Genomic DNA, 57,671 nt, shown 5'->3' with positions numbered 1-57,671 from the left:
AGCTCAAGTGAAAACCAAAAAAGGGGTCAATACGAATTTAGAGCTTGTGAAAAAAGGATATGCTCCTACGTATTTCATCTGGCCGGTTGGAGATGAAAAGGACTATCAGACGTTCCAAAAAGCTGTCAAAGAGGCGAAAGAAAAAGGGCTTGGCATTTGGAATGAAGCAGATCCGCTGCTGGAACAGCCGTTTGAATTTAGAGCACGTGAACAGAAAAAAGGACTGACACGCTACGTCGGTGATTCATCAGCGAAAACGTACGTATCGCCTGACAGCTGGAAAGAAATCGCTGTAGATAAACGCATCTTTTTTGCTTCGAAAGAAGAAGCAGAACAGGCTGGCTATCAGCCGGCAGAAGGAACTGGGGAAGTCCCATTAACCATTTTAAGCATGAATGATTTACACGGGAAAATTGATCAACAATACGAACTGGATCTGAAAGGTGATGGCAATAAAGGAACGTACGGACGGATGGATTATGTGGCGGCTTATATGAAACAAAAACAAGCAGCTAACAAAAATACGATCACAGTCCATGCTGGAGATATGATTGGCGGCAGCTCTCCGATATCTTCTCTTCTGCAAGATGAACCAACGGTTGAACTCATGGAGAACATTGGCTTTGATGTTGGCACGGTCGGCAACCATGAATTTGATGAAGGGGTGGACGAGCTATTACGTATCATAAATGGCGGAGATCATCCGAAAGGCACAAAGGGATATGACGGGCAGAATTTTCCGCTCGTTTGTGCAAACTGTGAATACAAGGATACAGGTAAGCCACTTTTACCTGCTTATGAAATCATGGATGTCGAAGGAATCCCTGTAGCATTTATCGGTGTTGTGACAAAGTCAGCCGCAGGAATGGTCATGCCAGAAGGGATTAAAGACATTCAGTTTACAGATGAAGTTAAAGCGGTAAATGAAGCCGCGAAGGAATTAAAACAAAAAGGGATCAAAGCCATTGCGGTTTTAGCTCATATGACAGCCTCGCAAAATGGAGATACCATCACTGGAGAGAGTGCGAAGCTTGCCAAAGAAGGCGATGATGAAATTGATGTCATCTTTGCAGGGCATAATCACGAAGTCGTAAACGGAGAGGTCAATGGGAAATTAATTGTTCAAGCCTTTGAATATGGGAAGGCCATTGGCGAAGTCAATGTAACACTTGACCGCAAAACAAAGAATATTGTCAAAAAGAGTGCAAATATTCAGTATGTAGACCAGTCTGGTATTGAAAAGGACAAGGAAGCAGCCGGCATCTTGGCTCATTACGGGAAAGAAGTAGAGCCAATTATTAGTGAGGTAGTTGGTGAAGCTGGTGTCAAAATGGAAGGCGGCTATTCAAATGATGGAGACACGCCGCTCGGTAATTTGATTGCCGATGGTATGAGATATTCTATGAAAAGTGATTTTGCCATGATGAATGGCGGCGGGATCAGGCAAAACCTTGAAAAAGGGCCGATAACGTGGGGAGATCTGTTTAATATTCAGCCCTTTGGCAACGTTTTAGTTAAACTTGAGATTAAGGGGAAAGACTTGGCTGAGATCATTGAAGCGCAAATTTCTCCTCAATTTGGACCAGATTATAGCATTTCGGGCTTTTCATATTCCTATGATCCGGTAACATATAAAGTAGTCGACTTAAAGCTTCCAGATGGTTCAGCCGTTGAGCTCGATCAAACTTATACACTCACGGTGAATAATTTTATGGCAACTGCAACTGGCAGTAAATATGAACCGATAGGAAGGCTGGGGAAAAATCCTGAAACAGGTCCAGAGGATTTAGAAGCTACTGTCGCTTTTGTGAAGAGCTTTGAAGGAGCTTCCATTGTGTATCAAAAAGAGGGACGCATTCAAAAAGCAAAACAAGAAGAAAAAGCAGCAAGCTAAAGACCGTATCATCTAAGAGAAATGTAACAGGTAAAGGAGTTTAAGCATGAAAAAGTGGCTTGCACTTACTGTGATGACAGCAGGAATTGTCTTGCTCGGCTGGGGAATTTGGCAAATCGCCTCTACGCACCTTCAAACGGCACAATCATTAGAAGATGCAAAGAAAGCGGTAGCGGACGATCAAGGGATGTCAAAGAAGCAGTTTTCTCCTGATGTGGGGAAAGCCTCTGGCATCCTGACGATTCCGAAATTAAAAGCAGACCTACCCATTGTCGAAGGGACAGATGCGGATGATCTTGCCAAAGGAGTCGGGCATTACAAAGGCAGTTATTACCCAGATCAGAAGGGACAAATCGTCCTATCTGGCCATCGTGACACGGTATTTCGCCGAACAGGTGAACTGAATATTGGGGATCAGCTGAAAATCACTGTGCCGTATGGTGAGTTTGTTTATGAAATCACACATACGAAAATCGTGGATCAGCATGATACATCCATTATTACTTTGCAGAATAAAAAGGAAGAGCTGGTGTTAACGACATGCTATCCATTTCATTTCGTTGGCAATGCACCAGAGCGGTACATTATTTATGCAAAAAGAGCATCTGTCTAAAGAAAAAGAGCCTGCTGTTTAAATGCAGGCTCTTTTTTTAATGGATAATTTCGTCCATGAGCTGGGACATATCTAGAGGAAGCGGTGCTTCTATGCTCAGGTGCTCACCTGTAAAAGGATGTGTCATGTCTACTTGTTTGGCGTGGAGAGCGCATCTATTGATATGATGACGAGCTCCGCCATAAAGTGTATCTCCAGCTAAAGGGTGCCCGAGACTGCTAAGATGGACTCGAATTTGATGTGTTCTTCCGGTCTCAAGTTGCAGCTTGACGGCTGTCATTTGCAGACGTTTATTGCTGTCCATGACCTGAAAGTGAGTGACAGCATTTTGACCAGTAGGAGAGATTCTTCGTCTGACGGCATGATGCTTGTCACGGCCAATTGCTGCATCAATAGTGCCTTTCTTTTTCTTGAAAAGACCTTCTGCGATGGCGATGTAGGTTCGGTTGATCGTTTTTTTAGAAAGCATTTGATCAAGCACAGCATGAGCTAACCTGTGTTTAGCAAAAATGACCGTGCCGCTTGTGTCTTGATCGAGTCTGTGAATATGTCTCACTCGCTTTTCCTCGCCATTTGCTTGAAAATGAAAGGCCACAAGGTTAGCCAGTGTGCCCGTTTGTCCCTTTTCATTCGGGTGCGTCGGTCGTCCAGCGGGTTTTTGCACAATCAATAAGTGCTCGTCCTCAAAAAGCACCTCTAATTCACCATATTCTGGTGTCACATCACTTTCTTCCGTTTCAAAAAAATCGATCAGTATGTGATCACCTGTACTGACTTTTGCCGCGTGATGGGCAGGCTTTTGATTTAAACGTACTTTTTGATGCTCCATCCAAAAATGGATAATCGGTTTTGAAGCCGACACGGCTGTTTTTAAAAACTGACTCAGTGAAGTATCTTGATGCTGCTCACCTACTTTTAGCGAGAGCGTGTGTCCTTGAATGTTCATGATATCCGTTCCTCTCTTTGGGTATATATAGGAAACACTTACCTTGGCGAACGCCTTTTTTTCTGTGCTATTCTGAATGGAGAAATAACGACAGAGAGGTAGATGTCACGTGAGAATAATGAAAGCTGCTACAGACCTGCAAGAGCAGGCAATTGAAGAAATATCAAAGGATGTTGAAGATCTTCTATCCCATGCTGTCGGTGAAGACCCAGCTGCGCGCCAAAAAGAACGCCCGCTAACCTTTGTTGAAGGGGTTTATAACGGAACGATGGACGATGCTTTTCGTATTTTATCGGGACTTCAGCTATTACATACCATTATTGTAAAACCTAAACGCCATATTACAAAGTGTGATCGTGAGCTATTCGAGCGAAACCGTGAGCAGGTCAATGCATGCGGCTTTTCTTTCCCGTTTGATTTAGACGATTTTGCCAGCCGCCGCCTTCAAAATGCGTAAAAGTTGGTGTGAACTTCCTTGTTAACTTACAAGGCTGCCGCACATACTATTTTTAAGGGAACGGAGAAACCTTTAGATCTGTAATACCAAACCCGCTCTTTTTCAACATTGCCTATTTCTCCACGAATCGGAGCGCTTGGATCTCTTGCAGAATGAACCGAACACGGGTAGGAGCCTGACAAAATGGTACAGGCTCCTTTTATACATAATTATTTTAGCAGACATTCATCTTTGAAAGTCAATTTTATTCACGATATGATAGCATTGAGTATCATATTAAAGACTTTCGTAAAAAAAAGGAGTGGCCTCGTTGGTAAAGGCGATTATATTTGATTTTGACGGATTAATTTTAGATACAGAAACACATGAATATGAAGTTTTACAAGAAATGTTTGCGGAGCATGAGTCAGAGCTGCCTCTTTCCGTTTGGGGCAACGTCATCGGGACGCAGGCAGGCTTTAAGCCGTTTGAATACTTAGAAAAACAGCTAGGAAAGACGCTCGATCATGAGGCACTCACAGCGGACCGGCGTTCTCGTTTTCAAAAGAGAATGAAGGATGAATCAGCACGACCTGGCGTAGAAGCTTATTTACAGGCAGCGAAGGAGCTAGGGATCAAGATTGGACTTGCTTCCAGCTCAGACTATAAATGGGTGTCTGATCACCTGAAGCAAATTGGTCTTTTTGATTACTTTGAATGTATCCGCACGTCAGATGATGTGGAAGAAGTCAAACCTCATCCAGAGCTTTATTTGCAAACCGCAAGCTGTTTAGGTGTAGAGCCAAAGGATTGTGTGGCTTTTGAGGATTCAGTGAATGGATCAGTGGCTGCTAAACGGGCAGGCATGAAATGCGTCATCGTCCCAAACAAAGTGACGAGCACGCTGCAATTTGAAGAATACGATGTGAGATTAGAATCCATGGCTGAAATCGAATTGCTCCAGCTATTCCATCAGCTTGAAAAAGAGGATCAGTAAGGGGGCAAAAACATCATGGCAGAAAAACTCGATTTAACGCGGTTTGAAAAAAGAATGGTGATCCGTAATATCCGGGAAGAAGATATTGACCGAATCATTGCCTTGCAGGAGGTATGCTTTCCGGGCATGGACCCATGGAAACGAGAGCATCTTGAAAGCCATCTTGAGCATTTCCCAGAAGGTCAGTTTTGTGCTGAATTTGAGGGGGAAATCATTGGCTCTTGTTCAAGTTTATTAATTAACTTTGATGAATACGATGACCGTCATACTTGGCAGGACATCACAGATGATGGGTACATCACAAACCATAATCCAGATGGGATGAATATGTACGGAATTGAGGTTATGGTTAGTCCTGAGTACCGCCGCATGAAAATTGGCCATCGTTTATATGAAGCAAGAAAAGACTTAGCAAGAAGATTAAATTTGAAAAGTATCATTATTGGCGGACGCATCCCGAATTATCATAAATACCAAGAGGAAATGACGCCTCGCCAATATGTGGAGCAGGTCATGCTTCACCAAATTTATGACCCTGTTTTATCTTTTCAGCTGTTAAATGAATTCAGCCTCATGCGGATTAATCCGAATTATTTGCCGGATGATAAGGCATCCAGCACATATGCCACGTTAATGGAATGGAACAATGTCGATTATCGTCCGCAATCGAAAAGATATTATAAATCGGCGTTCCCAGTTCGTATTTGCGTCATTCAATATGCGATGAAACAAATTCATTCCTTTGAGGAATTCATGAATCAGGTGGAGTATTATGTTGATGTCGCATCAGATGCGTCAGCTGACTTTGCCGTATTCCCAGAGATTTTTACAACGCAGCTCATGTCTTATTTAGAGGAGCGCTCCCCAAGTCTTGCAGTGCAGCGTATCACGGAATATACCGAGGACTACATTAATTTGTTCACAGACCTTTCTGTGAAGTACAACATTAATATCATTGGTGGATCCCATTTCGTTGAAGAGGAAGGGAAAATCTACAATATCGCTTATTTATTTAGACGTGATGGAACGATTGAAAAGCAATATAAGCTCCATATCACACCGAATGAAAGAAAATGGTGGGGGATTTCAGCAGGTGATCAGGTTCGGGTATTTGATACGGACTGTGGTAAAATTGCGATCCAAATTTGCTACGATATTGAATTTCCTGAACTGGCTCGGATTGCAGCTGATAAAGGAGCTAAAATTATTTTTACTCCGTTCTGTACAGAAGACCGTCAAGGCTATTTAAGAGTGCGTTATTGTGCACAGGCTAGAGCGGTTGAAAACCAGATTTATACCGTCATCTCTGGAACTGTCGGAAACCTTCCGCAAACCGAAAATATGGATGTCCAATATGCACAATCAGCGATTTTTGCCCCATCTGACTTTGAATTTGCAAGAGATGGGATTGTAGGAGAGTGTAATCCGAATATAGAAATGGTTGTCGTTGGCGATGTCGATTTAGAAATTTTAAGAAGACAGCGGCAAGATGGAACGGTACGTCAGCTCAAAGACCGAAGAAGAGATGTGTACCATATTGAATATAAGAAATAATGAAAGGAAGCGCCTACCACAAGGCGCTTCTTTTTGATGACATTTTTTAAAATGACATAGCAGCTGGACGAGCTAAGGCTTTCGTAGCCACCTGTTCGAGATTCATCATAATATATTGTAAACATAAGCTAAAGAAGGAGGAAAGCTTATTTTTTCATGTGATAAAGGGATGCTCGAGTAAAATCTGAATATACTGAAACGAGATCATGTGTTCAAAAAGGAGAGGAAAATGGGGCGACAAGCTAAACATTTGTATATCAATTTACCGGTAAAGCATGTCAAGGAATCAAAGGCTTTTTTTGAGCAGCTGGGTTTTGATTTTCAAGAGCAGCTGACGAATGATCAGGCAGCTTGTTTGGTCATTGGTGACACCATTACGGTCATGCTGTTAACCCATAAGCACTTTCAAACCATCTCAGAGAAGCAATTGGTGGATGCAAGGCAGGGGTCCGAGGTCATTGTCTCTATGCGGGTTGATTCACGAAAAGAGGTCGATGAGCTGGTGGAGCAGGCGATGGCAGCAGGCGGGTCACCGTTTAAGGAAAAGCAGGATCATGGGTTCATGTACGGTTGGAGCTTTCAGGATCTTGATGGTCATTTGTGGGAAGTGTTCTATTTGGATGAGGTGAGAAGCAGCCTTTCATAAGGGTGCTTCAGCGTGTAGACAAACCCTTGCATTCGGTGTCAGGCCTGCGCTCCGGTGCTCACGAATGTCAAATTCGCTCCGCTCCGGTACTCGTCCTTCCTAGACTGCAAAGGTTTTCAATCACACTGAAAAGAAGACAAAGGGCTAAAATAAAGAACATTTTAGCCCTTTGCCAATAATCAGAAGCGGCCTTTTATAAGGTCGCTTCTTTTTTATTGTTTAACAGTGGTATGATTATGAGGAAACAAAAAATAGGAATTCATCTAGAGAAAAGTAGGTGCAACATGGAGTTTTTACTTGTCTTACTGCCAGTGTTCGGTATTTTCCTTATCGGGTATATTGGGCAGAAGGCCATTGGTTTTGACATACATACGCTCTCATCAATGTCTTTATATTTAATGTCACCATTTCTTGCGTTTGAAACCTTTTATCAAAACAAAGTGTCGATGGACTATGTGTACTTATCTATTTTTGTCGTCGGACTTTGTCTTTCACTTGTTTTATGTGTCTTTATTTTATCTCGTATCTATGGTTATTCGAAGGAAATGTATTGTGCCATGATTCTGTCGTCAGCATTTATGAACAATGGGAATTACGGCACGCCTGTTGTCCTGCTTGTTTTCGGAGCAGCTGGTTTAGATATTGCCATCGTTTTAATGGTGCTGCAGCAGCTTGTCATGAGTACGATCGGTATGTATTATGCAGCAAAGGGCGGAGAGGATGCAGGGGATGGAAAGGTCGTGCTGAAAAAAGTGCTGCGTATGCCGGTTGCATATGGGGCACTCCTCGGTCTATTATTTCAGCTGATGGATCTTTCACTACCTAAAGAGGTGATGACGGGTGTCCAGCTTGTGGGAGATGCCGCCATACCGACGATTATGCTTATTTTAGGCATGCAGCTCGCCGTCATTTCTTTTAAGCAAGTGGATTATCGCAACATTTCTTATGCTGTATTGCTGAAGCTGTTTATCTCACCACTCATCGCATTTGGCTTCACACTTATTTTACCGGTAGATGATCTCGTGAAACAAATTATGATCTTAGTTGCAGCGATGCCGACAGCAGCAAATACTACGCTCATGGCTGTACAATTTCGAACGAAGCCTGAGTTTGTCTCAAGCACGACATTTCTCAGTACCGTTTTAAGCATCGTGACATTACCAGTTTTATTATGGATTTTATCTATGCACCCTCTGGGGTAGGGGATAGGCGGCAAAACAAAGGGGGACATATCAATGAATGTAGATGTTCATTTTCAAGTGAGTGATGTGTTGAAAACAAAGTATTTTGCCCATGCGAAAGTGTTAGCAGGAGAAAAGGGATTGTTTCGGCAGGTCAGATGGGTTCATGTGTTAGAAGTGCCTGCTGTAGAAGATTTGTTAAATGGGGGAGAGCTCATACTAACAACAGCCGCAGGATTCCATGATCAATTGGATGTGTTTCAAGCATTTTTAAAACAGCTGATCGATTCCGGTGCGGCAGGCTTGTGTATTGAATTTGTTCCGCTCAGATTCGATGTGCCGGAAGAACTGATTGTGTATGCAGAAGAAAGAGATTTTCCGCTGATTTTGTTTACAAAAGAAGTGAAATTCGTCAACATCACACAGCATCTCCATACGATGATGATTGAACGCCAGTATCAAATGATGGCTGATCTAGAAGCACTATCATCAAAGCTGAATGAGCTTTTACTGACTCCCCATCCGCAGATGGATATTTTGGATCAAGTGTATCAGCACGTAAGGGGCATTCTTTTACTCATTCCTGTTCAGGGGGAGCCGATTATTGTATGTGATTCCTCCAAACAAACCGAAGAGCTGGTCATGAATTATTTACATTTTGCTTCCTTGCCAAAAGGATACGAAGTGACCAAAAAAGAAGTGCTTGCACTCAAGCAGACATTTGCTGACCTTGTGCTCATTCATCAAACAAACACACTTTCAGAATTTGAACTGCTCGTAATGGATAAAGGAGCAAATGCTCTGGCCCAGCAAACGCTAAGAGAGCTTTATACAGAAGAATTGAAGAAGACCAAAGAGAACGAATGGCTGCAAAAATGGTTCCAAGAAGAGCATACAGAAAGAGATATATTAGAGCATCTTGAAGAAACAGAAGGATTGAAAAAGCCAACCGGCTGTGTCGTGATGCTCTTTCAAAAGCATCATCAAATCGAAGAAATCGCAGGAAATCTATATTTTCTCGTATCGTGCCGCTCCATCTTTCAGCGTGCGGGTTTCCATTTGATTCCGTATGAGCATCAAGGACAAACCTTGTTTATTTTATTGAACACGAGAAAGAAAGAAGACTGGAAAGAGCGTGCAGAGAAGGCTGCAAGCGACATCAAACAATTGTATGATCGGGAGCAGCCACGCGGAACCGTGATCAATTTTGGCATCGGTCCATATTGTGAGCAGTTTCAGCATATGAGAAAAAGCTTTCAAGCAGCCAAAGAAGTGCTGCATTTAAAGAAAGTGATGCCCCAGCGGGTGGAAAGCCCATTTTATCAAGATTTGCATATGCTCCGTCTCATGCCTGTCATGCAGGAAAGCGGACTGCTTGAATGTATGGTGAAAGAGTATTTGGAGCCTGTGCTTTTATATGATAAGCAAAATAGCGGAAGACTCTATCAAACGCTGAATATCTTTTTACAGACAAACGGTTCTAAAAAGGAAACTGCAAGCCAGCTCTTTATTGTCAGGCAGACCCTTTATCATAGACTAGATAAACTGCATTCATTGCTTGGCGAGGATATGATGCAGGCCCCGAAACGACAGGCGCTTGAATTTGCGATTCTTGCATATGAATTCCTGCAAGGAAATCGCCGTTAACGAGGTTTGTTAGATTTGCTAAGGCACCCGAGTAGAATGTCTTATCGTTCTTTTCAATCAGTTGACGATCTGTCTAATGTAATCAGCCCGGCCCCTTTTTTATAATGAAAGTAACGGTTGGTTCTCTCTTACAGGCGGCCTAGTTTCAGTTTCATATGCCTCCCTTTTTATCCATATAATGAATGGAGAGGCAATGTGCTGCTGAACCGGTCTAAGCTTCTTTAGTGATGAAAACGGATACATGGGGGCGGGAAGATGAAAATACATGAGCAGGCTCAAAATCTTCAGGCGAAAGATGATCAGTTGATCTGGCATCATATGAAAGGGACAAACAAGGAAAATGAAAGCATGGTTATTCACGAGGCAGAAGGCGCATGGGTGACAGATATTCATGGGAATCGCTATTTAGACGGGATGTCAGGTCTTTGGTGTGTAAATGCCGGTTATGGCAGAAAAGAGCTTGCAGAAGCGGCATATAAGCAGCTAAATACAATGCCTTATTATCCGCTGACGCAAAGTCATGTGCCAGCGATTCAATTGGCTGAAAAGCTAAATGAATGGCTTGGAGGGGACTATGTCATCTTCTTTTCTAACAGCGGTTCTGAAGCCAATGAAGCCGCATTTAAGATCGCCAAACAATATCATGCGCAAAAAGGAGAGAGCACAAGAACAAAGTTCATCTCCAGGTATCGGTCGTATCATGGCAATACAGCAGCTGCCCTTGCCGCAACGGGGCAGGCGCAGCGTAAATATAAATATGAACCATTAGGTCAAGGCTTTATCCATGTCGCACCGCCTGATATGTATCGTCATCCTGAGGATCAAGAAACTTTGGCAAGTGCAGCGGCAATCGATCAATCCATGACGTGGGAACTAAGTGAGACCATTGCTGGAGTTATTATGGAGCCGATTATTACAGGCGGCGGTATCTTGATGCCGCCAAAAGGGTATTTGAAGAAGGTTAAAGACATCTGTGAGGCTCATGGGGCGCTTCTCATTGTAGATGAAGTCATCTGCGGCTTTGGCCGGACAGGGAAGCGGTTTGGTTTTATGCATGAAGATGTAAAGCCGGACATCATCACAATGGCAAAAGGAATCACAAGCGGCTATTTACCTCTTTCTGCAACGTGCGTGAAACGAGAAATCTATGAAGCCTACGCAGGGGAAGATACGTATGACAGGCTGCGCCATGTGAATACATTTGGCGGTCACCCTGCTTCCTGTGCGGTTGCCCTTGCGAACTTAGAGATCATGGAAAACGAGAAATTAGTAGAACGGTCTGACACGCTTGGGCAAGACATGCTTGAACGTTTGCAAGAGTTAAAAGAGCATCCATTTGTCGGTGATGTCAGAGGAAAAGGCCTGCTGTTTGGAATTGAGCTTGTCCAGGATCAACAGTCCAAAAAACCAGCTGATCCACAGGTTGTCGGTCAATTGATTGCAGAATGTAAAAAACGCGGACTGATCATTGGGAAAAATGGTGATACGGTTGCCGGCTATAATAACGTTGCCCAGCTTGCACCGCCGCTCAATATAACAGACGAAGACGCCTCATTTATTATGAACACGCTTAAAGAAAGCATGGCACAGTTATAGCAGAGAGATTTCTCTGCTTTTTTCTATGGAAAAAGCACATACGCTGCTAAGTAAAAACGGCATTGGATACACTAGGTGTATTGAAAAATAGAAGAGATTCTATTACTGTTAGGAGATGACTGAACCAATACACTTTGAAGGAGACGGCATATGAGTTTTCATGATCAACCCATTCTACCTGCTGTTCGCAATATGAAGCAATTTGAGGAATTTTTAAAAAGTCCATTTACATATGGGGTCTTACTTGATGTCCATTTAGGCCGGCTAAAAGGCATCATGAATGAGGCAAATGCCCATCATAAAAAAATGTTTGTCCATGTCGATCTCATTCACGGGATCAAACATGATGAGTATGGAACCGAATTTATTTGTCAGGAAATGAAGCCGGCAGGAATCATTTCTACTAGGTCTTCTGTCATAGTAAAAGCCAAGCAAAAAAAGGTATATGCCATTCAGCGAATGTTTTTACTTGATACAAGTGCCATGGAAAAAAGCATGGAGTTCGTAGGGAAACATCGCCCAGATTTTATTGAAGTATTGCCAGGGGTGGTGCCGGATCTCATTACAGAAGTGCGCGAGCGAGCTGGGATTCCAATATTTGCAGGCGGGTTTATCCGTACAAAAGAAGATGTAGAAAGAGCGCTTGAAGCAGGTGCTACAGCTGTGACAACATCGAATACAACCCTTTGGAAAGCGTTCCAAAAGTGAAAAAGATAAAATGTGAAAATTGATTGACAACGTTTTCATCCTCTGATACTATAGCACTAAGTTAATATCATGTGATGGAGAAACGGAGATCCACAACAGCGCTTTACTAGGTGACAAATGACCCTGATGTAAAGTATGTTTGTTGTGGATCTTTTTTCTTTATCTTTTTTACACATTCATAGGGGATGGCAACTGAACCAGAGGAGGAATTTTCATGACACCATTTTGGGGTGAAGTCGTAGGTACAATGCTGCTTATTATTTTTGGAGGCGGTGTATGTGCGGCAGTCAATTTAAAGAAATCGCTCGCATATCAGTCCGGCTGGATTGTAATCGCTTTCGGATGGGGATTTGCAGTAGCCATAGCAGCTTATGCAACAGGTGGAATCAGCGGAGCGCATTTGAATCCTGCACTGACAATCGGGCTTGCGTTAGAAGGAAGTTTTCCTTGGGCTGATGTACCAATGTATATTGCCGGTCAAATGCTTGGCGCATTATTAGGAGCTATTATTGTCTTTTTACATTACTTACCGCACTGGAAAGCAACAGACGATCCAGGTGCAAAGCTGGGTGTATTCTCAACTGGTCCTGCGATTCCGCATACTTTTGCAAACGTACTTAGTGAAGTCATCGGTACATTTGTATTGGTTCTAGGAATCTTAGCGATTGGTGCAAATAAATTCGCAGACGGAATCAATCCGCTGATTGTTGGTTTCTTAATTGTCGCAATTGGTCTTTCATTAGGCGGAACAACTGGTTATGCAATCAATCCTGCACGTGATTTAGGTCCGAGAATTGCTCATGCGATTCTACCGATTCCAGGTAAAGGTCCATCGAATTGGAAGTATGCTTGGGTGCCAGTCGTTGGTCCAATTTTAGGCGGCGCATTTGGCGGTGTTTTCTACAATGCAGCCTTTAAAGCGAACATCACTCCAGCCTTTTGGATTGTAAGCGTTATTTTAGTTGTGGTATTGTTAGGACTCTATGTCTCTACGAAAAATCAAACAAATGCTGTAAATGAAAGTATGTAAGGGGAGGAAAACACCATGGCAAAAGAAAAATATATTCTCGCTTTAGATCAAGGGACAACAAGCTCAAGGGCGATCTTATTTGATCAAGAAGGCAAAATTGCACATACAGCTCAGAAGGAATTTAATCAATATTTTCCGAACCCAGGCTGGGTAGAACATAACGCAAATGAAATTTGGAGCTCTGTTCTATCCGTCATTTCAACTGCTTTAATTGAATCAGGCATTGAAGCAGATCAAATCGCCGGTATCGGCATTACGAACCAGCGTGAGACAGCTGTTGTTTGGGATAAACATACAGGCGCACCTGTTTATAATGCAATTGTTTGGCAGTCTAGACAAACGTCAGGCATTTGTGAAGAGCTAAAAGCGCAAGGACACAATGAAACGTTTAGAAATAAAACAGGTCTTCTCATTGATGCTTATTTCTCAGGGACAAAAGTAAAATGGATTTTAGACAATGTAGAAGGTGCTCGTGAGAAAGCAGAAAATGGCGACTTGCTGTTTGGCACAATCGATACATGGCTCATTTGGAAGATGACAGGCGGTCAATCACACGTCACAGATTACTCCAACGCGTCAAGAACGTTAATGTTCAACATTTACGATCTGAAATGGGATGAAGAACTACTTGATATCCTTGGCGTACCTGCTTCTATGCTTCCGGAGGTAAAACCATCTTCACACATCTATGGTGAAACAACAGACTATCACTTCTTCGGCAGAAATATCCCGATTGCAGGAGCGGCGGGAGACCAGCAGTCTGCACTATTCGGTCAGGCTTGCTTTGAAGAAGGAATGGCAAAGAACACGTATGGTACAGGATGTTTCATGTTGATGAATACAGGGGAAAAAGCAATTAAGTCGGATCATGGTTTATTAACGACAATTGCATGGGGCATTGACGGTAAAGTTGAATATGCTTTAGAAGGAAGTATTTTCGTAGCTGGTTCAGCAATTCAGTGGCTGCGCGACGGGCTGAGAATGTTTAAAGACTCAAAAGACAGCGAAGCCTATGCGGAGCGCGTTGAGTCAACAGAGGGCGTATATGTCGTTCCAGCATTCGTTGGTCTAGGCACACCATACTGGGACAGTGATGTCAGAGGCGCTGTATTCGGATTAACACGCGGTACTTCTAAGGAGCACTTTGTCCGTGCAACGTTAGAATCACTTGCTTATCAAACGAAGGATGTTTTAGATGCGATGGAAAAGGATTCAAACATCTCATTAAAAACTTTGCGTGTAGATGGCGGAGCTGTAAAGAATGATTTCTTAATGGGCTTCCAAAGTGATTTGCTGGATGTACCAGTAGAGCGTCCAGAAATTAATGAAACGACGGCACTCGGTGCGGCCTATCTTGCGGGAATAGCAGTTGGCTTCTGGAACGACCGTTCAGACATTGCAAAACAATGGAATCTTGACAAGCGCTTTGACCCTAAAATGGAAGAGGATAGCCGTGACTCGTTATACAGCGGGTGGAAAAAGGCTGTAAAAGCAGCTCAAGCTTTCAAATAAACCAAAAGTATGGTATACTTCAAGTAAGTTAATAGAACGGTTGGAGAACTGGAGAGACCGCAGGCACCGAAGTGTAGAAATACGCTTTGGGTGTTTGCGGTCTCTTTTTCTTTACCGTACAACATGGGAGGAACAAGAGATGACTTTTTCTAGCTTAGAAAGAGAACAAATGCTGCAGGAAATGACAAAAAAACCATATGATGTGTTTATCATTGGTGGGGGTATTACAGGCGCTGGTACAGCACTTGACGCGGCTTCACGCGGAATGCGTGTCGGTCTTGCAGAAATGCAGGATTTCGCAGCAGGTACGTCTAGCCGCTCAACGAAGCTAGTACACGGCGGGCTTCGTTATTTAAAACAATTTGAAGTGAAAATGGTCGCAGAGGTCGGTAAAGAGCGTGCCATCGTATACGAAAATGGTCCTCATGTTACAACGCCAGAATGGATGCTTCTTCCGATGCATAAAGGCGGGACATTTGGGAAGTTTTCAACCTCTATTGGACTGAGAGTGTATGACTTTTTAGCTGGCGTAAAGCATAGCGAACGCAGAAGCATGCTAAGTGCGAAAGAAACACTTGCAAAAGAACCGCTTGTCAAAAAGGACGGCTTAAAAGGCGGAGGCTACTATGTTGAATACCGTACAGATGATGCACGCCTCACAATCGAAGTGATGAAAGAGGCTGTGAAATTCGGAGCAGAAGCGGTCAACTATGCGAAAGTAAAAGAATTTATTTATGATAAAGGCAAAGTGGTTGGTGTTGTCATTGAAGATGTCATGACGAAGAAAACATACGATGTGTATGCGAAGAAGATCGTCAATGCGACAGGTCCATGGGTAGATCAGCTTAGAGACAAGGATCACTCAAAAGAAGGAAAACACTTACAGCATACAAAAGGAATTCACTTAGTATTCGACCAATCGGTCTTCCCATTAAAACAAGCGATCTACTTTGACACACCTGATAAACGTATGGTCTTTGCCATTCCAAGAGAAGGCAAAACGTACGTTGGAACAACAGATACAGTGTACAAAAAACAGCTGGAGCATCCGCGTATGACAAAAGCGGATCGTGACTATGTTATCCAAGCGATTCAGTACATGTTCCCTGATCTCAATATTACAGAAAAAGATGTGGAGTCCAACTGGGCCGGTCTTCGTCCGCTCATTCATGAAGAGGGCAAAGATCCTTCAGAAATTTCTCGTAAGGATGAAGTGTGGACATCATCTTCAGGCTTAATCACCATTGCTGGTGGTAAATTAACAGGCTATCGCAAAATGGCTGAGCATATTGTCGATCTCGTACGTGATGGATTGAAACAAGAGACTGGCAAAGATTACGGTCCATGTAAAACAAAACATATGCCAATCTCAGGCGGTCATGTAGGCGGATCTAAAAACATGGCAGCTTTTGTTCAAGCGAAAACAGCAGAAGGAGCATCTGTTGGTTTAACAGAACCGATTGCACAAAAACTAGCTGAAAAATATGGTTCAAACGTCAGCAGTGTCTACAAACGAGTAGAGCAGCTTCAAGGGGAAGCAGACAAACGAAACATTCCAGCATATGTGCTGGCAGAGCTTGTTTATGCGATCGAAGAAGAACTAGCTGTAACACCTGTCGATTTCTTCTTAAGAAGAACAGGAAGCCTATTATTTAACATCAATTGGGCAAAAAAATACGCACAGCCTGTTGTTGATTACATGGCAGAGCGTTTTGGGTGGGATGAAGCAGCAAAACAGAAACATCAAACAGAATTAGATCAATTATTCCATGAAGCAGTCGTACCGCTTGATGCAGAATAAAAGGAAAAGCCGATCATGTATCGGCTTTTTTTATATATTCAGCATTTTTTCCAACTGCCAATGATATAGCATGACATAAAGGATGATTCCATATAAAATAATAGTAGATGTTATTTTATTGATGATAAGAGCTGGGGAGGACGACCATGAGTTGGAAGACGAGTTATGAGCGATGGATCAATGAGAAGCACCTGGATACTGAACTAAGGGAATGGCTGGAGACGCATCAAGATGATCATCAAGCACTTGAAGACTGTTTCTACAAAAACCTTGAGTTCGGCACTGGAGGAATGCGCGGTGAGATTGGTGCAGGCACGAACCGAATGAATGTGTATACTGTTCGTAAAGCTTCAGCAGGTCTTGCTGCGTATATTGCGAAACATGGAGAGGATGCAAAAAAAAGAGGCGTCGCCATTGCTTATGATTCACGTCATAAATCGCCTGAATTTGCGATGGAAGCAGCCAAAACACTTGCTTCACAAGGCATTCAAACGTACGTATTCGATGAATTGCGTCCGACACCAGAGCTCTCCTTTGCGGTTCGTGAGCTGCATGCATTTGCTGGAATCGTCGTGACAGCAAGTCATAATCCACCAGAATATAATGGCTATAAAGTCTATGGTGAAGATGGCGGGCAGTTGCCTCCATTTGAAGCAGATCAAGTCATTCAAGAAGTAGATGCAATTGAAAATGAACTGTCGATTTCAGTTGATTCTGAAGAAACGTTGAAACAGCAAGGGCTGATCAAAATGATCGGAAAAGAAATCGACCATGCTTATATTGAAAAATTAAAAACCATAAGTGTGCACCCTGAGCTGGCACATGAGGTCGATGTCAAAGTCGTGTTTACTCCGCTTCATGGGACAGCTAATCATCCTGTCAGAAACGGACTTCAGGCTCTAGGTTATCAGCATGTAACGGTTGTGCCAGAACAGGAAAAACCAGATCCACAGTTCTCAACAGTAACCTCGCCGAACCCAGAGGAGCATGCAGCATTTGAGTATGCCATCAAGCTTGGCGAAAAACAAAATGCCGATATCCTCATTGCCACAGACCCAGATGCTGACAGGTTAGGCATTGCAGTCAGAGATCACGAAGGAGAATTTACCGTCTTAACAGGCAACCAAACAGGCGCCCTGCTGCTCCATTATTTATTGTCTGAAAAACAAAAGCTGGGTCAGCTGCCGCCTCGTCCTGTTGTGATGAAAACCATTGTCACAAGTGAGCTTGGGCGTGCTGTAGCATCAGCTTTTGGGGCCGACACGATAGACACACTTACAGGCTTTAAATTTATTGGAGAAAAAATTAAGCAGTTTGAAAAGAGCGGAGAATACACGTTTCAATTCGGTTATGAAGAGAGCTATGGCTATTTGATCGGTGACTTTGCCCGGGATAAAGATGCGGTGCAGGCGGCACTATTAGCCGTTGAAGTCGCTGCCTTCTATAAAAAACAGGGCAAGTCCTTGTACGACGCGCTTGTCGATATTTTCAAGCAGTTCGGATTTTACCGTGAAGGATTAAAGTCATTAACCTTAAAAGGAAAAGAGGGAGCAGAGCAGATTTCAGCGATCCTTCATACCTTTAGAACAAATCCGCCAGCTGCCATCGCAGGGCAGCGCATCACAGTGATCGAGGATTACCAATCAAGTCAAAGACATCTTGTGGCTGAAAAGAAAGAGGAAACCATTCATCTGCCAGCATCAAACGTGCTGAAATATTTCCTTGAGGACGGTTCGTGGTTCTGCTTAAGACCTTCCGGCACTGAGCCTAAAGTGAAATTTTATATTGCAGTCAAATGCACATCTTTAACAGATAGTGAAGAAAAACTAAAGCATCTGTCAGAAGAAGTGATGAAAGTCGTTTATGATATTGTGGAAGAAACAGCGAAATAACGAAAGACAAGGCCATCGTGTATGAATGCATGATGGCTTTTTTCTCAGTCAAAAGGATGAGAAGAAATCATTCTTTTGGAGAAAGAGCCGCGTGGGGACTCATGGTATAATGAGCGTAATGATAAGTGAAGGCTGTAAATGCCGGGGGTAAACAGTATGGGAGAATACCAAGAGAAGGTTGAAACATTAAAAACGTTAAAAGAAATTGCTGAAAAGCTAAATGAAGGCATGGAAATGAAAGAAACGCTCCATGAAGTGCTCCAAATGCTGATGGATGTCACAGGCTTTCATTCAGCATGGATTTATTTTATAGAAAAAGACGGGTCATATGAACTGATGGCAGAGGTTTCTTTACCTGAAGCACTCGCAAAGCATCAAAAACAGCTCATGTGTCAAAATGATTGTTATTGCATCAACCGATACACAAAAGGCTCACTGCAATCAGCCACCAATATTATGAACTGCAAACGGATTGAAACGGCGATTGAACAAAAGCTTGGGGATACAGAAGGGATTACACATCATGCGACGGTGCCTCTACAAGCATGTAAGCGTACGTTTGGCTTATTAAATGTGGCGGCAAAGGGAAAAGTCACATTTACACAAGAAGAGCTGAATTTGCTTGAAAGCATTGCGCTTCAAATTGGTACAGCGATTCAGCGGATGAAGCTTGTGCAAAATGAACAGCAGCACGCCCTTTTACAAGAAAGAAACCGGCTGGCACAGGATTTACATGATTCTGTCAACCAAATGCTATTCTCTGTGAGTCTGACTGCTAAGGCTGCACGGCAAATGACAAGCGATCAGAATCTAGGGGAAATGATTGATTTTATTCAGCATTTGTCACAAGACGCTCTGATTGAAATGCGGTCACTCATTTGGCAGCTGAGACCAAGAGGCCTTGAAAAAGGGTTTACGACAGCAATTGAAGAGTATGCTCAGCTTTTAGGATTACGCTGCAATTTATCTTTATCAGGCTGTATAGAAATGGATCATTCTCACAATGAAACTTTGTTTCGGGTATGTCAAGAAGCGCTGAATAACTGTCAAAAACATGCGGAAGTAGAAGAAGTCGAGGTCAAACTTGAGCAATCAAAAGACACGTTTGAGATGAAAATCATTGACCTCGGAAAAGGTTTTCAATATGACGAGCAGATGAGCCTTCCTTCACTTGGGCTGAAAGGGATGTCCGACCGCATCCGAAGAGCAGGTGGTACATTTTGTATCCATTCAGAGTTAGGGAAAGGAACAACGATTCATGTAAAAGTGCCATTTTCACAAGAAAGGAAGGGATCGTCATGAGAGTTGTCATTGCAGATGATCATCATATTGTGAGAAAAGGCCTGGTGTTTTTCTTACAGACACAGCCTGATGTGGACATCGTTGGTGAGGCGTCCAATGGGCAAGAGGCATTAGAGGTTGTCAGAGATACTCAGCCTGACATTGTCTTAATGGATTTGTCTATGCCTGTCATGAATGGCATTGAGGCAACGAAACAAATGATGCTGGAAATGCCGGACACCCGCATTGTGATCCTGACAAGCTATGCGGATAAAGATTATGTGATTCCCGCTATTCAAGCAGGGGCGAAAGCCTATCAATTAAAGGATGTAGCACCAGAAAAGCTGCTTTCGACCATGATTGAAGTACAAAATGGCACCTATCAGTTAGATGGTCATATCACGACCTTTCTTGTGCAGCATCTGACAGAGCCAAAAGAGCAGAAATGGGCATTGATGAAAGAGCTGACCAATAGAGAGCGAGATGTTTTATTTGAGATTGCAAAGGGCAAAAGCAACAAAGAAATTGCCTCATCTCTGTTTATTTCTGAAAAGACTGTCAAAACGCACGTATCTCATGTATTATCAAAGCTAGAGCTGGCAGATCGAACCCAGGCGGCTCTGTATGCAGTGGATTATCAAAAAAATCAGCCAAAAGAGCTGCTATGACAGAAAGGATCTTAGTCGTTATGCTAAAACTTTTAAGCGCACATTCAATTCAATGAATTGAATAAAAAAGAGCACAGATGTTGGTTATTTGATGTGCGCTTTTGTGTAAAAAGAGAGGCATGTATAGTCTAATTTCTAATAGAAAAACGTAAAAGACTTGACGAGTGGATGCTCATCAAGTCTTTTTTTATTTTATAGGAGGTGATGAACTGGTCAATCACAGGTGAATTTAAAATGGGAGGGAATCAAAGTGGGAAAATATGAATTAGTAAGTGATTATCGCCATGATGTCAAATTAAAAGAGAGCTTTAATAAGCTTGCGATCGATACATTTGATTTGGATTTTAGTGACTGGTACGAAAGAGGCTATTGGGATGAAAAATATATACCTTATTCCTTTGTACATAACGGGAAGGTAATCTCTAACGCTTCTGTCTATCTTATGTCAGTGATCATTGATGGGCAAACGTATCGAGCAGTTCAAATCGGCACTGTTATGACAGATCAAGCCTATCAGCGTAAAGGATTAGCGGCAAAGTTAATGCAGCATATCATGGATGAATACAAAAATGAGTGTGATGTCATCTTTCTTTTTGCTAATGAAACTGTGTTAGATTTTTATCCGAGATTTGGTTTTACCCGTCATCACGAAAGTGAATTTAGCTTAAATATCAATAAAAGCGCTATTCAAATAAAAAAAGGTGTAGATGTTAAAAAGCTGACATTGGAGCAAGACCTCTCATTACTTGAACGTTTCGCAGAAAAGCGGCAAACTCACTCAATGAAGCTGGATGCTCAGCATCACAGCAGCTTATTGATGTTTTATTTTACATTAGTATGGCCGGATGACATTTTTTATATTGAAGCATTAGATACCATTGTGCTGATGAATGAAGAAAATGAAACGATGCATATGTTTGATATCATCTCGCTTCAAACGCCAAATGTACAAGAAGTTGTAGAAAGCATTGTGAAGGAAACAACGGAAAAAGTGATCTTTTATTTCACGCCTGATACGACAATTGAAGGTTTACACGCGGTTACAAAGCCAAATGACGAGGATGCATTGTTTATTTACACAAAGGAACACTGGGCAAAAGGCCACTTTATGTTTCCCATCACAGCGCACTGCTAATTGTATGTAAAAGGGAGGGCTAAAATAAACTTCATTTTAGCCCTTTTTCTTTATGTGTACATCGGTTGTGAATAAACTTCAGAAGCAGCAGCCTCTGAAGCGTGGTCAATGTACTGCAGGAGCCCATATAAACATTTTTCAACATCTGCATCGTTCCGGTTAAATTGATACGCATGTAAGAAATGCTCAATACGTTTCGAGAGCAAATCATCTTGCGTACGTACCATAAGAATAAGTAAATTATCCCATTGCGAGCGATGCGTATAATAAAGTGCTTTATCATAATCCGCCACATTCATTAAACCTTCTCCTTTCCCTTGAGAAGTCCTCATTAGTTTGCTCGGATCATATCGACTTTTTCAGGGGAAAAGTTGGTGTCCGCATGAATTGCGTACCGGGAATTATAGGCTGAATAAATGCTTCATGTATGAAAAAGGACCAGCCTGCTAAACCTAAACAAAACATATATGAAAGTGAGATCAATGATATCATGCAGCCGAAATGGTGGATGCTTATTGCAGCAGGAATCGTTTTGCTTGGCAGTTTGATGATTCATCCTGCATCAAAAGCAGCGGTGCAGCCGTTTGAAAATTGGGAAAGACTCGCGTACACAGCGTTGAAAGATGAATATAAAGGTGCCGCTTTAAACGATTATCATTACATTGGCCGGACAGAAGTAAATGATGAGCAGACAAAAGATGTGTTTCGCGTAACTGTTAAGGAAGGCACAACTCGCTTTGCAGCACATGCAGAAATTTATTTTCATCCGGTGACCGGTCATTTGATTAGTATTAACGTGTTTCGACTATAAAGAAGCACATTTTTTGTAAAAGGTGCTCGAGGCGTTCTGACAAACCCTCAATAACTGCCTTTACTAGCACGCTCAAAAAAAGACAAAGGGCTAAAATAAAGATCATTTTAGCCCTTTGTCCAACAATTTATTTCGAGATGGATTTACTTCATGCTTCCTTGAAGATAAGCGCGAATATCCACACCAAGTGAATCTGCTAATCGCTGGCCGTAATCTTCATCGGCACGATAGAAATTGCAGATTGCAAGTAATTTTGTTTTGTCATTTACATCTTTCAAATCAGCCGTTAGGTTTTTAATCAATGCTTGTTTCTCTTCCTCAGAGTAGCTTCTATATCTTTCCCCAGCTTGTTTGAAATCGTTCGGTTTTTCAATTTTTTGTCTCACCATACGGTCACCGTGAAGAACTGGCTCACTTTCTTTGTAGTGAGGGTTTTCTTTTGGCTGATCGTCATAACGGTTTGGTTCATAGTTAATATGACCGCTTGGACGAGTCGTTGTCATAAAGCCATCCTGCTGGTTATTGTGTACAGGTGCATAAGGGCAGTTAACCGGAATGCGCATGTAGTTCGCACCAAGACGGTGACGCTGCGTATCAGGATATGAGAACAGACGGCCTTGAAGCAGTTTATCTTCAGATGCCTCAATTCCTGGAACAAATGCACTTGGCGTGAAAGCAGACTGTTCTGTTTCAGCAAAGAAGTTTTCAGGATTGCGGTTGAGTGTCATGCGTCCAACTTTTTGAAGTGGGTAATCTTCCTCGCTCCACGTTTTTGTTGGGTCACATGGATCATAATCAAGTTCATCATAATCGCTAAGCGGCATAAGCTGAACATATAAGTCCCATGCTGGGAAGTTGCCTTTTTCAATGCGGTCATATAAATCTCTTGTCGCATGCTGGAAGTCGTTCGCTTGAATTTCTGCTGCTTCTTCCATAGATAAGTTGTGAATACCTTCAGAAGGTCTCCAGTGATATTTCACATATTTTGCTTCACCGTATTTGTTCACCCATCTAAATGTATGCACACCAGAACCGCGCATTTCAGCGTAGCTTGCAGGGATTCCTTCGTCAGAGAAGAGCCATGTGAGCATATGAGTGGATTCAGGTGTTAAGGTCATAAAATCCCAATAACGGTCAGGATCTTGAATATTGGTTACAGGATCTGGCTTGAGAGAGTGAACCATATCAGGGAATTTCAATGCATCACGAATAAAGAAGATCGGCAAGTTGTTACCAACGAGATCATAGTTGCCTTCTTCTGTATAAAATTTGACAGCAAAGCCGCGCGGGTCACGTAAGGTTTCAGGTGAACCTTTTGGATGAATAACGGTAGAGAAGCGAACGAAAACGTCTGTTTGTTTTCCTTCTTCACTTAAGAAGGCTGCTTTTGTATGTTTCTCCATGCTGTTTTCTACTTCAAACACACCGTAAGCGCCGGCGCCTCTAGCATGAACGACACGTTCTGGAATACGTTCACGATCAAAGTGTGCGAGTTTTTCAATCAAATGGTAATCATCAAGAAAGGTAGGTCCGCGGTGACCAGCTGTTCTTGAGTTTTGGTTATCGCCAACAGGAACGCCTTGGTTCGTTGTCAAATTTTTATGATTTGAATTTGTCATTCTTTTCTCCTCCTGTAAACAAAAAAGTGTTTTCTAGCAATCTATATACCCTAATTATATTGAATCAAACATGATAGTCAATATTTATTTATAATAATTTTAAATAAATTATTATTACAAGAAGGTAAAGAAAAAGACGAAAGAATAAAATTCTTTCGTCTTAAAGCAGGAGCTCCCTGAGAGCATCTTTGTTTTGTGTTAAATCTTTTAGTGTGTATCGGTCAAGAACGCTTAAATAAGCAGTGAGTGCTTCATGAAGTACATGCTTTAATGAACAAATCGGGGAGATGATGCAGCCATTTTTCTTTGGATCAAAGCATTCAACCATGACTAAATCATCCTCTGTATAACGGACAACCTCTCCAATGTTAATGCTTTCTGGGCTTTTTCCAAGCCTGATCCCGCCATTTCTTCCGCGAATGGTGTCTACATACCCGCGTTTTCCAAGATGATAAATCACCTTCGTCAGATGATTTTTAGAAATGCCATAAACATCGGCAATCTGCTGAATATTTGACAGTTCATTGTTTTCTCTTGATGCTAAATAAATGAGTACCCTTAATGAGAAATCTGTGTAATTCGTAAGTTTCATTTTGACGACCTCTAAACCTAATAGAGTTTTGTATCATCGTAACACATTTTAGACAAAAACTGTTCGAGAAAGTGTGAAATGTGACAACATTTAAAACATGTATTATAAATATTGCTTTTAGAGACTGTCATCCATTACGATAAAGATGTATTTAAAATACTTCTTTTGAAAGAAGGAATGACGATGTTATCTACAGATCAAATGAATGCAATAAAGCAATCAGCTCCTCTACTAAAAGCCGAGGGAACCAAACTTGTCACTGTTTTTTATCAAAATATGATTCGCCAGCACCCGGAGCTGCTCAATCAATTTAATAAAACAAATCTTATGAACGGAAGTCAGCCAGAGGCACTTGCTGCGACATTATATCAGGCTGCACTGCACATTGATCGATTAGAGGAATTACTTCCTGCGGTCAAACAAATTGCCCATAAGCATGTCAGTGTCATGGTCAAAAAAGAGCAGTACTCAATTGTCGGATATCACCTGATTGAAGCGATGGAAGATGTGTTTGGTTTAAGAGAAGAAGATGACACTTTATTAGCGTGGAAAGCTGCATATGACATCATTGCGAATATTTTCATTACCATTGAAGCAGAAATGATGGATGAAAATGTGAAGCAAACAGGCGGATGGGCAGATGTGAAGCCGTTTGTGATAAAGAAAAAGAAGCAAGAATCTCCGTCGCTTATCTCCTTTTATTTAGTACCAGAAGATGAATCAGAGCTGCCAATGTATAAAACAGGCCAATACATTACGGTTCAGACAGATATGCCAGGAGAAGCCTATATGTGCAGCAGACAATACAGCTTATCAGACGGGCATCATCCATCTTATTACCGTATTACAGTGAAGCGTGATGGTCATGTGTCCACATTTTTGCATGATGAAATGGAAGAAGGGGACGTTCTTCAAGTGAGTATGCCGCAGGGAATGTTCTGCTTGCAAGATGACATAAATGAGCCTGTTTATTTTATCAGTGCTGGATCTGGTGTCACACCAATGATTGGTTTAGTGAAAACTGCAGCACAAAACAGCCAGACATTTACGATGATTCATGCTGATCGATTAGAGGATGTCACCGCTTTTGAAAATGAGTTTGAACGCGTTTTAGCTTCAGTTGCCCATGGGCGCATCATTCTATGTAATGAACAATTTGCGCAGTCTGGAAAGGGTGAGCTTGTTGAGAAAGCAGCTTCCCGCATTGATCGTCCATTTCTTCAATCGGTGATCGGAGAAGGGAAAGGCCAATTTTATCTATGCGGTTCCCCGGTGTTTACACAGGAGATCATTCATATTTTAAAAGAGCTGGGAATTCCAGCAGACCATATTCATTTCGAAGCATTCGGCGGGCAATCCACGAAAGAAATGGAAGTCGTCTAAACGGTTGGCGGAACATCATGTTTTTTTACATACGCTCATATAGTAGGGATAAGTCCGATGAGGAGGGATGGTTTCCTTGAGCGTATCTGAAAAACGTCTTTTACAAAGAGCGATTGATGAAATTACAGAAATTGCAGAAGGATTTGGTCTAGATTTTTATCCGATGAGATATGAAATCTGTCCCGCGGAAATTATTTATACATTCGGTGCATACGGAATGCCAACACGATTCAGCCACTGGAGCTTTGGGAAGCAATTTCATAAAATGAAGCTTCATTATGATTTAGGGTTAAGTAAAATTTATGAGCTGGTGATCAATTCAAATCCTTGCTACGCCTTTCTACTTGATAACAATACGCTTGTTCAAAATAAATTAATTGTGGCTCATGTACTGGCACACTGTGATTTCTTCAAAAATAATTGCCGTTTCCAAAACACAAAACGAGATATGGTCGAAAGCATGTCAGCAGCGGCAGAGCGGATCAAAGAATATGAGCATATTCACGGAACAAAAGAAGTCGAATCCTTTTTAGATGCCGTATTGGCTATTCAAGAGCATATTGATCCGTCTCTTGTTCGATCAAAATTAAGCTGGAGTATGGACGATGAAGAAGAATATGAAGATGATAAACCAAAACGTCAAACGCCTTATGATGATTTGTGGGGAATGGATGAGCCGAAGACGCGTGAGAAAAAGAAAACCGTCAAGCAATTTCCGCCGAAGCCGGAAAAGGATCTTTTACTCTTTATTGAAGCGCATTCCCGGGAGCTGGAGCCATGGCAGCGAGATGTTCTTACTATGCTGAGAGAAGAAATGCTCTATTTTTGGCCGCAGCTGGAAACAAAGATTATGAATGAAGGCTGGGCATCGTATTGGCACCAGCGGATTATGCGGGAGCTTGATTTGGATACAAGTGAATCGATAGAGTTTGCAAAATTAAATGCAGGTGTGGTGCAGCCATCTAAAACAGGCATCAATCCTTACTATTTAGGGCTGAAGATTTTTGAAGATATCGAAGAGCGCTATGACAACCCGTGTGAAGAATTAAAAAAAGCAGGGGTCACAGAAGGATCTGGCCGCAGCAAAATGTTTGAAGTCAGGGAAATTGAATCGGATATTTCCTTTATTCGAAACTACTTAACGAAAGACCTTGTGATGAGAGAAGACTTGTACTTGTTTCAAAAGCAGGGGAGAGATTATAAAGTCATTGATAAAGAATGGAAGGCGGTACGTGATCAGTTAGTCAGCATGAGAGTGAATGGCGGCTTTCCGTATTTGACCGTGATTGATGGCGACTATTTAAAAAATAATGAACTTTACATCAAGCATTGGTATGAAGGCATTGAACTTGATCTGAAATACTTAGAAAAAGTCCTGCCGTATTTATATCAGCTATGGGGAAGAAGTGTGCATATCGAGTCAGTTCTTGAAGGAAAAGAAGTCATGTTTTCTTATGATGGAAAAGGGGTTCATAGGAAATATCTCGCATAAGAAAAGACGAAAAAAGATGTCTCTTAGCAGACATCTTTTTTGCTCGTTTTATTGGTTTTTCAGCAGTTCGAAAATGTGCTTTGCTTGATCGGTGTTTTCCATCAGACCTTTTAGCTGCTGGCTTGTTGGACCATATGCATAGAATGGAACTTCATCACCGGTATGACCTGATGTGGTCCAGCCTGTATGTGATCTCGTGTTGATCACTTCTTCAATCGCATCATCAATCTTAACAGCATCCTTTGTTTCAGCTGCCTTTTGAATGGCGGCTGTTTCCTCTTTTGTGAAATCAAGATTGATATATTGTTTCAGCGCTGACTCAACAGGTATGCCGCTGACAATTTTGTTTGCGATAAAGTCAGGCGTCTTTTTCGCTGCTTTGACCGGCTTGTAATCCCAGCTGCCCGAACCGTCTGCTCCAAAGGAAAGTCCGCCAGTTGAATGATCAGCTGTTGTGATGACTAACGTGTTTTTATCCTTTTTCGCAAAACGAATCGCTTCTTCAAATGCTTTCTCAAAATCCTTCACTTCGCTCATCGCACTGACAATATCATGATCGTGTCCAGCCCAGTCAATTTGACTGCCTTCAACCATAAGGAAAAATCCTTTTTTGTTTTTAGACAGCTGTTTGATGGCTGAGGATGTCATATCTTGCAGGGAAGGAGTCGTTTTATCACGATCGATGGCTTTATCTAGACCTCCATCAGCAAAAATGCCTAACACTTTTTCATTTTTGTTTTTTTGTAAGGCGGCTTTATTGGTGACATAATCATAACCGGCTTGTTTGAATTCTTTCGTCAGATCACGATCCTTCCGGACAAAATCGACAAGTCCACCGCCAAGCATGACGTCGACTGTATGCTGTTTTCCGATTTTCTCATCGAAGAAATCATCAGCGATGGCTGCTGTGTTTTTCCTAGACACATCGTGAGCGGCATACGCAGCAGGCGTGGCATTCGTTAATTCAGATGTCACGACAAGACCCGTTGACTTTCCTTTGCGTTTGGCTTCTTCTAAAACGGTTTTTAATTTTTTGCCGTTTTTATTTACACCAATGGCATTGTTGTATGTCTTTTTACCAGTGGCCATGGCTGTACCAGCCGCTGCTGAATCAGTAATGTTACTTTTAGAGTCGTCAGGGTATGTTTTATGCATGCCAGTGAGGTATGGGTCAAACGCTGTTTGCTTTGAAAGGTCACCGTTGTGTTTAAATGAGCGGTAAGTTGAAAGATAAGGTGTTCCCATGCCATCTCCAATCAGCACGATCACATTTTGCACATCATTTTTCGGCTTCTTTTTAGCCTCAGCTTTGTCAGCTTGTCCAAATTCAATCCCTGAAAAAATGCCAATCGATAGCACAGATGCTGCTGCCACTACAGCGATTTTCGTTTTCGAGTTTTTCAACACACTCATTCATTTTGCCTCCTCATTGTTTATGTATCGCTCTTACGTTTACAATGGTAGAGCAGAAGTGTGGATTCCTTTTTACAGCATCGTAAAGTTCACTTTAAAATTGTAAAGGTCCACTTTACATAGAATGAACCAAAAAGAGAAATGAATGTATCATTTATCCATGACAAGGTGTGATTATTTTGTCATGATTGTGTAATGAAAATGAAATAAAAAGAACCCTAAAAAAAAATAAATTTTGCCGAATTAATAAGCATAATGTCGTAGGAAGTCAAGACTATTTCTTCTGGAATTTGATCCTTATAATAGGGAGTAGATAAAAAATCGGATCAGATAGATACATACAGGAGGAACAAATGAAAAAACAATTGATCACAGCTGCAAGTGCAGTTCTACTTGGGACGACATTATTTGCCGGAGCTGCCTCAGCACAATCAGTAAAAGTTCAAAAAGGTGACTCTCTTTCTGTTCTAGCGAAAAGATACAAAACAAGCGTGAGCAAAATTAAATCAGATAATAAGCTGAAATCTAACGTAATTTATGTTGGACAAACCTTAAAAGTGAATGGCACTTCTTCGAAAAAAGCAGTGAAAACATCAAAAACAACAACAAAAGTAAAAACGGCTTCAGCAACTGCCACTCATAAAGTTGTCAAAGGCGATACATTATCGAAGATTGGCAAAAAATATGGGATGACTGTAAAAGAGCTGAAATCGTTAAATAAACTAAAAACAGACCTCATTAAAATCGGGCAAAAGCTAAAGGTGAAAAAGACGTCTAAAGTAAAGACGAAACCTGTAAAAGAAAAATCAGTCTCTACTTCTTCCTTAAACACGTCTAAGCTCATAGCAGATGCTAAAGCGCAAAACGGTACACCATATAGATGGGGTGGAACGACACCGAAGGGCTTTGATTGCAGCGGATTTATGTGGTATATCATTAACAAACAAAAAAAGATTTCAAGACAAACCACTGAAGGCTTCTGGGGATCGATGAAAAGTGTATCCAAACCAAAAGTTGGAGATTTTGTCTTCTTTACAACGTATAAATCGGGTCCATCTCACATGGGTGTCTACCTTGGGAACAACAAGTTTATCCATGCTGCTTCTGACGGAGTAACGATCAGTGATATGACATCAAGCTATTGGAAGCCCATTTATCTTGGAGCGAAAACATTTGTAAACTAATTCATTTTAAGAGACTGCTATGAAGCAGTCTCTTTTTTCATATATCAATTGTGCCGAGGAACTGGTCTTTTCTCATAGATCACTATCAGTCTAAAGGCTTTAAAATAACATAATTGTGGACCCGCTTTTTAAAAAAGGGTCTAATTTTTGTTGCATAATAAGTATACTAAAAAAATATAATCTGCTATGTTGTATAATAAATAGAGAAAGACAAGCTATCAATTGAATAAGGAATGGAGAAAATCTAACCCACTTATTGACAAACATTTCGTTGATATATAAGAATTTTCACTCTATTTTTAAAAAAAGTGTTTTCATTTTTTAATTTTCATATATAATAATTTTACGCCACCAATTTATTGTGCTAAATTTAATCTAAATATTCAGAAAATATTGTTAATTACATGAATGTGGCGTCTTTAGACTGATACTAAGTTTTGGGAGTGATGGTATGAGCAATTCGTTGTTTAGAAAAAAGAGCATTTCAGAGCTCATTGCGGCAACACAAGGGGAAAAAGCATTAAAAAAGGAATTGGGTTCATTTGATTTAACCATGCTTGGCATTGGAGCCATAATCGGGACAGGGATATTTGTTCTGACAGGTACAGGAGCCGTCACTGCAGGGCCAGGACTTGTTCTATCATTTGTCATCGCAGGTCTTGCTTGTTTGTTTGCAGCACTGTCATATGCGGAATTTGCTTCCACAGTGCCTGTATCAGGGTCTGTGTATACATTTACGTACGCATCAATGGGGGAATTTCTAGCGTTTATCATTGGCTGGGATTTAATATTAGAATATATGCTGGCCGCTAGTGCCGTTTCAGCGGGCTGGTCAGGCTATTTTGTGTCATTTTTAAATGGGATAGGGATTCATATACCAGTTGAATTAACAGCAGCACCAGGTGGTTTAAAGGGGCAAGTGACATATTTTAATCTTCCAGCATTTATTATTTTAATGGTCATCACCTTCCTGCTGTATTTTGGTATTAAAGAATCAAAACGAGTAAATAACATCATGGTTATTATGAAAATTGCTGTGATTCTGCTCTTTATTTTAGTCGCTGTGAAATATGTAAAACCTGAAAACTGGACACCATTCGTTCCATTTGGGACATCAGGGGTCTTAAGTGCAGCAGCCCTAGTATTCTTTGCATTTATCGGGTTTGATGCAGTAGCTTCTGCGGCAGAGGAGACAAAAAATCCATCACGCAACCTGCCTAGAGGGATTATAACTTCCTTATTGATTTGTACGCTGCTTTATGTTGTTGTTAGTGCGATTATGACGGGCATCGTTCCTTTCATGAATTTTGAGGGAGTATCACATCCAGTGTCTCTCGTTTTACAAGTAGCCGGACAAAACTGGGTGGCTGGTATTGTGGATGTCGGTGCGATTCTAGGGATGACAACCGTGATGCTTGTCATGCTGTACGGCCAGACACGCGTGATGTTTGCTATGTCTCGAGATGGCTTGGTGCCGAAGGTTCTATCAAAGGTTCATCCAAAGCATAAAACACCTTACATCAATACACTGTTTTTCGGTACATTGTCAGCATTAATGGGTGGATTTATTCCACTTGATGAGCTGGCAAGCCTAGTGAACATCGGGACACTTTCAGCATTCATTTTGATTTCAGTGGCGGTCATTGTGATGAGAAAAACGCAGCCGGACTTACCGAGAGCATTCAGATGCCCAGCAGTTCCGCTTATTCCGATCTTGGCTATTCTATCTTGCGGATTGCTCATTTATAAGCTTGGTGCAATCACCTTTGTTCGTTTCTTAATCTGGCTTGCCATTGGGCTGGTTGTGTATTTCTTATATTCAAGAAAGCACTCAGAATTGAATAAAAAATAACTTAAAAAAGCCCCTGCTACTTGGTGCAGTCAAGTAACACGGGCTTTTGCTTTTGATTGCTGATTAAAAACCTAACTGAAGATCGACATCGATTGATACGATGGCATAGACACAAACAATGACAAAGATATTCAGTACGACACCGAGGAAACCTGGACCCGTACGGCCTTTTTTAATGAACAGTTCAATAATGCCAAATGGAACTGCGGCCATTGCAAAAGGTAGCATTTGAAAAGAATAAAATGTCACGTTGCTGATAATGGCGAGGTTTAGCATGAGCAGGGATAATATCGCTGTGCCGACAGAAATCCAGCCAAATACATTATGCTCTTTAAAGATTCTTACCAATTCCATAATTCCACCTCGCTCACTTTTGCCGTTTTAATGCGTTTTGTCTTCACAAATTTCTCAATTTCTTTAGAAGGTCCAGTGACCACAGAGCCATAAACCGTGACGCCATTTTGATCGATATAGCGTATACGATTAGACAGATCAAGATCAGGTCTGCCAGAGATCGTTGTTGCCCAGGTCGGGTGCTGATTGACATAAGCAAGGGCATCTTTGAATTGATCTACCTCAGTTTTGGATGTGTGCTGAAGCTCTTTTAAAAATTCAGAGTCTTTCCCAGGAAAGCCGATTGGCCGCTGATTTCCACTTAATGAATCCTCTGTTTTAATCGCATTCCACAGCACTTTCATATCGTATTTTTTAGCAAAGGAATAAACATCCTTTGGTGTGTAAGCTTTGTCATAGGATACATACACTTCACTTACTGTTCCTTCAGGAAGCTTGTCTAACGTAGTGAGTGTTTGTTTTTTTGAGGCATCTGCCTGCGCCGAAGGATGAGTAAAGAAACCTTCTGTTTCGCGTGCACTGTCACCATAATAAGAGATGGTAGGCTGCTTTAATTTATCGAAAAACATCTCGATTTGTTCACTGCCAATGGCTTCTGTTTTATTGCCAATTTGTTTTTGCAGCTTCAATTCGGTGTTCATCCCAAAAAGTTTGACCTGACCTTTTAAATCCTTCATATCTATAGCCACGTTTGGTTTGGTCAAAGCGACGGTGACAGCGGCTGTTTCCATGAAGTGATTGCCTTTGCTCTCGGCTCCGCCAACGCCGTAGTATAGATAACTTCCTAATGTACAAAGCGGTAAAATAATGAGTGTTGATATGACAGCAAGTACGGAAATACGTAAATATGACTTTCTTTTTCCGTATTGTAAAATGGCTTTTTGCTTCTCAGGACTGATGGAAAAATCTGTCCAATCCGAGTCGTTCAGTTCCTGGCTTAAGCGTTTTTCGTTTTCTTCAAGCTCTTCCTCAAACGCTATCATTTCTTCCTCATTCATCTCACCATTATTATATTTTTCCCATCGCTTGTTAAACTCTTCATTCATCATTAACACCTCTGTTGTAAAGTGCTTTTAGGCGCTGCCTTGCACGAAATAAAACACTTTTAAAATTTGCTTCAGTAATATTCATGACCTTGGATGCTTCCTTGTAATTTAGTTCTTTTAAATAATACAATGTCAACGCTTCCTTGTAGTTATCTGGAAGCTGCTCCAAATACATGGTGAGTACTTCCTTTATTTCAACCTGTTCAGCAGGGCTTTGTACAGACGTTTGTAAAAGACCGCCAATAAGGTCATCCGATATGGTCACTTCTTTTTTATGTTTCCTGACATAATCAATAAAAGCATTTCGTGCCACCTGAAATAACCAAGGTTTCACTTTGCTATGGTCGTAGGAATGAATATGTATATAAGCACGCATAAAGGTTTCCTGCAATAAGTCCTCTGCCAAATGTTTGTCTTTTGTCATGGAGAGCAGAAACCTGTAAACATCGTTCATATACATTTGATAAATTTCATCGATCGTCACTGATTTTTCTCCCCTCTATGTTATACACGCATAAGAAAGGCATAAAGTTGCACGAAACTTCTCATTACCGTACATTACTCATTTCTTTCGCCGAATCAAAATCATTTCTCCTTATCATAGCGAAATTTGCTTCATTTATAAAGTATTTTCAATAGAACAAATCAGGAAAAAACATCGAAAAACGACAAAATTGGACACAATTCCTATTCTATTCTCCCCTAAAACCATGTGCTTGAATACAGTCAGAACGTTCATTTTAAACGAAAAAGACAGTGAGGATTGGGCTGCTCATAAATTTTTAGTACCAGGTAATAAAAAATTTGTTATAATAGAGACAAATCCTTCATTTTTCAAACAAAGGAAGTGCACTATGTATAAATTTTCAGGCTATACCGTCAAATTAATATTTGGTCTCCGAGGTGGAATCAAAGTATATCAAAAAGAGAATCTGCCAACTGATCGGGGGTTTGTCATTGCTTGTACACATGAGGGTTTTGTGGATGTTCTTGCATTAGGCGCAGGAATTCTTCCGTTTGAGATCCATTACATGGCGAAAAAAGAATTGTTTGCGAATAAATGGATCGGTGGATTTTTAAAAAAGATTCATGCCTTTCCAGTTGATCGAGAGAACCCTGGGCCAAGCAGTATTAAAACGCCCATTAAATTATTAAAAGAGGGAAAGATCGTTGGGATTTTTCCAAGCGGAACACGTACAACAGAGGATGTTCCTTTAAAAAGAGGGGCAGTGACCATTGCGCAGCTCGGTAAAGCGCCAATTGTTCCAGCTGCATATAAAGGACCTTCAAATGCGAAAAGTCTTTTCAAAAAAGGGAAAATGCGCTTAATCATCGGTGAACCGATTGAGCTGTCTGAATTTGACCATCTGCCGCCAAAAGAAAGACTAGGTGCCATGACGGAAGTATTAAACACGAGAATCAAAGAGCTAGAAGCTCAATTAATTGAAAAGTCATAAGAAAAACGACCGCTTGCTTAGGCAAGGGTCGTTTTTTTATTAAGAAGCGCCTTCTTCAGCTGCTTCTAATAATTGTTCATTTAACTTTTTTACTTCGATGTATGCCACATGGTGTCCATCGACTTCATTAATGATAAATTCATAGCCTTGTTCACGAATGGCGTCATTTTTCTCTACTTCATATTTCTGAGTAAGGAACCAGCCGCCGATTGTGTCGACCTCTTCATTATCAAGCTGTATACCTAATAGCAGGTTGACTTGATCAACAAGAACCTTGCCATCAAAGATGTAATGGTCTTCTCCAAGTTTACGCACTTCGTTGATTTCATCAATGTCGAACTCATCACGAATTTCACCGACGATTTCTTCAAGAATGTCTTCAACAGTGACAAGACCTGCTGTACCGCCATATTCATCAGATAAAATGGCCATGTGTACACGTTCACGCTGCATTTTGAGCAATAAATCATGAACAGGAACCGTTTCAATCACATGAATAATCGGATTCACAAACTTTTCGATCGTATCACTTGTAGAACACTCACCGCTAATGCAGGCAGTGAGAACCTCTTTAATATTTAGAACACCGATAATGTTGTCTTTGTCGCCATCTTCAATTGGATAACGTGTATATTTTTCTACCTTTGTTACCTTCAACATTTCCTCAATGGTAATATCATGAGGGAAGCTGACAACTTCAGTACGAGGAATCATAATTTCTTTCGCCAGACGGTCATCAAATTCGAAAATTTTATTTACATATTTGAATTCAGACTGGTTAATCTCGCCGCTCTTATAGCTCTCTGATAAAATAATCCGCAATTCTTCTTCAGAGTGCGCCATGTCATGCTCAGATACTTGCTGAAGACCAAACGCTTTTGTTAACAAACGAGCAGAACCATTTAATACCCAAATGAACGGGAACATCACTTTGTAAAAGATCATCAGTGGTCTAGCAAATAGAAGGGATACTTGCTCCGCCTTTTGAATGGCAAGCGTTTTTGGTGCAAGCTCTCCAACGACAACGTGTAAAAACGTCATGATACTAAACGCAATAATAAAAGTGACAATAGAACTAGCTGATTGAGGAATGGACAGCTCTACAAATAGTGGAGCAAGCATATGTGCAATTGTTTCTTCCCCTAACCAACCAATACCAAGGGCGGTAATGGTAATACCAAGCTGACAGGCTGATAGGTACTCATCAAGGTGAGTCGTTACATGCTTGACAGCAACTGCTGTTTTATTACCTTCTGCGATTAACTGATCAATTCTTGAGCTTCTTAAGCGAATGATCGCAAACTCTGATGCAACGAAAAACGCGGTTAAAGCTATAAGTAAAGCAACTATGAGTAAATTAACTATGTCCAATTAAGGCCTTCGTTCTGACTTTGAGAACGAAGGTAACACCTCCTGTTTAGTAAAAATTTTAACTTAACAGCAGTAAAAATGATTGGACAGCCGTCATTTTTTCAGGAGTAAGCTGTTCTTTTAGTTTTTCACGTTGTTCTGGCTGAAGCTGCTTACAACGTGCCAAAATGCGGTCCATATGCTCATTCATCCGATCGATATCAGAGGTTAAATGGACAAGTTCATCTTGATCTTCCTTTTGAGAAGGAAATTGTTCATCTAATCTGGATTTGATGTCAGAAAGAGCCAATCTCTGCTGTTTGCAAAGAACGATTAATTGTAATCGTTTTAAAGCATATTCATCGTAATAACGATAATTTGAGCAAGATCTAACAGGCGCAAGCAAACCTAGATTTGTATAATAATCTACAGTTCGTTTCGTTACCTGTGCAATCTGTGCTAGTTCACCAATACGATACTTTTTCTCAGCCCCATCTGAACATCTCCTCCTAACCGTCACGTTATAGTTTATGAAAATAGTTTAATATAATTCTAGTCTGAAACACAAGTTAATTGTTCATATTTCCTGCCAATAAGAAGAAACAGAGGAGGATTTCCCTCAATTTAGTCAGTCATGTCAAAAACAGCATGATGATACAGGAATTTTCAGATTATTTATGGTAAGATAAAATGAATACCGTTTCATATATATGTAGAGAGGCGGAATTTTACGTGAACCGGAGGTGGTTAAGTGGGGCCCTCAAAGTCGTCTTATTTAATCAGTTAACCGTTTTGCAAAACATAACATCATCAATCAGGAGGTGACTCCTTGTTCTTCTAAGAAAGAGCAAGGTTAAATGGACGATATTGTTAATCTGAGTATAGTCGGTGTTTTGATTGCTTTAACAGCTTTCTTTGTTGCATCTGAATTTGCCATAGTAAAGGTGAGAAGTTCAAGAATTAATCAGCTTGTTGCCGAAGGGTCCAAAAAGGCCATCATGGCGAAAAAGGTGACATCAAGGCTAGATGAATATTTGTCAGCCTGTCAGCTCGGTATTACAGTGACATCCCTTGGTTTAGGGTGGATTGGTAAGCCGGCTGTGAAAGAACTTTTGGTTCGAGGTTTTGGTTTGACAAACATTCCTGATTCAGCAATCAGCCTGATCTCAGCAACACTTGCGTTCTCTATTATTACCTTTTTGCATGTAGTTGTAGGTGAGCTTGCACCAAAAACGCTTGCCATTCAAAAGGCGGAAAAAATGACGCTATGGCTGTCAGGCCCGCTGCATGCATTTTATATCCTTATGTTCCCTTTCATTTATGTGTTAAACGGGTCAGCCCGTTTGTTAACTAAAATGATGGGCATCGATATGGGGTCTGAAAAAGAACATTCCCATTCTGAAGAGGAATTGAAGATTTTATTATCTGAGAGCTTAAAAAATGGGGAAATCAACCCATCAGAATATAATTATATGAACAAGATTTTCGATTTCGATAATCGAATTGCCAGAGAGATCATGATACCGCGCAGAGAAATTTGTGCGATTCCAGAAGATATGCCGTTAGATGATATCCTCGCCATCATGACGCAGGAAAAGTATACACGTTTCCCTGTGTTTTCAGGAGATAAAGACCATGTTATCGGCATGCTGAACAAAAAGCAGCTCTTTGCAGATCTTGTGTATCAAGGAGAAAAAGATCAACTGAAAATTCAAGATTATATATATCCAGTGATTGAGGTCATCGACACGATTCCTATTCAAGAGCTTCTCGTCAAGATGCAGCGTGATCGAATGCATATGGCGATCTTAACTGACGAATATGGCGGAACGTCTGGGCTTGTCACAACGGAAGATATTTTAGAAGAGATTGTCGGAGATATTCGAGATGAATTCGATGAAGATGAGCAGCCAGTTATTCAAAAAAGAGCCGATCATCATTATGTTTTAGATGGCAAAGTGAGATTGGATGAAGTTCAAGATTTGATCGAGATTTCATATCATGATGAGGAAATTGATACAATCGGCGGGCTCATCTTAAAAGAGAATATTGATATTAGAGAAGGACAATCCATCTATCTTGATGATATTCGAATGAAAGTGCTGGAAATGGATGGACGTTACGTTAAAAAGATTGATTTAAAAAAAGGTGTCACATCGGCAGAAAAAGGCAGTGCACGCACTGGGCTTGATATAAAGGAGCCGCTGCTAGTAAACGAAATGACCTTGAGCGAAAAATAAGCTCAAGGTTTTTTTAGGTATTTAGTCTCTTTTAAACGAATATATGTTCGGTATATAATAAGAACAAACGTTCGATAAAGGGGGATGGACATGCTTTGGTACGAAACAGCAAGTATCACGGAGAAAAAAACCTCAATGAAACGAATTGAGTTTCATTTAAAGAATTTCAAAAATTATCAAGCAGCGATCTTAAATATCGAAAGGCAGCTTGAAAAAAGAAGCCCGCATCATCTCGATCACATGACACGGAAAAAGTTAGAAGAGCAAAAAAGTCAGTATGAACTCATCGTTGCTTGTATTGAAACGGCATTAAAAGAGTTGGATGAAATAGAGCAGCAGCTCATCGATTATAAATATTTTCGAGATTGGCGGATGGCAAAATGTGCAATGGAAATCGGCTATAGTGAAAAAACACTCTTTTTGATGAAGCGCCAGCTCATGGATCAGTTGCTCATCAGCTTAGCCGCCATCACCAATATTTAAAAAAGATGCTGTCCTATTTGATAAAACGCAGCAAACAGACATAAAGACCCGATGATGGTGACCAATAAGTAGACAGCAAGCTGTCCAATTTGCCGCTCATGCAGCATGGACGCAGCCTCTACACTAAATGTAGAGAATGTTGTAAAACCACCGAAAAAACCAGTCCCAATGATCATAAGCAGCGGATCATTGTTAGTCACTGCACCTGTCAGTAAACCTAAACCGGCTGCGCCGAGTAAGTTGATGAGAATAATACTAAACGGAAAACGAGTATGAAACTTGGTTTTCTGAATCGATTGACTGAGGAAAAAACGAAGGGCACTGCCTATCCCGCCAGCAACAGCTGTATACAATACAATCATTTATCTGCTTCCTTTCGGCTGCTCATTTTGTTGAAAGAGGTGCTGAGCGGTGATCAGTCCACATAAGGCAGCGCCCACTCCAGCAATCACTGAGAGTAGAATGTACATGACACTTGATGTGAACAGTCCATCCTGTAATAAGAGAACTGTTTCTTTAGAAAAAGTGGACATTGTCGTAAAACCACCACAAAATCCTGTTCCGATTAAAGCAGCAAGATATTTTTTTCCCTTCCGAAACATAAAATACCCTGTTGAAAAGCCAAGAAGCAGACTGCCTATAATGTTTTCAATCAGCGTTGCATAGGGGAATGTGTGGCTGACAACGGACTGGCTAAGTTCATATCTACAAAGGGTACCAACCAGTCCACCGATAAATACGGCGAGATATGCTTTCATTTACATCATTTCTCCTTTAGAAAAAATGGCGGGTGATCCGTCACCACTCCATCAATGGGATATGTTTTGATCCTGTCGGCTGTTTTTTGGTCATTCACTGTCCATACAAAGACATCCATTCCAAATGAGTGGATGCGATCAATCCACCATCTGTTGATCAGCGTTTTCTTCATATTAAGGCAATCCGCAAAGGAGCTGTACTCCGCTAATTTCCTTTTCGTCAGTTTGAAGGCAGAGGGTTTTATAATAAAAGCCGTTCGAAGAGAAGGGGCGTAAGCTTTGACTCTTTGAAGGGCATTGGCATCAAAAGATTGAACCATGATGTGACGGGAATAGGCAAACCGGTTGATGATGTCGACAACTGCTTTTTCAATCCCAATCTGCCGTTTTGGATGCTTGATCTCAATCAGTATCCCGACACGCTGACTGTACCTTTGAAGGATTTCCTGTAAGGTGGGAATTCGTTCGTTGGCGTACTGAGAATCAAACCAGCTTCCTGCATCCAGTTTCTTCAGCCGATCAAGTGTATAACTTTTCACTAATCCGCTTCCGTTACTCGTTCGATCAACGGTATCATCATGGATAACGGCTACGTGCTGATCCATTGTCAGCTGGACGTCTAACTCAATATAATCCGCACCCTGCTGAACAGCTAAATCAAATGCGGCGATTGTATTTTCTGGGGCAGCGCTTGATGACCCTCTATGTGCGATAATATACACATGCTCCAGCTCCTGACATAAGTTCTGGTCTTATCATATCAAATTTTTGCTGTTTTTCCTTATTTACTATATGGAACGAGGGAGAGCTGTATGTAATGGAACATGGCTTGTGGTGAGAAAGCATCGTGTATAAAAGGTGAAAAGTTGCAGGAATATCCCAAGCTCTTATTGAGTAAATCTGAACTACATCATTTTTTCTTCGATCAATTTTGTCCAAATCGTCAGCGTTCGTCAAAATATTAGTGCTTTCGTCATGTTGACTGAAAATTCTGATGTTTTATAATGATGAAAAGGAGGCGAGATGATTGGGTAAAGGGAGAATTAGAGTGGAAGAACGTATTAAGGCCGAAACGGATGCTGAAATGTTTAAAGCGACTCTCCTTGATCAGGCTCAGAAGAAAAAGTAGTTTGCTGCCCGTCGATATGTCTCTAGCCAAAATTTCATATTTGAACATCATGCCTCGGGATTATTCCCGAGGCTTTTTATGTAGAGGTCAGACATTTAAGAGAGGACATGAACGAAGGTTATATTATAAACTAGAGAGGATTGTTTTAAAGGAGAGAGACAGACATGTTTACACAAAAATGGATGGATACATATTTTACAGTAGATATTGCGATCCAAATTGGAATCAGCCTTTGTATTTTATTGCTGTTTTTATTGCTTCGGAAAGTATTTACGAAGTATTTATTTCAACTTCTGTTTAGGCTGACAAATCGGTCGAAGACGGAGGTCATTAACCAAATTGTTGTGGCATTTGAAAAACCAGCCAGACTGTTTTTCGTGGCACTTGGTTTATATTTTGCGTTAAGACAGGCGCCATACTTTGAGCATCATATGGATGTCATCATTAAATTGTATAGATCCTCCATTATTTTGATGCTGACGTGGGGACTTTGTAATTTAACCGCAGCATCTTCCTTCTTATTTCAAAAGGTCAATTCGAAATTTGAATTAGAAATGGATGATATTTTAGCACCGTTTTTATCAAAGGTACTTCGTTTCATTATTATCGCACTAAGTATTAGTATCATTGCACAAGAATTTAATTATGATGTCAATGGACTTGTGGCAGGTCTTGGTTTAGGTGGTCTAGCCTTTGCGCTGGCTGCGCAGGATACAGTGGCTAACTTTTTTGGAGGGATTGTCATCATTACAGAGAAGCCTTTTACGATGGGCGACTTTGTGGAGACACCAAGTGTTCTTGGGACTGTTGAAGATATTACATTTCGAAGCACAAAGTTTCGAACACCTGCTGAAGCCGTTGTGACCGTTCCGAATTCTACGCTTTCTAAGGAGCCGATCACAAACTGGACGAGAATGAATAAACGTCAGATTACGTTTTCTGTTCGCGTTTCCTACAATACACCAAAGGAAAACATTGATCAGTGTATTAAGCGTCTCAAACAGATGCTTCACGAGCATGATGGTGTGCATAAGGAGACGATTATGGTGAATCTCGATGTACTGGCAGACAGCTATTTGAACTTGTTTTTCAACTTTTATACAAACACGACAGCTTGGTCTGAAAACCTTGATATTAAGCAGGACATTAACTATCGCATCATAGATATTTTCCACGAAGAAGGTGTAGAATTTGCTTTCCCTGGACAGACCATTTATATGAAACAAAAAGGCGAGAAACAGCTGGGTGAATAAAGGAGGAATGGTACGTGGATCAAAAAAAGGTGGAAGCGCTAAGAGAGAGAATATCGCAGGCTTCACATATCACAGTACTCTCAGGTGCAGGTATGAGTACAGAATCGGGTATTCCTGATTTTAGATCAACGGGTGGATTGTGGACGGAAGATACTTCTCGCATGGAGGCGATGAGCCGGTCCTACTTTTTATCAAATCCTCATCAATTTTGGCCGAAATTTAAGGAATTGTTTCAGATGAAAATGAGCGGGGAATACGAGCCAAATAGCGGGCACATCTTTTTAGCCAGCCTTGAGCAACAAGGGAAGCATGTGGATATTTTTACCCAAAATATTGATGGTCTTCATAAAAAGGCGGGAAGCCAGCACGTATATGAACTCCATGGTTCCATTCAAACGGCTACTTGTCCATCCTGCCAGGCGGTATATGATTTGCCTTATTTGTTAAAAGAAGAGGTGCCTGTCTGTCAAAGGGTTTCCTCTGATGGCAGTACGTGCGGACGTGTGCTAAAAACAGATGTTGTTCTTTTTGGAGATATGGTCAAACATTTAGACCAAGTGGAGGCATCACTTCAGAAAACGGACATGCTCCTTGTCATAGGGACTTCCCTAGAAGTAGCGCCAGCAAGATATATTCCAGAAGATGCAGCCCATGATCCTTCCATCTTTATGGTGATGATGAATTTAAGTGAAACAGAATTCGATCCGCTTTTTGATCTTGTCTTTCATGAGCGAATTGGCGATCTTGTGAAATCTTTATAAATCATTAAAAAACCCGCATCCTAAAGGTGCGGGTTTTTCTTTATTGTTGCAGCGGCTTCATTGTTTCATCAAGGACTTCAAATGTATAGCCCTTCGCCTTTAGCTGCGTGATTAAGCTGCTTAAGTATTTTGCCGTTGCCGGCTGATCGTGCATTAAGATGATTTTTGGTTCTTTTGGATATTTTGTTTGCAGCACTTGCAGCTGATTTAATACCTCTGGTACATATTTTGAGCTTTTATATTTCCAGTCCAGACTGTCAATGGTCCAGTCCCAGTAGACAAAGCCTTGTTGTTTTAAACGTGCTTTTTGCTGATCGGTTAAATTTGGGGTGCTGCCATAAGGTGTTCTCACAAGATGGGTATACTCACCTGTGACAGAAGCCAAAATGCGCTGATCTTCCTTCATCTCGTTAACAGGAGAATCACTTTTTTGATAAAAGCGTTTCACATCATGGGTGATACCATGAAGCCCTAATTGATGACCTTCTTGATGGAGTCTTTTCACAGCTGCCGGGTGTTCTTTAATCTGCGGCCCGAGCATAAAGAATGTAGCCTTCACTTTTTGCGCTTTCAGCACATCTAACAGCTGATTAGAAGTCGCTGATGGACCATCATCAAAGGTTAAAAAAATTGTTTGATCCGTTATATGTTTATTTGAATCGATCTTAAAATGTGCATCTAATGTTTTCCGAGAAGCATCTTTTGCTTTCATACTAGTGCTTGTGTCCCTAAATTGACTGCTCGCAGACAATTTCGCCGGCTGATCTGCTGCCTGCATATTGGTTTTGGACATATCCCAAATAAAAAAGAGGATCAGTGTCAGAATGACAAAACCAATCGCCTTTGAGAGCAGCATTGTGTTTGAAGGTGTCTGTTTTTTTTTAGCCCGTTGCATTACAATCGCTCCAATAAATCAAAAATTTGTGTCGAATCATGTAGTAGATTCTGTCTTTTTCCGCTGTTTTTTGTCATGTTTATATGGTGTCAGTATACAGGAAAAAAGAGCCTATGAATATAGAAGTTGCTAAAAAATTGGAATCTTTTTGGTTATGAATCTAAATTTGTTACAATAGAAGGTTATCCATTTCATATGATGTGAAATAATTCTGAATAATCATTGAAACGTATCCATTTATCCGCTAAGATAGCATCAGATTCAACCATTATTGCAAAGCGAAGGGGAGATTCCATATGAAAGTATTGTACAATGGAGATTTCATTGAAAAAAAGGATGCACATGTTGATATTGAGGACAGAGGCTATCAATTTGGTGACGGAGTCTATGAGGTCATCCGTGTATACAATGGTACTTTGTTTACATTAAAGGAGCATACAGAGCGTCTGTTCAAGAGTGCAAAGGAAATCGGCATTCATCTGCAAGGTACAGTATCTGATATGGAAGAAAAGTTAAAACAGCTCGTCGCTCACAATCAATTAACAGATGGCGGTGTGTATATTCAAGTCACGCGGGGTGTTGCCCCTCGTAAACATCAATATAGTAATTCTCTTACTCCTCAAATCACGGCATATACGTTCCAGGTGAAAAAGCCTGTTCAAGAGCAGACAGCTGGTGCAAAGGCCATATTATCTGAGGATCTTCGCTGGTTAAGGTGTGATATCAAAAGCTTAAACCTTTTATATAACATCATGGAAAAGCAGAAAGCATCTGAAGCTGGTGCGTTTGAAGCAATACTCATTAGAGAAGGTTTTGTGACAGAGGGAACCTCCTCGAATGTATATGCCGTTATTGACGGCGTGATTCGCACTCACCCTGCAAACAATCTCATTTTAAACGGCATTACCCGTAGAAAGCTGTTAGAAGTATGTGAGGAAGAAGGGTATAGTGTTGAAGAGACTCGTATAAGTAAAGAAGAACTGCTGCGCGCTCAGGAAATCTTCATCAGCTCGACGACGGCTGAAGTCATTCCGATTGTTGAAATAGATGGCGAGCCAGTAGGGAAAGGCGTTCCAGGCGAGCTGACAAAGCGCGTACAGGAAGGCTTCCAGCAAAAAATTAAACATGAAAGTGAAGCATCGATCTCTTCATAAATAAAAAAGGCTGTAAACATTCGTTTACAGCCTTTTGTGATGCATTTATTTCACAATAAGCACAGGTATATCTGATTTTGCTGATAACTTTTCACTCACACTGCCAAATAGCATTTTTTTCAATCTGCTTTGGTCACGTGCTCCCATGACGATGAGGTCTGCTGATATTTCCTCAGCATATTCGATAATCGCTTCTGCCGGTTCTCCCTCCACAATTTCAATGGCAGCCTCAAACTGCTCCTCATTTAAAAGCATTCTTGCTTCTGCGACGACCTCTTCTGTATGGTCTTCAAAAATCAAGGGACTTTGCTGTTCATCATGAGGCACATACACAGGGGGTGTTTGAAGATCTGCCGTACCGCCGCCGATATAAGCTCCGCCAGTCATTGGGCGCGGTGCATCAAACACCTGTCTGCCTGTTTTGCCATCATGGGCATAGGCAACGGTCAGCTTGGCATGCAAGGTTTTGGCTAAAGCGATTGCCTTCTTTAATGCTTTCTTACTGTCTTCATGTCCATCAAACGCAACGACCATCCGATCAGCTTGAAACAATGTCCTCATTCCTTTCAAAAGGAGTCTTTACACTCATGGTATACCCGTTAATAGAAAAAGATACACATAAGGGAGATTGATTTTTGTTAGAAAATTTCATTTATTGAAAAATATTTATTGACAAAATGGTGACAGCCGCTATAAGATAAAAAAAGATTCAAGAGCCAAAAGGAGGAAATGTCATGTGCAACATTGGAAGAATGAAATCAAACTGCATGAATGGGTTGATTCACGTGACAATTACACCTTCATTGGTCATTGAAAAGGAACTCGTATGTTCCAATTGATCGGATGAATCAAGGCGTATGTTGCGTATTTGTCAACATGCGCCTTTTTACATGACGAAAAGAGGCGTACCAGCCAGCTGGTGGCCTCTTTTTTTGTTGTATTCATTTCGCATTCCGAAATAAAGGGATGGAAAACAACAAGTAAATGAAGAGGAGTGAAAGCATGTGAACATGCCAAAATCAAGACAAATGATAAAAGCCCAAAAAACGAAACAAGGTGACTTGCAGGAAAATTTAGAAAGCGGCTAGCTTGAAAAGGAGAGACAAACATGTTTTCAGTATTTGCGAAATTAGGCTGGTTCTTTAAACAAGAGTGGAGGCGTTATACAATCGCTATTACGCTTTTGCTCATTGTGAATGTGCTTGAAATGCTGCCGCCAAGATACCTTGGCCAGGCAGTGGATGACATTCGTTCTGGTCAATTTACAACATCCAGTATTTTGTTTTATGTGACCATTTTTTGCTTACTCGGTGTCGTCGTCTATACACTTACATATTTTTGGATGTATCAGTTATTTGGCGGCGCAAATGTCATGGAGCGTGTGATGCGCGGGAAACTGATGCGCCACTTGCTGAAGATGACACCGACCTTTTATGAAAGGAAAAAAACCGGTAACTTAATGGCATTAGGAACAAACGATTTAAATGCTGTAGCCTTAACGACAGGCTTTGGCGTTCTGACCTTGGTTGATTCCACTGCTTATATGCTGATGATCTTCTTTACGATGGGTCTGACAATTAGCTGGAAATTAACCTTAATGGCGATTATCCCTATGCCGCTGATGGCGCTCTTAATTGCGTTTTATGGCAGCAAAATCCATGAGCGCTTTACTGTCGCTCAGGATGCATTTGGTGATATGAACGATCGTGTTCTTGAATCAGTGGCAGGCGTTCGAGTCATTCGGTCTTTTGTGCAGGAGAAACAAGACGTCAAACGCTTTCGCGAAATGACAGATGATGTATTCCAAAAAAACATGCGAGTGGCGATCATTGATTCCTTGTTTGAACCGACAGTGAAATTACTTGTAGGAATCAGCTATTTAATCGGAATCGGCTACGGAGCCTATCTCGTATTTCAAAGTGATTTAACCATTGGGGAGCTTGTTGCATTTAACGTCTATCTTGGCATGATGATCTGGCCAATGTTTGCGATCGGCGAATTGATTAATATTATGCAAAGAGGAAATGCGTCGTTAGACCGGTTGAATCATACACTCAGCTACAAGCCGGACGTAACAGACGCTGCTCAGCCGAAAACGTTACAAGAGCCTGGAGATATTAAGTTTGATCACGTGACATTCAGGTATCCAACTTCACCTAAAGATAATCTCATTGATGTGTCCTTTACCGTTCGAAAAGGGCAGACGATTGGGATTACAGGCAAAACGGGAAGCGGCAAAACGACCATTGTCAAACAGCTTCTGCGCCAGTACCCGGCAGGTGATGGGCAAATCTTGCTATCAGGTGTTCCAATCCAAGACATTGAATTAGATCAGTTATTTCAATGGATCGGATACGTACCTCAGGATCATATTCTTTTCTCAAAAAGTGTCGAACATAATATGCGCTTTGGTCATCGGGACGCGAAACAAGATGAGTTAGCACAAGCAATCAAAGATGCTTACTTTGAAAAGGATCTACGCCTTCTGCCAGAGGGTTTGGAGACCATGGTTGGGGAAAAAGGAGTTGCGCTGTCAGGCGGACAAAAACAGCGAATATCCATTGCACGTGCTTTATTAATTGATCCAGACATTTTAATTCTGGATGATTCATTGTCTGCTGTAGATGCAAAAACAGAAACCGCTATCCTAGAAAATCTAAGACAAAACCGTCATGGCAAAACGACGTTTATTACGACTCATCGCCTATCAGCTGTTGAACATGCGGATCTCATTCTTGTCATGGAAGAAGGACGCATTGTCCAAAAGGGCACTCACAACGAGCTCATCCAGCAGGATGGGTGGTACAAAGAACAATTTTTGCGTCAGCAGCTGACAAATCAGCTGGAAGGAGGGGATGAGGCATGACAACAGGACGAAGACTCCTTGCCTACGCACTCCTATATAAGAAAGTACTGTCTGTTGCCTTAATCTTTCTAATGATTGCAGTTGGTGCTGAGCTGACAGGACCGTTTATTGGGAAGAAAATGATTGATGATCATATTTTAGGTGTAGAAAAACCGTATGTCGAGGTCAATGAAAAGACAGACAAAACCGTTTATTACCAGGGAAATAACTATATACGAAGCGATCGATTAAACAATGGAATGGAATCTGGAAAGCAAATTAATGTGGTGCAAGTCGGGTTCGGTTACTATTTTGTGAATGAGCCGATTCGTTTTGATGGAAACAGAAAAATATCGGGAGATCAGCTCACCATTGATAATGGGAACGAGCGTGAGACCTATGAGGTACAGCGTTTATCAAAAGAAGAGATTTTTGCTTTTTATCAGCCAGAAATCAGTGGTTTGGTGCAGCTTGTTCTATTTTATCTAGGGCTGCTCATCGTTGCGATTTTCTTTCAGTATGGGCAGCATTATTTGCTCCAGAGGATTGCAAATCGAATTATTCAAAAAATGAGGGTAGACGTCTTTGAGCACATCCAAACGCTGCCGATCCGATATTTTGATAATTTACCGGCTGGAAAGGTTGTCGCGAGAATCACCAATGACACGGAAACCATTCGTGACCTATATGTCACAGTCCTTGCTAATTTTGTGACGAGTGCCATTTACATGATTGGGATTTACATTGCCATGTTTTTATTAAATGTGAAGCTGGCACTCATTTGTTTGGTCGCAGTACCAATTATATTCCTATGGTCGATGACTTACAGAAAGTTTGCATCCGTGTACAATCACCGAATTCGTTCGATCATCAGTGAAATCAATGCCAAGTTAAATGAAGCCATTCAAGGGATGACCATTATTCAAGCGTTTCGTCATGAGAAAGCGACGAAAGAGGAATTTGATGAGCTGAACAACAATCACTTTCGGTATCAGCGAAAGATGCTGCATTTAAATTCACTTCTTTCACATAACTTGGTTAACCTGCTGCGAAATTTAGCATATGTGGCGCTCATTTGGTATTTTGGCGGTGCGTCATTAAGTGCGACAGGCATTGTGTCCATTGGTGTGCTCTATGCGTTTGTCGATTATTTAAATCGATTGTTTCAGCCGATCACAGGTATTGTGAATCAATTCTCTAGGTTGGAATTAGCAAGAGTTTCATCGGAAAGGGTGTTCCGATTATTAGATGAACCCGGTACAGAGGTGGAAGAACCTGTTCAGAAGAAGCTGGAGGGACACGTTCAGTTCAAAGATGTCACCTTTGCTTATAATGAAGGGAAAAATGTCTTAAAGAACATTACGTTTGAAGCTAAGAAAGGTCAAACGGTTGCACTTGTGGGGCATACTGGTTCTGGGAAAAGCTCGATCATGAACTTGCTGCTGCGTTTTTATGACATTCAGCAAGGAGACATTCTCATAGATGGCGAAAGCATTTATGATCAGTCGCGTCAAACGCTGCGTAAACAAATGGGCATTGTGCTGCAAGATCCGTATTTATTTTCGGGAACGATTGCCTCCAATGTCAGCTTAGGAAATGAAGACATCAAAAGAGAAACCATTGAATCCTCATTAAAGCAAGTAGGCGCAGCAGAGTTATTGAAGCATCTGCCGCAAGGCTTTGATGAACCAGTCGTTGAAAAGGGAAGCACCCTTTCCTCAGGGGAACGTCAGTTGATTTCATTTGCGCGCGCATTAGCATACGATCCAGCGATTTTAATTTTAGATGAAGCCACCGCCAACATTGATACAGAAACAGAAGCGATCATTCAGCGGGCGCTTGATGTAGTCAAAGAAGGACGAACGACTTTTGTGATTGCTCACCGATTATCCACGATTAAGAAAGCCGATATGATCTTGGTGTTAGAAAAAGGTGAAATCGTCGAGCGTGGCAGTCATGAACAACTCATGCAGCAAGAAGGGCTGTATGCGCAAATGTATGAACTGCAAAAAGGCGCTGTTGCAAACAGTTGATGAATAGTAGAAAAAAGAGCCTCTTCAAATTGAATGAGGCTCTTTTCCTTTGCATGAAAAAGTCGACGACTTTTACAGGTTATATCGTTTGGACAGGCTGCAACATCAATAAGCGATGCCGACGCGTTGATGCACAAATTCCTTCGAATTTAACTGCTGATATAAAAAGTGTGCGGTATCTTCAACTGAAATTTTCTTTCCATCTATAGGGAGAAAATCTTTCTCATAGCGATATGACCGTGTCACTTCTCCATCTGGTAAATAGGTTGGACAAATAATGGTCCAATCTAGATCAGTTGATTGAAGGATTTCAAACGCTTTCGCATGCTCTTTAGCTGCTCGGGAAGTAGTCCGCTTTGATTCATTTGTTTCAAAACGGTAAAGCTCCGGCTGCTGCCTTGCTTTTAAAATACCTGCTGTACCAATTGTAATAATTCTAGATGTATTTGTTTGCTTCATGGCTTGTACGATATGCTCCATTGAAACAGATAATGTATCATCACCATCTGTTGATAGACAGCTCACAACAATATCTGCTCCTTTCATTGTCTCAAGCACATCTTCTCGATTTCTTGAATTGCCGGTGACTTGAAACATACCCGCAAGCATTTCTTCTCGGTTTGTCCGAATCAATGAACGAACCATGTAACGATCATCTACTTGAACGAAACGAAGAAATGCTTGTCCTACACGTCCATGAGCACCGAAAAGAGCTATTTTCATCTGTTCGATCCCTCCACTACATACTATAAGTGAAAAGAACCCAAAATGGTACAACTTTTATGTGATGCTTTTTTTATAAAGGTGAAAGGACCGAATACTATGACCATATTCACATAATAGAGAGATCCCTACAAATTGTAGAAGTTCAAAGTTCATACCGGAAATAATGTCCATGAAGATCCGCCCCTTTCTACTACATGATATGAGCTGAAAGGAGTTTGGTGAGGGATAAAAACAAAAAAAGAAGACACCATAAGAGGTGCCTTCTATGATCCAGGTATGAAATTAAGCTTTTGTTCCGCCAAGGTTTTGTTGAGCGAAAGACACAAGACGTTTTGTAATTTCTCCACCAACTGAACCGTTAGCACGAGATGTTGTTTCTGCTCCAAGGTTTACACCAAATTCAGAAGCGATTTCGTATTTCATTTGATCGATCGCTTGCTCTGCTCCAGGAACTAGTAATTGGTTTGAACTATTAGAATTTGCCATGATGTGATTCTCCTTTTTGTATATGATTTATTTTTTTGGTTGGGTTTGCTGGAATCGCACCAGCGAAATGATCAAGTCATTTGCCACTTGGCGAAACCCAATGCAGTAACTGCTTTGTACTAAGTATTATGGTTATTTCCGAAAAAAACATACGAGAAAAGAACATGGTAAATGTTGTGTGAACATACAAAAAACCATCACCCAATAATGAGTGATGGCGCTGCTTATATCTTTTTTTATTCAGCTGAGCGGATGCGCAGCTCTGTATCTGAATCAAAGAAATGGGCTTTGTTCATATTAATCGCAAGAGGGATAGACTGTCCGGCCTGTACATCGGTACGAGAATCAACACGTGCAATAAACGATTGATCATCGATAGAAGAGTAAAGCATCGTTTCTGCTCCCATTAATTCAGCTACTTCTACGTTAGCATTAATTTTTGTGCCTTCAGACGCCTCTATAAATACTGGTTCATCGTGAAAATCTTCTGGTCTGATGCCTAGTATGACATCCTTTCCAATATAGCCTTGGCTGCGTAATACTTTCATTTTTCCCTCTGGTACACGAATGTGCGTTTTTCCAACCGCGATGGCGCCGTCAGAGAGCTTTCCTGTAAAAAAGTTCATCGCTGGTGAGCCAATAAATCCACCTACAAATACATTCTCTGGGTTTTCATATACATCTTTCGGTGCTCCTACCTGCTGAATAAAACCATCTTTCATCACAACAAGGCGGGTTGCCATTGTCATGGCTTCAGTCTGATCATGTGTCACATAGATAAATGTCGTTTGCAGACGCTGATGAAGTTTAGAAATTTCAGCACGCATCTGAACACGGAGTTTTGCATCTAAATTAGAAAGCGGCTCATCCAAAAGGAAAACCTTTGCATCACGTACAATCGCTCTGCCAAGGGCAACACGTTGTCTTTGACCGCCAGACAGTGCTTTTGGTTTTCTGTCTAAATATTGCTCAAGCCCCAATATTTTAGCGGCATTTCGAACCCGCTCATCAATCTCTGCTTTCGGAAACTTCCGAAGCTTTAACCCAAAAGCCATATTATCGTACACATTCATATGAGGGTATAATGCATAGTTTTGGAAAACCATTGCGATATCCCGGTCTTTCGGTGCTACATCATTCATCCGTTTTCCATCTAACAGAAAGTCTCCTTGTGAAATTTCTTCTAGACCTGCAATCATGCGAAGGGTTGTTGATTTTCCGCAGCCTGATGGACCAACAAACACAATAAATTCTTTATCTTCTATATGTAGATTAAAGTTGTCTACTGCTGTTACCTTGTTATCGTACACTTTATAAATTTGATTCAGCATTATTTCAGCCATTTGATGTCAGCCTCCCCAGTTTCTCTTTTTGAAAGCGCTTTACTGTTGAATAAAGTGTATAAAATGGGGAAGAGTCTGTAAATGGACAACGTGCACAACATCCTATTTTCATTTTTGGGCAGGATGCTCATGCCTTCGTTCTTTATGAAAGATCAAGTAGAGTCATCATCAAATAAGCAGCTGATGCTTCTGGAAAATGTCGTATATCTAGCCCAGTGCGCTCAATAAATTTATCAATTCGATATTGAAGACTGTTTCTGTGAACATATAATGCTTTTGCTGCTTTGGATGCGTTTAAATTACATTGCATATAGGTCATGAGAGTGCGGTAAACATCTCGGTCAACAATCGCTTCTTTAAAAGCATCTGATATAGCATGAGAGAGGACAGATGCATCATAACAAATGAACGATGGTAGGCATTGATAAAATGTGGCAACCCCTGATCTAAGCTTTTCTCGCTGCATGTGGCATACAAAGAGCTGTTGTTCATTTAATAATCTCATCTGTAAATGGTCATTTGGCAAATGCAGCTGCCCTTGTATAAAGACTGAGTCTGTTAAAAAATCACTTGTAATGGCCAGAGACAAATCATTTAATTGATCTAATTGACTATTTTCTGATGTAGCGTTTGGTTGAATCAGCATAGCTGTTTCAGGGCCTGTCCATATGAAATGAGTATGTTCGAGGCTGTTATTCACAGCCTCTTTTATTTGCTGTCTTTGTTCCTCTTGATGGATCATTTGAAAATAATAAACACGGACGGGATGTTGGACAGTTAGTGGTTTGTTTTCAAAAAGATAGCTGAACCATCTTTGTTCACCCTCGGTATGCGCTTTTTGAAATAGATCAATCGGTGTAAGAAAAGAGTTGAGAAGTAGTGTTTCTCTTGCTGTAATCTCCGATTTGTCTACTCCAAATATTTCGCCTTCGTCTGTTTGATACCAAAGAATTTGTTTGTCATGAGTAGGTGTACTGATGATATGGTCTCCGTAAACAAGTTTTAATTTTTCTAACATGGCGGGGCTCCTTAAACAGTTTAATCATAGACATGGAATAGCATTAATTCGTGGATTTCTTCTTTTAAGGTTGGTTCAACTTCATGGGGCGGAAGCTGAGAGCCCCATTCAATGTCACCTGTTTTGTGGTAGATGCCTTCATAATGCGCACCATTGTGGAAAAAGGATATTTTCCAGCCTGGCAATTGTGCTTTTTTAAAAAGAGGTTTCCATTGAAAATGAGAAATCATATCATCATTGCCTCCTTGCTTTTATTGATGAAACAATAAACAAACACGACAACACGGAAACAACCTTGAACTTGATTTTATTGTATCTCATCTCATGAAAAGAGCATAGAAAAAGCATAAATTTAAGAGCACGACATGTGGCAAAAATGTAGTCAGTAGACGTTCGCGTGATCTGAAGTGGTGAGTGCCGTTTCTGAAAGGTAAGATGCGAAATCCATGATTCTTTTCCCGATCAGCCATTCTGATTTTTTCAAAGAGACATGCTGGAAAATCTCTCGGCCAGGGCGAGAATTGGCCTCAAACATCCAAATGGCGCCTGTTTGATCAATGCCTAAGTCAAAACCGATTTCACCAATATGCCCGGTCATTTTTTTATCTATTACTTGGCTAAGCGTGATGGCAGTATGAGAAAGCTGATGTAAAATCTGCAAACGTTTCTTTTCTTCTGGAAAGACAGCATAAAGTGTTTTCACCGTTCCGCCGTGTAACTGGTGAGTTGTGATGGTGTGATCTCCAGAAATTTTTGCTGCTGCTGCTGTGACTGTCCAATCACCGTCTTTATTTTTATTCGTATGAACTCTGAAATCCATCGGCTGATTGTCTATTTGAAGAAGCTCAATGCCTTGTTGTGCAATAAAATCATGAATTGCATGATCTTTTCGCAGCCTTTGAACAAACTGATCTATTGAATCATATGGAATAGCCCTTCCAAAATTTGAGCATACAGTGATTCCGTGATTTTCCTTTTTTAACCGATAAATACCGTCTCCATGACTTCCATTCGTCGGTTTTAAGTATATAACTTGATGCAGGTGGAGAAGTGTTTCAATTTTACTTAGAGCGTCCATAGGATCTAATTGTACAGAATGTGGGAGAAAGGACCATGTTTTTTCATCTGTTAATAGCTGTTCATGAATCTCCCATTTATTAAAAAAGTAAGGGTTGAACCAAGGGATATTATAGTCTTGGGTGAGTTTTCGCTTCGTTTCTTGAATGAGTGCTGACTGAGCAGCTTTTCTATTTGGAAGACGGTCATAAATGACTGACGGCAGGGGAAGCTGTTTTTTAACCCATGAACCTTGCTGGTACAACAATCCTTCTACAATTCCTTTTTCCCAATCAATAGAATGTGACCCAAAAAGATAGGCAAAACCAGCATGCTGTCTGAAAGAATTCAGCAGTTTGATAAAGAATTGTGATCTTGTTCCTAATGGCTGCGTGCTTTGCTCAAAACCTGCAGTGAAAATGCCCATCAACGGCCCTATAAAAAGTGTATGGTCAATGATGATCACATCAGCTTTTGATTGGTAAGGAATCAGTAAATCTCTGTATAGATCTTCAGATAATAATATTTTCTTTGGATGCTGATGATAGGAAATGTTGAAGCCATCAACTAAACGAGACCCTAGAGCAAGAGAATAGATGGCCTCTTTCTGTTTATAATGGTCTGGAAGATGAATTGTTTTTTCACTTGTGAGGTGTGGGGCGATGATGCAGCGATTTTTGTTCATAAGAAACCTCCTTCGGTTGAGACATCATCGATTGCGCATGTTCAAGAATGGTACGAATCAATTGATGTTCCTTTTCAGGGTAAACTTTTAAAAAAGCGGACCGTCCTGGCTTTGATCTGACATTTGATATGAACAGCCTGCCTTCACTTGTATGAAGTAAGTCTACTGCGAATTCAAAGCAAGGAGAGTACGTTTTATCTATATAAGCTGGAATTGATGCCTGAATGGATGCAATATCATCTAAAAGGAGCTCCTTGATGTGTGGCTGCAATGTATGTAGATAGTGTTCAAAGCCTATCACAGGATCCGATTTTTGTGTATAACTTAAAAGACTATTTTCTGCAGGTGATTTTGTGTGAATCCCCATGCGTTTCCATTGATTTTGTGAATCTTTCATAAGAAAAATCCTGATTTCATTAAATAAAGGTTCTTTTTGATCACTCGTGTTGAAAAATTGAAGGAAATACCGGCCTGCATATTTTTTGCACCAGCGCTCCATCTCTGACGCCCGAGAAAATGTAATGGTTTGATTGGAACTTAGCTGAACGGTGAATGTTGACTTGCCATCAAAGGAAATGAAGTAAGTAGATGCTGCATGCTGCTGGGAGAGAGGCTGCATTCTATAATAACCGCCAGCCCCGCACTCCCTTACCATATTGATCAGATCTGAGGGCTCTTTTAATAAAGAGCAGCCAGGTAAATATGGCTGTAAAGCAGAGAGGAGGCGGAGCTGTTCAAATAGCACCATTTTATTTGAAATGCCGGTATTCAAAAAATCTGTTTTTGGATACTTTTTTAGCCATTCCATGATGGGTTTTGCTTTTTTAGATTGTGCGTCATGCCGGTAAAGACATCGATCGTAAATCAAATCGGGAATCGGAAACTGTGCGTCGGCAAACCCTTGGTCATTCATATATGTTTGACCTTGTATCAAATTTGAAGCCGGCTTTAAATCAAGTGGTGTAAAACGAACAACCTTTAAATGATAAGAAGAGGCAGCTTTGGCGAGCTGACGTGTAAATGCCTCTTCATACTGCGGAGAAAGGGTTACAATACCTAATGTTGTCATTAAAAAACACCTTCTTTTCAACTTCTTTTTTTACCATCACAAAAACGTTTTTTTATGATTTTACTTAAAGCTTGCGCTCCTTTATCATTACGACAGATCGCTTGATCATATGTCTCGCTGCATACTTCATTTGCTTGGAAACTTGACAACAACTATAATACGTATAGATCAAAACAATAAACATCGGGTGTTGTTTGAAAGGTAGATGACGACTTTGAATATATTCACAACGTTTATCTTTATGATTGTTATCGGCGCAGTCATAGGAGCAGCGACAAACCATCTTGCAATTAAAATGCTTTTTCGGCCTTATAAGCCATATTACTTATTCGGAAAACAGCTTCCATTTACACCAGGGCTTATCCCTAAAAGAAGAGACGAAGTAGCCAAGCAGGTTGGTGTCATGGTTATGGAGCATTTGCTCACGCCAGAAGGTATTCAAAAGCGATTTGAATCATCCGAGGCAAAGCAAGAGATCCTGCGTACAGTCCATCGATATATTGACAAAGGCGCAAATATGGAGATAACCGTATTCTCCCTGCTAGAAAGATTCGGCGTGACAGAGGCTGATGTCAAAGCAGATAAATGGCTCCATCAGTGGTCTGATCAGAAGCTCAAGTCACTGCTTGAAACTTATAACCAGCAAACTTTATCTGAATTGCTCCCTGTAGAAGTGGAAAACAAAATATCATCGAAAATTCCAAATGCAGCAGATTATATTTTAAAGAGAGGCATTCATTATTTTGAAAGTGATGAAGGCAAAGCAAGGCTTGGCAATATGATTGATGATTTCTTAAAAGAACGGGGAATGCTTGGCAGTATGGTCCAAATGTTTCTAGGGAATTCAAGCTTAATTGATCGTGTACATCCCGAAATCATCAAGTTTTTAAGAAACGCAGAAACAAAAAGATTTTTATCAGATTTGCTTGTTCAAGAATGGGACAAGGTGAAGCAATTTTCTCTTCATGAGCTTGATGAAAAATGGAATGTGAAGGAACTTATTTTTAGTGTGAAAAATCAATTGCTTTCTCATTTCTCTACAAAGCTGATATTAGACAAACCTGTTGGGATATACGTCAGTGCTGTCGCGGATGATCTTAAAACACACTTTGCGCCAGTGTTGATTGATAAGGGAATCGGAGCGGCTTCAAATGCTTTAGAGGGTCTGCTTGCTAAGCTGCAATTTGAAGATATCATTCGTGAACAAATTGAACTTTTCCCGCTTGAAAAAATGGAAGAGCTAGTAGTCAGCATCTCCAATAAGGAGCTGAAAATGATTACATTTCTAGGCGGTCTTTTAGGCGGGATGATTGGTGCTATCCAGGCTGTTTTTGTGGCTCTATTCTAAGACAAGCTAGAGAAATTTTAATGAATTCATTGTATATATGTGAAACGAAAGCCATAGTTTGTTATAGTGGAGTGGTGTCCGCCGATCATATCGGTGATAACGGATAGAAAGGAGACATAACATGTCTGTAAATCTTTACGATGTTGCATATGACCTTGAAAAAGCATTGCGTCATAGCGAAGAATATTCAACTTTAAGAAATCTTTATGATGAGGTAAACGCGGATGAGTCCTCTAAAAGAATGTTTGAGAACTTCCGTGACATTCAAGTAAACCTTCAACAAAAACAAATGACTGGTC

The 57,671-nt window shown here is 40.9% G+C and carries 55 protein-coding genes (2 of these 55 only partly in view); 33 read left to right on the top strand and 22 right to left on the bottom strand.

Going from position 1 to position 57,671, the window contains the following annotated elements; all coding sequences use genetic code 11:
- Nucleotides 1–1,894, top strand: partial view of a 5'-nucleotidase C-terminal domain-containing protein gene (locus AC3WTB_RS05070; RefSeq protein ID WP_492333417.1) — the 3' portion only. Its footprint begins 1,010 nt before the window's first position; only the last 1,894 of its 2,904 coding nucleotides appear in the window; its start codon lies off the left edge, out of view; it ends in the stop codon at nucleotides 1,892–1,894.
- A 46-nt stretch (nucleotides 1,895–1,940) separates the two neighbouring features.
- Complete coding sequence (gene srtD / locus AC3WTB_RS05065; RefSeq protein WP_041089565.1) at nucleotides 1,941–2,507, top strand: class D sortase, LPxTATN-specific; 567 nt, start codon at nucleotides 1,941–1,943, stop codon at nucleotides 2,505–2,507.
- Nucleotides 2,508–2,544: 37 nt separating this feature from the next.
- On the opposite strand, the gene AC3WTB_RS05060 is transcribed toward srtD, so the two are convergent.
- On the bottom strand, nucleotides 2,545–3,453 hold the full coding sequence (locus AC3WTB_RS05060; protein ID WP_492333416.1) for an RluA family pseudouridine synthase: 909 nt from the start codon (nucleotides 3,451–3,453) through the stop codon (nucleotides 2,545–2,547).
- 109 nt (nucleotides 3,454–3,562) lie between these two features.
- Here AC3WTB_RS05060 and AC3WTB_RS05055 point away from each other — a divergent pair, with 109 nt between their 5' ends.
- The 15 genes from AC3WTB_RS05055 to AC3WTB_RS04985 all read left to right on the top strand — a co-directional run bounded on the left by AC3WTB_RS05055 (nucleotide 3,563) and on the right by AC3WTB_RS04985 (nucleotide 21,537).
- The gene (locus AC3WTB_RS05055; protein WP_041089569.1) at nucleotides 3,563–3,910 is read left to right on the top strand and encodes a DUF5365 family protein; all 348 of its coding nucleotides are present in this window, start codon (nucleotides 3,563–3,565) and stop codon (nucleotides 3,908–3,910) included.
- A 310-nt stretch (nucleotides 3,911–4,220) separates the two neighbouring features.
- Nucleotides 4,221–4,886, top strand: coding sequence for an HAD family hydrolase (locus AC3WTB_RS05050; RefSeq protein ID WP_041089572.1), 666 nt, complete (start codon nucleotides 4,221–4,223; stop codon nucleotides 4,884–4,886).
- Between the two features lie 15 nt (nucleotides 4,887–4,901).
- On the top strand, nucleotides 4,902–6,440 hold the full coding sequence (locus AC3WTB_RS05045) for a bifunctional GNAT family N-acetyltransferase/carbon-nitrogen hydrolase family protein (protein ID WP_012009394.1): 1,539 nt from the start codon (nucleotides 4,902–4,904) through the stop codon (nucleotides 6,438–6,440).
- 229 nt (nucleotides 6,441–6,669) lie between these two features.
- Entirely contained in the window at nucleotides 6,670–7,086 is a 417-nt protein-coding gene (locus AC3WTB_RS05040; RefSeq protein WP_492333415.1) for a VOC family protein, read from the top strand.
- 284 nt (nucleotides 7,087–7,370) lie between these two features.
- Complete coding sequence (locus AC3WTB_RS05035; protein ID WP_039177433.1) at nucleotides 7,371–8,288, top strand: AEC family transporter; 918 nt, start codon at nucleotides 7,371–7,373, stop codon at nucleotides 8,286–8,288.
- Nucleotides 8,289–8,321: 33 nt separating this feature from the next.
- Nucleotides 8,322–9,914 carry a PucR family transcriptional regulator gene (locus AC3WTB_RS05030; protein ID WP_492333414.1) on the top strand — a complete coding sequence of 531 codons (1,593 nt, stop codon included), beginning with the start codon at nucleotides 8,322–8,324 and terminating at the stop codon, nucleotides 9,912–9,914.
- Nucleotides 9,915–10,169: 255 nt separating this feature from the next.
- Nucleotides 10,170–11,510, top strand: coding sequence for an aspartate aminotransferase family protein (locus tag AC3WTB_RS05025; RefSeq protein WP_106025335.1), 1,341 nt, complete (start codon nucleotides 10,170–10,172; stop codon nucleotides 11,508–11,510).
- 150 nt (nucleotides 11,511–11,660) lie between these two features.
- Entirely contained in the window at nucleotides 11,661–12,218 is a 558-nt protein-coding gene (locus AC3WTB_RS05020) for a glycerol-3-phosphate responsive antiterminator (protein ID WP_034663739.1), read from the top strand.
- 214 nt (nucleotides 12,219–12,432) lie between these two features.
- Nucleotides 12,433–13,248 carry an MIP/aquaporin family protein gene (locus AC3WTB_RS05015; protein WP_039177442.1) on the top strand — a complete coding sequence of 272 codons (816 nt, stop codon included), beginning with the start codon at nucleotides 12,433–12,435 and terminating at the stop codon, nucleotides 13,246–13,248.
- A gap of 15 nt (nucleotides 13,249–13,263) precedes the next feature.
- Nucleotides 13,264–14,760 (top strand): glycerol kinase GlpK, encoded by a 1,497-nt coding sequence (gene glpK, locus AC3WTB_RS05010; protein WP_039177444.1) that lies wholly within the window; start codon nucleotides 13,264–13,266, stop codon nucleotides 14,758–14,760.
- 139 nt (nucleotides 14,761–14,899) lie between these two features.
- Nucleotides 14,900–16,561 carry a glycerol-3-phosphate dehydrogenase gene (glpD, locus tag AC3WTB_RS05005; protein WP_047202870.1) on the top strand — a complete coding sequence of 554 codons (1,662 nt, stop codon included), beginning with the start codon at nucleotides 14,900–14,902 and terminating at the stop codon, nucleotides 16,559–16,561.
- Between the two features lie 146 nt (nucleotides 16,562–16,707).
- Nucleotides 16,708–18,453 carry a phospho-sugar mutase gene (locus AC3WTB_RS05000; protein ID WP_492333413.1) on the top strand — a complete coding sequence of 582 codons (1,746 nt, stop codon included), beginning with the start codon at nucleotides 16,708–16,710 and terminating at the stop codon, nucleotides 18,451–18,453.
- A 156-nt stretch (nucleotides 18,454–18,609) separates the two neighbouring features.
- Complete coding sequence (locus AC3WTB_RS04995) at nucleotides 18,610–19,755, top strand: GAF domain-containing sensor histidine kinase (protein ID WP_039177453.1); 1,146 nt, start codon at nucleotides 18,610–18,612, stop codon at nucleotides 19,753–19,755.
- Nucleotides 19,752–20,402 carry a response regulator gene (locus AC3WTB_RS04990; protein WP_059375321.1) on the top strand — a complete coding sequence of 217 codons (651 nt, stop codon included), beginning with the start codon at nucleotides 19,752–19,754 and terminating at the stop codon, nucleotides 20,400–20,402. Before AC3WTB_RS04995 ends, AC3WTB_RS04990 begins: the two co-directional genes overlap by 4 nt.
- Before the next feature lie 250 nt (nucleotides 20,403–20,652).
- Nucleotides 20,653–21,537 carry a GNAT family N-acetyltransferase gene (locus tag AC3WTB_RS04985; protein WP_059375363.1) on the top strand — a complete coding sequence of 295 codons (885 nt, stop codon included), beginning with the start codon at nucleotides 20,653–20,655 and terminating at the stop codon, nucleotides 21,535–21,537.
- 50 nt (nucleotides 21,538–21,587) lie between these two features.
- Here AC3WTB_RS04985 and AC3WTB_RS04980 read toward each other — a convergent pair whose 3' ends face one another.
- The gene (locus AC3WTB_RS04980; protein WP_024426598.1) at nucleotides 21,588–21,836 is read right to left on the bottom strand and encodes a YhdB family protein; all 249 of its coding nucleotides are present in this window, start codon (nucleotides 21,834–21,836) and stop codon (nucleotides 21,588–21,590) included.
- 191 nt (nucleotides 21,837–22,027) lie between these two features.
- Here AC3WTB_RS04980 and AC3WTB_RS04975 point away from each other — a divergent pair, with 191 nt between their 5' ends.
- A complete protein-coding gene (locus tag AC3WTB_RS04975) occupies nucleotides 22,028–22,348 on the top strand; it encodes a YqzG/YhdC family protein (RefSeq protein WP_371412180.1) in 321 nt (106 codons plus the stop codon).
- Between the two features lie 143 nt (nucleotides 22,349–22,491).
- Here the strand turns inward: AC3WTB_RS04975 and AC3WTB_RS04970 are convergent, their stop codons facing one another.
- Both AC3WTB_RS04970 and AC3WTB_RS04965 read right to left on the bottom strand, forming a co-directional pair.
- A complete protein-coding gene (locus tag AC3WTB_RS04970; RefSeq protein ID WP_039177466.1) occupies nucleotides 22,492–23,967 on the bottom strand; it encodes a catalase in 1,476 nt (491 codons plus the stop codon).
- 160 nt (nucleotides 23,968–24,127) lie between these two features.
- Nucleotides 24,128–24,559, bottom strand: coding sequence for an Rrf2 family transcriptional regulator (locus AC3WTB_RS04965; RefSeq protein ID WP_039177468.1), 432 nt, complete (start codon nucleotides 24,557–24,559; stop codon nucleotides 24,128–24,130).
- Nucleotides 24,560–24,742: 183 nt separating this feature from the next.
- Here AC3WTB_RS04965 and AC3WTB_RS04960 point away from each other — a divergent pair, with 183 nt between their 5' ends.
- Nucleotides 24,743–25,942, top strand: coding sequence for a globin domain-containing protein (locus tag AC3WTB_RS04960; RefSeq protein ID WP_492333412.1), 1,200 nt, complete (start codon nucleotides 24,743–24,745; stop codon nucleotides 25,940–25,942).
- Between the two features lie 67 nt (nucleotides 25,943–26,009).
- Complete coding sequence (locus tag AC3WTB_RS04955) at nucleotides 26,010–27,434, top strand: SpoVR family protein (RefSeq protein ID WP_492333411.1); 1,425 nt, start codon at nucleotides 26,010–26,012, stop codon at nucleotides 27,432–27,434.
- A gap of 48 nt (nucleotides 27,435–27,482) precedes the next feature.
- Here the strand turns inward: AC3WTB_RS04955 and AC3WTB_RS04950 are convergent, their stop codons facing one another.
- Complete coding sequence (locus AC3WTB_RS04950) at nucleotides 27,483–28,847, bottom strand: alkaline phosphatase (RefSeq protein WP_492333410.1); 1,365 nt, start codon at nucleotides 28,845–28,847, stop codon at nucleotides 27,483–27,485.
- Between the two features lie 353 nt (nucleotides 28,848–29,200).
- Between AC3WTB_RS04950 and AC3WTB_RS04945 the strand changes: the two genes are divergently transcribed.
- Nucleotides 29,201–30,031, top strand: coding sequence for a C40 family peptidase (locus AC3WTB_RS04945; RefSeq protein WP_126682065.1), 831 nt, complete (start codon nucleotides 29,201–29,203; stop codon nucleotides 30,029–30,031).
- 451 nt (nucleotides 30,032–30,482) lie between these two features.
- Nucleotides 30,483–31,883 (top strand): branched-chain amino acid transporter BcaP, encoded by a 1,401-nt coding sequence (gene bcaP, locus AC3WTB_RS04940; RefSeq protein WP_024425289.1) that lies wholly within the window; start codon nucleotides 30,483–30,485, stop codon nucleotides 31,881–31,883.
- Nucleotides 31,884–31,946: 63 nt separating this feature from the next.
- On the opposite strand, the gene AC3WTB_RS04935 is transcribed toward bcaP, so the two are convergent.
- From AC3WTB_RS04935 to AC3WTB_RS04925, 3 genes are read right to left on the bottom strand one after another with little or no spacing between them, the layout of a single operon-like run.
- Nucleotides 31,947–32,237 (bottom strand): hypothetical protein, encoded by a 291-nt coding sequence (locus AC3WTB_RS04935; RefSeq protein WP_024425288.1) that lies wholly within the window; start codon nucleotides 32,235–32,237, stop codon nucleotides 31,947–31,949.
- A complete protein-coding gene (locus tag AC3WTB_RS04930) occupies nucleotides 32,225–33,283 on the bottom strand; it encodes an anti-sigma factor (RefSeq protein WP_041089604.1) in 1,059 nt (352 codons plus the stop codon). Before AC3WTB_RS04930 ends, AC3WTB_RS04935 begins: the two co-directional genes overlap by 13 nt.
- Nucleotides 33,276–33,767, bottom strand: a complete 492-nt coding sequence (locus tag AC3WTB_RS04925) for a sigma-70 family RNA polymerase sigma factor (protein WP_024425287.1) — start codon at nucleotides 33,765–33,767, stop codon at nucleotides 33,276–33,278. The genes AC3WTB_RS04930 and AC3WTB_RS04925 overlap by 8 nt, the downstream gene beginning before the upstream one ends.
- A 370-nt stretch (nucleotides 33,768–34,137) precedes the next feature.
- On the opposite strand from AC3WTB_RS04925, the gene AC3WTB_RS04920 reads away from it, so the two are divergent.
- The gene (locus tag AC3WTB_RS04920; protein WP_039177489.1) at nucleotides 34,138–34,740 is read left to right on the top strand and encodes a lysophospholipid acyltransferase family protein; all 603 of its coding nucleotides are present in this window, start codon (nucleotides 34,138–34,140) and stop codon (nucleotides 34,738–34,740) included.
- A 39-nt stretch (nucleotides 34,741–34,779) separates the two neighbouring features.
- On the opposite strand, the gene AC3WTB_RS04915 is transcribed toward AC3WTB_RS04920, so the two are convergent.
- Together AC3WTB_RS04915 and AC3WTB_RS04910 are read right to left on the bottom strand one after the other, a co-directional pair.
- The gene (locus tag AC3WTB_RS04915; RefSeq protein WP_039177491.1) at nucleotides 34,780–36,111 is read right to left on the bottom strand and encodes a hemolysin family protein; all 1,332 of its coding nucleotides are present in this window, start codon (nucleotides 36,109–36,111) and stop codon (nucleotides 34,780–34,782) included.
- Between the two features lie 58 nt (nucleotides 36,112–36,169).
- Nucleotides 36,170–36,610: a MerR family transcriptional regulator gene (locus AC3WTB_RS04910; RefSeq protein ID WP_075622707.1), complete on the bottom strand. Its 441-nt coding sequence runs from the start codon at nucleotides 36,608–36,610 to the stop codon at nucleotides 36,170–36,172.
- 337 nt (nucleotides 36,611–36,947) lie between these two features.
- On the opposite strand from AC3WTB_RS04910, the gene AC3WTB_RS04905 reads away from it, so the two are divergent.
- Both AC3WTB_RS04905 and AC3WTB_RS04900 read left to right on the top strand, forming a co-directional pair.
- The gene (locus AC3WTB_RS04905; protein WP_039177497.1) at nucleotides 36,948–38,330 is read left to right on the top strand and encodes a hemolysin family protein; all 1,383 of its coding nucleotides are present in this window, start codon (nucleotides 36,948–36,950) and stop codon (nucleotides 38,328–38,330) included.
- 90 nt (nucleotides 38,331–38,420) lie between these two features.
- Nucleotides 38,421–38,813, top strand: a complete 393-nt coding sequence (locus AC3WTB_RS04900; protein ID WP_034282242.1) for a hypothetical protein — start codon at nucleotides 38,421–38,423, stop codon at nucleotides 38,811–38,813.
- On the opposite strand, the gene crcB (AC3WTB_RS04895) is transcribed toward AC3WTB_RS04900, so the two are convergent.
- Genes crcB (AC3WTB_RS04895) through AC3WTB_RS04885 form a run of 3 tightly spaced genes read right to left on the bottom strand, consistent with a single transcriptional unit; the run spans nucleotide 38,810 to nucleotide 40,293 of the window.
- Nucleotides 38,810–39,175: a fluoride efflux transporter CrcB gene (gene crcB, locus AC3WTB_RS04895; RefSeq protein ID WP_039177499.1), complete on the bottom strand. Its 366-nt coding sequence runs from the start codon at nucleotides 39,173–39,175 to the stop codon at nucleotides 38,810–38,812. The two genes, AC3WTB_RS04900 and crcB (AC3WTB_RS04895), sit on opposite strands and share 4 nt — an antisense overlap.
- Nucleotides 39,176–39,571, bottom strand: coding sequence for a fluoride efflux transporter CrcB (gene crcB / locus AC3WTB_RS04890; protein ID WP_039177502.1), 396 nt, complete (start codon nucleotides 39,569–39,571; stop codon nucleotides 39,176–39,178).
- 5 nt (nucleotides 39,572–39,576) lie between these two features.
- Nucleotides 39,577–40,293, bottom strand: a complete 717-nt coding sequence (locus tag AC3WTB_RS04885; RefSeq protein ID WP_039177505.1) for a glycerophosphodiester phosphodiesterase — start codon at nucleotides 40,291–40,293, stop codon at nucleotides 39,577–39,579.
- Between the two features lie 305 nt (nucleotides 40,294–40,598).
- Here AC3WTB_RS04885 and AC3WTB_RS04880 point away from each other — a divergent pair, with 305 nt between their 5' ends.
- From AC3WTB_RS04880 to AC3WTB_RS04870, 3 genes are all read left to right on the top strand, one after another.
- The gene (locus AC3WTB_RS04880; RefSeq protein WP_017360338.1) at nucleotides 40,599–40,700 is read left to right on the top strand and encodes a YhdX family protein; all 102 of its coding nucleotides are present in this window, start codon (nucleotides 40,599–40,601) and stop codon (nucleotides 40,698–40,700) included.
- A gap of 164 nt (nucleotides 40,701–40,864) precedes the next feature.
- Nucleotides 40,865–41,953: a mechanosensitive ion channel family protein gene (locus tag AC3WTB_RS04875; RefSeq protein WP_039177507.1), complete on the top strand. Its 1,089-nt coding sequence runs from the start codon at nucleotides 40,865–40,867 to the stop codon at nucleotides 41,951–41,953.
- Between the two features lie 29 nt (nucleotides 41,954–41,982).
- The gene (locus AC3WTB_RS04870) at nucleotides 41,983–42,714 is read left to right on the top strand and encodes an NAD-dependent protein deacylase (RefSeq protein WP_492333437.1); all 732 of its coding nucleotides are present in this window, start codon (nucleotides 41,983–41,985) and stop codon (nucleotides 42,712–42,714) included.
- A gap of 40 nt (nucleotides 42,715–42,754) precedes the next feature.
- Here AC3WTB_RS04870 and AC3WTB_RS04865 read toward each other — a convergent pair whose 3' ends face one another.
- Nucleotides 42,755–43,609, bottom strand: a complete 855-nt coding sequence (locus AC3WTB_RS04865; protein ID WP_268474899.1) for a polysaccharide deacetylase family protein — start codon at nucleotides 43,607–43,609, stop codon at nucleotides 42,755–42,757.
- Nucleotides 43,610–43,905: 296 nt separating this feature from the next.
- On the opposite strand from AC3WTB_RS04865, the gene dat reads away from it, so the two are divergent.
- Nucleotides 43,906–44,763 carry a D-amino-acid transaminase gene (gene dat / locus AC3WTB_RS04860; protein WP_492333409.1) on the top strand — a complete coding sequence of 286 codons (858 nt, stop codon included), beginning with the start codon at nucleotides 43,906–43,908 and terminating at the stop codon, nucleotides 44,761–44,763.
- 45 nt (nucleotides 44,764–44,808) lie between these two features.
- On the opposite strand, the gene AC3WTB_RS04855 is transcribed toward dat, so the two are convergent.
- The gene (locus AC3WTB_RS04855; protein WP_095408097.1) at nucleotides 44,809–45,315 is read right to left on the bottom strand and encodes a universal stress protein; all 507 of its coding nucleotides are present in this window, start codon (nucleotides 45,313–45,315) and stop codon (nucleotides 44,809–44,811) included.
- A gap of 556 nt (nucleotides 45,316–45,871) precedes the next feature.
- On the opposite strand from AC3WTB_RS04855, the gene bmrC reads away from it, so the two are divergent.
- Entirely contained in the window at nucleotides 45,872–47,629 is a 1,758-nt protein-coding gene (bmrC, locus tag AC3WTB_RS04850; protein WP_341083400.1) for a multidrug ABC transporter ATP-binding protein BmrC, read from the top strand.
- Nucleotides 47,626–49,641, top strand: coding sequence for an ABC transporter ATP-binding protein (locus AC3WTB_RS04845; protein ID WP_058838785.1), 2,016 nt, complete (start codon nucleotides 47,626–47,628; stop codon nucleotides 49,639–49,641). Before bmrC ends, AC3WTB_RS04845 begins: the two co-directional genes overlap by 4 nt.
- Nucleotides 49,642–49,746: 105 nt before the next feature.
- Here the strand turns inward: AC3WTB_RS04845 and AC3WTB_RS04840 are convergent, their stop codons facing one another.
- The 7 genes from AC3WTB_RS04840 to AC3WTB_RS04810 form a co-directional block, all read right to left on the bottom strand.
- A complete protein-coding gene (locus AC3WTB_RS04840; RefSeq protein WP_039177527.1) occupies nucleotides 49,747–50,364 on the bottom strand; it encodes an NAD(P)-dependent oxidoreductase in 618 nt (205 codons plus the stop codon).
- 285 nt (nucleotides 50,365–50,649) lie between these two features.
- Nucleotides 50,650–50,853 (bottom strand): alpha/beta-type small acid-soluble spore protein, encoded by a 204-nt coding sequence (locus AC3WTB_RS04835; protein ID WP_024425744.1) that lies wholly within the window; start codon nucleotides 50,851–50,853, stop codon nucleotides 50,650–50,652.
- Nucleotides 50,854–51,089: 236 nt separating this feature from the next.
- The gene (locus AC3WTB_RS04830; RefSeq protein WP_064498251.1) at nucleotides 51,090–52,196 is read right to left on the bottom strand and encodes an ABC transporter ATP-binding protein; all 1,107 of its coding nucleotides are present in this window, start codon (nucleotides 52,194–52,196) and stop codon (nucleotides 51,090–51,092) included.
- A 142-nt stretch (nucleotides 52,197–52,338) separates the two neighbouring features.
- Nucleotides 52,339–53,214, bottom strand: a complete 876-nt coding sequence (locus AC3WTB_RS04825; RefSeq protein WP_492333408.1) for a helix-turn-helix domain-containing protein — start codon at nucleotides 53,212–53,214, stop codon at nucleotides 52,339–52,341.
- Nucleotides 53,215–53,234: 20 nt separating this feature from the next.
- Nucleotides 53,235–53,444, bottom strand: coding sequence for a YheE family protein (locus tag AC3WTB_RS04820; RefSeq protein WP_003211787.1), 210 nt, complete (start codon nucleotides 53,442–53,444; stop codon nucleotides 53,235–53,237).
- Nucleotides 53,445–53,596: 152 nt separating this feature from the next.
- The gene (locus AC3WTB_RS04815; protein WP_064498252.1) at nucleotides 53,597–54,955 is read right to left on the bottom strand and encodes a YheC/YheD family endospore coat-associated protein; all 1,359 of its coding nucleotides are present in this window, start codon (nucleotides 54,953–54,955) and stop codon (nucleotides 53,597–53,599) included.
- Nucleotides 54,912–56,024, bottom strand: coding sequence for a YheC/YheD family protein (locus tag AC3WTB_RS04810; protein ID WP_039177539.1), 1,113 nt, complete (start codon nucleotides 56,022–56,024; stop codon nucleotides 54,912–54,914). Before AC3WTB_RS04810 ends, AC3WTB_RS04815 begins: the two co-directional genes overlap by 44 nt.
- 214 nt (nucleotides 56,025–56,238) lie before the next feature.
- Between AC3WTB_RS04810 and AC3WTB_RS04805 the strand changes: the two genes are divergently transcribed.
- Both AC3WTB_RS04805 and AC3WTB_RS04800 read left to right on the top strand, forming a co-directional pair.
- The gene (locus AC3WTB_RS04805) at nucleotides 56,239–57,372 is read left to right on the top strand and encodes a DUF445 domain-containing protein (protein WP_039177542.1); all 1,134 of its coding nucleotides are present in this window, start codon (nucleotides 56,239–56,241) and stop codon (nucleotides 57,370–57,372) included.
- 121 nt (nucleotides 57,373–57,493) lie between these two features.
- On the top strand, nucleotides 57,494–57,671 hold the start of the coding sequence (locus AC3WTB_RS04800; RefSeq protein WP_024425750.1) for a YlbF/YmcA family competence regulator. 179 nt of this gene lie beyond the right edge of the window; 178 of the gene's 357 nt are visible here — the first part of the coding sequence; it begins with the start codon at nucleotides 57,494–57,496; the stop codon falls past the right edge of the window.

Source organism: Bacillus sp. EB106-04-04-XG123 (assembly GCF_058791855.1).
This window is presented reverse-complemented; position numbering and strand designations above follow the sequence as displayed.

Coding starts and splice junctions, on each gene's coding strand:
- AC3WTB_RS04960 (WP_492333412.1), top strand. CDS start 24,743: ATGTTATCTACAGATCAAATGAATGCAATAAAGCAATCAGCTCCTCTA.
- crcB (WP_039177499.1), bottom strand. CDS start 39,175: ATGATTGTATTGTATACAGCTGTTGCTGGCGGGATAGGCAGTGCCCTT.
- AC3WTB_RS05060 (WP_492333416.1), bottom strand. CDS start 3,453: ATGAACATTCAAGGACACACGCTCTCGCTAAAAGTAGGTGAGCAGCAT.
- AC3WTB_RS04905 (WP_039177497.1), top strand. CDS start 36,948: ATGGACGATATTGTTAATCTGAGTATAGTCGGTGTTTTGATTGCTTTA.
- glpD (WP_047202870.1), top strand. CDS start 14,900: ATGACTTTTTCTAGCTTAGAAAGAGAACAAATGCTGCAGGAAATGACA.
- AC3WTB_RS04820 (WP_003211787.1), bottom strand. CDS start 53,444: ATGATTTCTCATTTTCAATGGAAACCTCTTTTTAAAAAAGCACAATTG.
- AC3WTB_RS04900 (WP_034282242.1), top strand. CDS start 38,421: ATGCTTTGGTACGAAACAGCAAGTATCACGGAGAAAAAAACCTCAATG.
- AC3WTB_RS04950 (WP_492333410.1), bottom strand. CDS start 28,847: ATGAGTGTGTTGAAAAACTCGAAAACGAAAATCGCTGTAGTGGCAGCA.
- bmrC (WP_341083400.1), top strand. CDS start 45,872: ATGTTTTCAGTATTTGCGAAATTAGGCTGGTTCTTTAAACAAGAGTGG.
- AC3WTB_RS04935 (WP_024425288.1), bottom strand. CDS start 32,237: ATGGAATTGGTAAGAATCTTTAAAGAGCATAATGTATTTGGCTGGATT.
- AC3WTB_RS04845 (WP_058838785.1), top strand. CDS start 47,626: ATGACAACAGGACGAAGACTCCTTGCCTACGCACTCCTATATAAGAAA.
- AC3WTB_RS04980 (WP_024426598.1), bottom strand. CDS start 21,836: ATGAATGTGGCGGATTATGATAAAGCACTTTATTATACGCATCGCTCG.
- AC3WTB_RS05030 (WP_492333414.1), top strand. CDS start 8,322: ATGAATGTAGATGTTCATTTTCAAGTGAGTGATGTGTTGAAAACAAAG.
- AC3WTB_RS04945 (WP_126682065.1), top strand. CDS start 29,201: ATGAAAAAACAATTGATCACAGCTGCAAGTGCAGTTCTACTTGGGACG.
- AC3WTB_RS04990 (WP_059375321.1), top strand. CDS start 19,752: ATGAGAGTTGTCATTGCAGATGATCATCATATTGTGAGAAAAGGCCTG.
- AC3WTB_RS04975 (WP_371412180.1), top strand. CDS start 22,028: ATGCAGCCGAAATGGTGGATGCTTATTGCAGCAGGAATCGTTTTGCTT.
- AC3WTB_RS05045 (WP_012009394.1), top strand. CDS start 4,902: ATGGCAGAAAAACTCGATTTAACGCGGTTTGAAAAAAGAATGGTGATC.
- AC3WTB_RS04955 (WP_492333411.1), top strand. CDS start 26,010: ATGGTTTCCTTGAGCGTATCTGAAAAACGTCTTTTACAAAGAGCGATT.
- bcaP (WP_024425289.1), top strand. CDS start 30,483: ATGAGCAATTCGTTGTTTAGAAAAAAGAGCATTTCAGAGCTCATTGCG.
- AC3WTB_RS04875 (WP_039177507.1), top strand. CDS start 40,865: ATGTTTACACAAAAATGGATGGATACATATTTTACAGTAGATATTGCG.
- AC3WTB_RS04835 (WP_024425744.1), bottom strand. CDS start 50,853: ATGGCAAATTCTAATAGTTCAAACCAATTACTAGTTCCTGGAGCAGAG.
- AC3WTB_RS05025 (WP_106025335.1), top strand. CDS start 10,170: ATGAAAATACATGAGCAGGCTCAAAATCTTCAGGCGAAAGATGATCAG.
- AC3WTB_RS04920 (WP_039177489.1), top strand. CDS start 34,138: ATGTATAAATTTTCAGGCTATACCGTCAAATTAATATTTGGTCTCCGA.
- AC3WTB_RS04995 (WP_039177453.1), top strand. CDS start 18,610: ATGGGAGAATACCAAGAGAAGGTTGAAACATTAAAAACGTTAAAAGAA.
- AC3WTB_RS04810 (WP_039177539.1), bottom strand. CDS start 56,024: ATGACAACATTAGGTATTGTAACCCTTTCTCCGCAGTATGAAGAGGCA.
- AC3WTB_RS05000 (WP_492333413.1), top strand. CDS start 16,708: ATGAGTTGGAAGACGAGTTATGAGCGATGGATCAATGAGAAGCACCTG.
- AC3WTB_RS04825 (WP_492333408.1), bottom strand. CDS start 53,214: ATGTTAGAAAAATTAAAACTTGTTTACGGAGACCATATCATCAGTACA.
- srtD (WP_041089565.1), top strand. CDS start 1,941: ATGAAAAAGTGGCTTGCACTTACTGTGATGACAGCAGGAATTGTCTTG.
- AC3WTB_RS05035 (WP_039177433.1), top strand. CDS start 7,371: ATGGAGTTTTTACTTGTCTTACTGCCAGTGTTCGGTATTTTCCTTATC.
- AC3WTB_RS04970 (WP_039177466.1), bottom strand. CDS start 23,967: ATGACAAATTCAAATCATAAAAATTTGACAACGAACCAAGGCGTTCCT.
- AC3WTB_RS05040 (WP_492333415.1), top strand. CDS start 6,670: ATGGGGCGACAAGCTAAACATTTGTATATCAATTTACCGGTAAAGCAT.
- AC3WTB_RS04930 (WP_041089604.1), bottom strand. CDS start 33,283: ATGAATGAAGAGTTTAACAAGCGATGGGAAAAATATAATAATGGTGAG.
- crcB (WP_039177502.1), bottom strand. CDS start 39,571: ATGAAAGCATATCTCGCCGTATTTATCGGTGGACTGGTTGGTACCCTT.
- AC3WTB_RS04865 (WP_268474899.1), bottom strand. CDS start 43,609: ATGCAACGGGCTAAAAAAAAACAGACACCTTCAAACACAATGCTGCTC.
- AC3WTB_RS04965 (WP_039177468.1), bottom strand. CDS start 24,559: ATGAAACTTACGAATTACACAGATTTCTCATTAAGGGTACTCATTTAT.
- AC3WTB_RS04830 (WP_064498251.1), bottom strand. CDS start 52,196: ATGGCTGAAATAATGCTGAATCAAATTTATAAAGTGTACGATAACAAG.
- AC3WTB_RS04840 (WP_039177527.1), bottom strand. CDS start 50,364: ATGAAAATAGCTCTTTTCGGTGCTCATGGACGTGTAGGACAAGCATTT.
- AC3WTB_RS04815 (WP_064498252.1), bottom strand. CDS start 54,955: ATGAACAAAAATCGCTGCATCATCGCCCCACACCTCACAAGTGAAAAA.
- dat (WP_492333409.1), top strand. CDS start 43,906: ATGAAAGTATTGTACAATGGAGATTTCATTGAAAAAAAGGATGCACAT.
- glpK (WP_039177444.1), top strand. CDS start 13,264: ATGGCAAAAGAAAAATATATTCTCGCTTTAGATCAAGGGACAACAAGC.
- AC3WTB_RS05020 (WP_034663739.1), top strand. CDS start 11,661: ATGAGTTTTCATGATCAACCCATTCTACCTGCTGTTCGCAATATGAAG.
- AC3WTB_RS05015 (WP_039177442.1), top strand. CDS start 12,433: ATGACACCATTTTGGGGTGAAGTCGTAGGTACAATGCTGCTTATTATT.